This is a genomic window from Paraburkholderia hiiakae, from assembly GCF_904848665.1.
Classification (GTDB): domain Bacteria; phylum Pseudomonadota; class Gammaproteobacteria; order Burkholderiales; family Burkholderiaceae; genus Paraburkholderia; species Paraburkholderia hiiakae.
In genome coordinates, this window is the sequence record NZ_CAJHCQ010000015.1 from 114,000 (window position 1) to 171,670 (window position 57,671).

Genomic DNA, 57,671 nt, shown 5'->3' on the forward strand with positions numbered 1-57,671 from the left:
CCTCGGGCATGGCCAACCTGAACTGCACCCGCAACGGTACAACGAGCGCGGCGTTCGAACGAATACCGCAAACCGCTTCCATGCTTTACGCAGTCCACGCCACTGTGCGAACCGGCCGCAAGGCCGCTCGCGCGGGAAGGCGAAGCGGTGTTTCGTCAGTCCGGATACCGGCCAGATACGTGGGATTCGCGCTGCGGGGATGCGGCGCCGGGTCCGTGATTTTCATGCGTCAGCCAGGCGATGCCTGGGTGCGTTTCTGGTCGTTCGTCCCCTGCAGGTTTTTTGAATCGTTGCGCGTGACGGCGTTTCCACGGATACGCGCGTGCTCGCTAGACGACACCCGCACGAACGGCCAGCGCGACGCATCATGCCCCGCTATCCGGCCTGGCGCCGAAGGAGCACTTCATGCAAATGCGCAAGATTCCCGTCACGATCGTGACGGGCTTTCTCGGCAGCGGTAAAACCACGCTGCTGCGTCACATTCTTCAGCACGCAGGCGGTTTGCGCGTTGCGGTCATCGTCAACGAATTCGGCGAACTCGGTATCGACGGCGAAATTCTGCGCGGCTGCGGTATTGGCTGCGACGAGAACGGCAACGAAACGCAAGGCCAGCTCTACGAACTCGCGAACGGGTGCCTGTGCTGCACCGTGCAGGAAGAGTTCTTCCCGGTGATGGAGAAACTGCTCGAGCGCCGCGACGACATCGATCACGTGCTGATCGAGACCTCGGGTCTTGCGCTGCCCAAGCCGCTCGTGCAGGCGTTCAACTGGCCGTCGATCCGCAATGCGTTCACCGTCGATGCGGTCGTGACCGTCGTGGACGGCCCTGCCGCCGCGAGCGGCCAGTTCGCTGAAAACCCGCAGGCCGTGGACGCGCAGCGCCGCGCCGACCCGAATCTCGATCACGAATCGCCGCTGCACGAGCTGTTCGAAGACCAGCTTTCGGCTGCCGATCTCGTCATTCTCAACAAGACCGATCTGCTCGACGAAGCGGGCCAGGACGCGCTCATCGCCGAGCTGCGCGAAGAGTTGCCGCCGCAGGTAAAGATCGTGCGCGCGCAGCACGGCAAGCTCGATCTGCATACCTTGCTCGGGCTCGAAGCGGCCTCCGAGGAGAGCATTCATCTTCGTCACGACCATCACGGTTCCGCTGACGATGCCGATCATCATCATGACGAGTTCGACTCGGTCGTGGTGTCGGGCGCGGCCGCTTCGCGCGAGACCGTGATCGAAGCGCTGCAACAACTCGTCGATGCGCACACGATCTATCGCGTGAAGGGTTTCGCCGCGCTGCCGGGCGCGCCGATGCGTCTCGTGATTCAAGGTGTAGGCCGCCGCTTCGACAGCTATTTCGACCGCCGCTGGAACGCGCAGGAAAGCGCGGCGCAGCCGCTTGCGAGCCGCTTCGTCCTGATTGGCGCAGACCTCGATGGCGCGACGCTGCAAGCGGCATTCGATACTGCATTGGCGAACCTGCAGACCGCGGGCGCGAAGTGAACGCGTCCAGCTAGACGAGGCCGTACCATGCATTTGCTGCGCACCACGCCGGGCGGTTTCGTCGACGACACGCAGGGCGTTATCCGTATCGACCAGCAGCCCGCCGAAATCGTCGTCCTCAGTTCGGCGGACACGACGCTCGCGCTGCTGGCGAGCGTCGTGCCGCGCTTGCCAGCAGGATTTCCGGGCGTGCGGCTCGCGAACGTCACCTACCTGCGCCAGCCCGCATCCGTGGACTTCTACGTCGAAGACGTGTTGCAGCACGCGCATGTGGTGGTGGTCGATCATCTGGGCGGCGAGACGTACTGGCCTTACGGTATCGAGCAGGTCGTCTCGCTCGCGCAGCGCCGCGGGCAACTGCTCGCGATGTTTTCGGGCGACTTGCAGGAAGACCCCAATCTCATCGCCAGGAGCCGCGCCGAGCCCGAGTTTTGCCGCCTGCTTTGGCGTTATCTGCGCGAAGGCGGTGCGGCGAACGCCGAATCGTTTCTACGCGCGCTCGCGTGGCGCGCATTCGATTGGGGCAGCGAGCCGGCGCCGCCCGTCGCGCTGCCGGCCGCCGCGCTTTATTGCCCGCAGCGCGATGTAGCGACCATCGACGAATGGCGCGCGCGCTGGCAACCCGGCGCGCCCGTTGTCGCGCTGCTGTTTTACAAGGCGCATTTGCAGGCCGCGAACACGGCCGCCTTCGATGCCCTCATTTCCGCACTGCTAGCGCGTGGCATGAACCCGCTGCCGCTTGCGATCACCTCGCTCAAGGACGCGTTGAGCCGCGACGTGCTCGATCAACTGGCGGCCGAGCACGATGTCTCGCTCGTGCTGAACACCACGGCATTTGCAGCGTCGTCGCTGGACGACCCCGAGCCGCTTGCGCTCGCCGGCGACGCGCCCGTGCTCCAGGTGATCCTGAGCGGCGGCAACCGCGACGACTGGGTCAAGGACAATCATGGCCTGAACTCACGCGACATCGCCATGCATATCGCGCTGCCCGAGGTGGACGGTCGCGTGATTACACGCGCGATCAGTTTCAAGGGCCTCGCGTACCACTGCAAAGCGACGCAAGTCGATGTCGTGCGTTATCAGCCCGACCTGGAACGCGTGGCTTTCGTTGCCGAACTCGCGCGCCGCTGGTGCCGTGTGCGCAGCCTGCCCAATGAAGAGAAAAAGCTCGCGCTCGTGCTCGCGAACTATCCGATGAGCGAAGCGCGCATTGGCAACGGCGTGGGGCTCGACACGCCGGCCTCGGTGGTCGGCATCCTGCGCATGCTCCGCGACGAAGGCTACCGCGTAGCCGATCTGCCCGAAGACGGCGACGCGCTCATGCGCATCCTCACGCAGGGCGTGACGAACGATCCCGACACGCGCGCGCTGCGCCCCGCGTGGCAGAGCCTTTCGCTCGACGACTACCGCGCGCGCTTCTCGCAGTTGCCCGCCGAGGCGCAAAACGCGCTGATCGCGCGGTGGGGCGCGCCGGAAGAGGACCCCACGGTGCGGCGCGGCCGCTTCATGATCGCGGGCTGGCGCTGCGGCCAGGTTTTCGTGGGCATCCAGCCTTCGCGCTCGCGCGGCGACGACACTTACGCGAACTACCACGACGCCGAACTGGTGCCGCCGCACGCGTACCTCGCGTTTTACTTCTGGCTGCGCGAAACGTTCGGCATCGACGCCATCGCGCACGTGGGCAAGCACGGCAATCTGGAGTGGCTGCCGGGCAAGAGCGTGGCGCTTGCCGACACCTGCTGGCCCGACATGGCGCTCGGGCCGCTGCCGCATCTGTATCCGTTCATCGTCAACGATCCGGGCGAGGGGAGCCAGGCCAAGCGCCGCGCCCAGGCCGTGATCGTCGATCACCTGATGCCGCCGCTCACGCGCGCCGAAAACTATGGGCCGCTGCAAGACCTCGAACGTCAGGTCGATGAGTATTACGAAGCATTGATGGTGGACCCGCGCCGCGCGAAGCTGCTGCGCAAGACCATACTCGCGACCATCATCGAGCATCGGCTGCACGAAGAATTGAGCGTCGCCGCGCCAGAGGATCAGGCTGGCGAAGACGCACTCCTCACGCGCGCCGACGCCTACCTCTGCGAACTGAAGGAAGCGCAAATTCGCGATGGCCTGCACACGTTCGGCGAATCGCCGCAGGGCCAGCAGCGTTGCGATACGCTGCTCGCGCTCGGGCGTTATGCCTGCGGGAACGGGCAGGGCGCGAACGCGGGCCTCATCGATGCGATCGCGCGCGACCTGCGCATCGATCACCTGGTCGATCCGGCCACGGCGGATTGGGCTGCGCCGTGGGATGGCCCGCGTCCACCGCTGCTCGCGAGCGTGAGCGATACACCATGGCGCCATGCGGGCGACACGCGCGAACGCCTGGAAATGCTCGCGGCCGTGCTGATCGAACGCATCTGCTCAGGCGAACGAAACGATGCGACGGCTCAATCGCTGCCGCATGCAGCCCAGGTGCTCGCACGCCTGCACGGCGACGTGCTGCCGCGCCTCGATGCCTGTGGCCCGGAAGAAATGCGCCAGCTGCGCCGTGGTTTCGAAGGCCGTTTCGTGCCGCCGGGCCCGAGCGGTTCGCCTTCGCGCGGCCGTCCCGATGTGTTGCCCACGGGGCGCAACTTCTACTCCGTCGATACGCGCGCCATCCCCACGCAAGCCGCGTGGGCGCTCGGCATGAAATCGGCGCAGCAACTCATCGAGCGTCATTTGCAGGAGCACGGCGATTACCCGCGCGCCGTGGGGCTTTCGGTCTGGGGCACCGCGACGATGCGCACCGGCGGCGACGATATCGCCCAGGCGTTCGCGCTGATCGGCGTACGTCCGAAGTGGGCGGCGGGCAGCCAGCGCGTGACCGACTTCGAGATCATGCCGGTCGAGGCGCTGGACCGGCCGCGCATCGACGTGACGCTGCGCGTGTCGGGCTTCTTCCGCGACGCGTTCCCGAACGTGATGCATCTGTTCGACGCAGCGGTGCAGGCCGTGGTCGGTCTCGACGAACCGGAGCACCAGAACCCGCTGCGTGCCCGTGTGCTGCGCGAGCGCGACGCGCTGGTCGCAAACGGCATGGCCGCCGACGAGGCGCGCCGCCGCGCGCTCTGGCGCGTGTTCAGCGCGCGTCCCGGCGCCTACGGCGCGGGCCTGCAGTCGATGATCGACCATCACCAGTGGCAAACCGACGCCGATCTCGCGAACGCATACCGGGCGTGGGGCGGCTACGCCTACGCGCAAAAGAGCGCGGGCGATGAGGCGAGCGATGCATTCCGTACGCGTCTCGCGACGCTCGACGTCGTGCTGCAGAACCAGGACAACCGCGAACACGACCTGCTCGACTCGAACGACTACTACCAGTTCCAGGGCGGCATGGCCGCGGCGGCGCGTCATTTTTCGCAGGCGCAGCCGGCGCTCTATCACGCGGACCACAGCAACCCCGCGGCGCCGCGCATTCGACCGCTCCACGAGGAGATCGCGCGCGTGATCCGCTCGCGCGTGGTGAACCCGAAGTGGATCGACGGCGTGAAGCGCCACGGCTACAAGGGCGCGGCGGAAATGGCGGCAACAGTCGATTATCTGTTTGGGTACGACGCGACCGCGCGCGTGGTGGGCGATCATCAGTACGGTCTCGTCGCGAACGCCTATGTGCACGACGACGACACGCGCGCCTTCATGCAGCGCCACAATCCGCACGCGCTGCACGCCGTGTGCGAGCGTCTGCTCGAAGCGATCCAGCGCGGCCTTTGGCAGGAGCCGGGCGAGCATCGCGCGCAACTCGAACACCGTCTGCTCGAAGCCGGGCAGCATCTGGAAGGATCAGGACCATGAGCGCTGCCGCCACGCGTCCCGCGTTTCCCTTTACCGCGCTGGTCGGCCAGGCGCCGTTGCAGCGCGCGCTGCTGCTCGCGGCCATCGACCCCGCGATCGGCGGCGTGCTCGTGAGCGGGCCGCGCGGCACCGCGAAATCCACGGCGGCGCGCGCGCTTGCGGCGCTACTGCCGGAAGGCGCGTTCGTCACGCTGCCGCTTGGCGCGAGCGAGGACAAGCTGATCGGCACGCTCGACCTCGAAGCGGCGTTGCGCGAGAGCGCGGTGCGCTTCGCGCCCGGGCTGCTCGCGCGCGCCCACGGCGGCGTGCTTTACGTGGACGAAGTGAACCTGCTGCCCGATGCGCTCGTCGACGTGCTGCTCGACGCGGCGGCAAGCGGCGTGAACACCGTGGAGCGCGATGGCGTCTCGCACTCGCACGACGCGCACTTCGTGCTGGTGGGCACGATGAATCCCGAAGAAGGCGAGTTGCGTCCGCAACTGCTCGACCGCTTTGGCTTGATGGTCGAACTCGGCACGCCCTATGACGCGGCGCAGCGGCAACGCATCGTCAAGGCGCGTCTTGCGTTCGACGCCGATCCTCAGGCGTTTTGCGCGGCGCGCGAGACCGCGCAGCGCGCGCTCGCGCAGCGCATCGCGGCGGCGCGCGACACGCTCGCCAAACTCGCATGGAGCGATGCCGTGCACGAGCGCGCGGCGCAACGTTGCATTGAAGCGGCGGTCGACGGCTTGCGCGCCGACCTTGTGATGCTGCGTGCGGCGCGAGCGCTCGCCGCGTTCGAAGGCGCGGATGCCGTGACCCCGGAACATGTCGATGAGGTCGCGGATTGCGTGCTCGCGCATCGGCGGCACGCCATGCCGCAGCGCTCCGATGCGTCGTCCGCCACCGAGCCGCAGCCGGCTGCGTCCACATCCAGGCGCGAAGAAAAGCACACCGAAAGAACGTCGGATGCCGATTGGGGCGAGTTGCCGCCTGAACCCGTCGCCGCGAAGGCGGTGAAGGGCGTGATCCCGCTGCCCGCAAAAAAACGCTGACCCGTCGGGCACAGGCCGCCGCCTTCGCACAGGGCGGCGCTCGACGGCGAGAAGGCCCGGGGCGCGGTCCCGCGCAAGTCGCAAAGCATGGTGAGCGCATCGCCTGGCCGCCCACGCTCGCGGCCAAACGCGCTGGATCGTTGCAAGCGCAACATTTTCGCTTCGCCAAACGCAAGACGGGCTCCGGCGCGCTCCATTGCTTCGTGCTGGACTGCTCGGCCTCCATGCTCGCGCGCGGCCAGCTCGCGCTCGCCAAGGGTTTGTTGATCGCGCTGTTCGACCGCGCCCGCGCCGAACGCGTGGAAGTGGCGTTGATCGCCTTCGGCGGCGCGGGTGCCGAACTGCGTTTCGGGCCTGCGGTGCCGCGCTGGTGGAACGAGCGCTGGATCGAGCCTATCGGCGGGGGGGGCGGCACGCCGCTCGAAGCGGGCATCGACCGCGCGGCGCGCGTGCTGGAGACGGCGGCGCGCCGCGACCCGGCGCGCGTGCGCCATCTCTGGCTTTTCAGTGACGGCCGCACGACGCAGTGGCCTGCCCGTCCTGACTCTGCCGATCACGTCACGGTGATCGATTGCGAACTTGGCGCGCTGCGTGTGGGGCGCTGCGAGGCGCTCGCGCAGGCATGGGCCGGCGATTGCCTGGACGCTCAGGCGCTGCTCGCGTGAGCCGGTGCTAGCGCATGCTGCTGGTCCAGGACAGCACGTCGTCCTGACGATCGAACACGTAGACTTTCATTGCCATCCGTTCTGCGGGCGTGAGGCGGTCGAGTTCGAGACCGAGCGTTGCTTGCGCGCCCGTTTCCGCTTGCACGTTGCGGATGACCGCAGTGGTTTCGATCGCCGTATCGTTGTCGCCCGAACGTAACTGGAATGCCACGCGCAGCCGCTCGCCAACCTTGCCGAGCGCCCACGCCGCGCTCACCGAAAGCCCGAGCGCGCTGAGGCCGCGTGCGAGCGCCACGCCGTCATAACCCGCGCCTTCCTCGCCGATGCCATAGCGCACCGGAAATTGCGCGCGCACGCGAATCGAGCGGCGCTCGCGCAGGCGGCGGAGGTTGGCGGGCTTCGAAAGCACGAGGTAGTCGAGCGGCGCGTGGCTGAGCGCATGCACGGTGCATACGAAGCGATAGACGGCCTGGCTCGCGATCGCGACGATCTCCACGTTTTCGCCCGGCGTGATGTCGATGGGGCGGCCATCGACATAAGGTGTCGTCACGAAAAACGCGTCGTTCGGCGCGAAGCCGATCAGGCGGCACGGGTGCATGGGCGCGCCGCTCGCACCCATCTCCGGGCGCAGGCCCATCAGCGCGCCGATGTTCAGATGCATATCGCGCGTGGTGGCGACCGCCTCGCCGCCATTGGCCGTGGCCGTCGCGCTTTGCGGTGCAACTGCGGGCCTTCCTGCGTCGCCGCGATGCGGCGCGAAGTGCTGGAACAGAAAGTCGCGTTCCGCTGCGCCCACCAGCACCGAGCCGGCATCGAGCAGCAGGGCGCCGTCGCGATCGACGACAGGCCAGGCGAGCGGCTCGCCTACCGGCACGGCGTCCGGCGTGAGCGGGGCGGCTTCGATCGCGGTCGCGGCGTCGGCGGCTTCGGCTCGAGCTTCAGTGGTCAGATTGGTCATCGGCGCAACGTGGTCGGTGAGCGGTTCGCGTCGCGAATCGACTTCGCGGGTTTACCTGGTTTACGGCGCTGCGGCAGGGAAATTGAGTGCGTGCCGAGATTCGAAGGCGATTTCGGCAGCGGCAGTATGATGAATCCTGAATGCAATCTGTAATCGGCGGCAGACGTAGCAAGCCAAACGTGCGGAGCAAGAGGAAACGCCTCATGAAGCTCTGGAAACGATGTTTGCGAATCGCGCGTCAATGGCATCGGGCGCTCGTGCAGTGGGTCGGAAGCCATCCGTTCATCGTCGGCACGATGGGCTCGCTCGTCGGCGCGGCCATCGTGGCCATCGTGCTGGTGGGGTTGATGCAGCAGCGCACGCAGGCCATCGTTAGCACGCAGCACAATTCGGCCGCACTTGTCTCGTTGATGTCGAACGACCTCGAGGCGAATTTCGGCATCTACGACCTACTGCTGCTCGATGCCGCCGATAGCGCTCGCGACCCGCGCACGCAAAGCCTGCCGCCCGACATCCGCCGCAAGCTGCTGTTCGGCCGCGTGGCGGCCGGCGCTTATCTGGACGACGCGTTCTACGTCGACGCGAGCGGCCATATCGTCGAATCGCAGGACGGCCGCGCGCATCCAGGCATCAATCTCGCAGACCGGGACTATTTCACGGTGCAGCAGGAGCGCTCGGTCGGCATGTATATTTCGGACCCGATTCGCTCGCGTGCGCGCGAAGGCCACTATTCGATTGCGCTCTCGCGCCGCGTGACTGAGCACGACGGTTCGTTTGGCGGCATCGTGCTGCTCACGCTACGGCTCGCGTACTTTCAGCAACTGTTCGATCGGATCGACGTCGACCCCAAGGGCAGCGCGTTCATCATGCTGAACGACGGGACCATGCTCGCGCACCGCCCTTATTCGGACTACGAAGTGGGTGCGCAAACCGGCGAACTGGATTACGTCCAGCCGATGCTGAAAACGAGTGACGGATCGTTCATCGCCGCGGGCGAAGACGACAAGGTCGAGCGCATCTATACGTTCAAGCGCGTTCCGCACACGTCGCTCATCGCGGTCGTCGCGCCTTCCGTGGACGGCGCGCTCGCCGCATGGCACAACCGTCTGCGGATCTATGCGCCGATGGCGTTGATCTTCGGCGTGCTCATCGCCGCCTCGTCGTGGCTGCTTGCACTTTCGATGCGCGCGCGGCTCGCCACGCAAAAGGAATTCGAACGTCTCGCGGTCACCGACGCGCTCACGAGCCTCTACAACCGGCGAGCGCTCGACCTGCGTATCGAAAGCGAATGGCAGCATGCGCAACGCGCGGGCGAACCGCTTTCGGTGCTCTTCGTCGACATCGACAAGTTCAAGCTGTTCAACGACTTCTACGGGCACGCGGAAGGCGATAAAGTGCTCGCCGCCGTGGCCCACGCGATACGCGAGGCCTGCCGCCGAACGACGGACATGGTCGCGCGCTACGGCGGCGAGGAGTTCGCCGTGGTCCTGCCGGCCACGCCTTTCGATGACGCCGCGAAAATCGCAGAAGGGGTGCGGCAGCAAGTGGCGGCACTGGGCATCGTGCACGAGCACAGCGAATACGGCACGCTGACCGTGAGCATTGGCTGCGCCACCTGCGTGCCGCGCGAGCGCACGGGCGCGCAGGCGCTGCTGCGCGCCGCCGACGCGCAGCTTTACGCGGCGAAGCAGGCGGGGCGCAACCAGGTGAAGGCGCGCGAATTCGAGGGCGCGCCACCCGACCCGCGCGACTCGCTACCCACCTTGAAGGCGTGAGGGTGCGTTTCTATTCGGCATCCTCACGATACCAGCGCGGCGTATAAGTCCACTCGCCGCCGTCGCCGCGAGCGAACCCGCGCGTAGCCGACGACCCGACGATCACCATCGTGCGCATATCGACGTCCGCCGAGCGCAGCTCGCCTAGCGTCGTGGCGCGCAGCGTCTCGCCGGGGCGGCCCACGTCGCGGCCCAGCACCACGCGCGTGTGCGGCGCGCGCACGCTGCGCACGATGTCCAGCGCGCGATCGAGTTGCCAGGGGCGCGCGCGCGAGACGGGGTTGTAGAACGCCATCACGAGATCGGCCTGTGCCGCATGCAGCAGGCGCTTCTCGATCACCGCCCACGGCTTCAGGTTGTCGGAAAGCGACAGCATGCAGAAGTCGTGGCCGAGCGGCGCGCCGACTTGCGCCGCCGTGGCGAGCGCCGCGCTAACGCCTGGCACGATCGACAGTTCGACGGCGTGCCAGCGCGGGTCGTCGGAGCCTTCGAGCGCTTCGAGCACGGCGGCCGCCATCGCGAACACACCGGGGTCGCCCGACGAGACCACGGCGACGCACCGCCCTTCGCTCGCCATCTCGAACGCGTGGCGGGCGCGCTGCAGTTCTTCGCGGTTATCGGTGGCGTGGCGCTGCTGGTCTGCGCGAAACGGGCCCGCCATCTCCACGTAGGTTGCGTAGCCGACGATATCGGTCGCGTTATCTAGTGCGGCGCGCGCGGCGGGCGTAAGCAGATCGGCGCGGCCGGGGCCGAGGCCGAGCACCGTGAGTTTGCCGCGCGCCCGGCCCAGCGTGAGCGGATCGAGCGGCGCGGCGGCGCGGGCAAGCGCGACGCCGTCTTCGTTCGGCGCATAGCGCTCGACGTCCACCGCAACGTTAAGCGCGGCGAGCGTGGCTCGCGGCGTGGCCTGGGCGCTATCGACGAAGCGCAGCGGTACGCCGAGTTCGGTTGCCGCCTGCGCGAGCGATGCATCGCACATGTGCGCAGAAGGGGCGGCAAGCGCCGCGAGCGCGAGCGGCGCGAGGCCGTGCGCGTGGAGCGCGCGGCGCACGCTTTCGGCAAGCGCCCCATGCGGCACGCCCACGGCCGCGACGATGCTGCGCGGATGAATCACGAGGTCGTCGGGGCTGCCGTTCCAGGCGTGCGCGCTCACGCGTATGGCATGACGCGCCGCTGCGTCGCGCGGCAGATCGACGTTCGCAAGCCACGGCGCCAGGCCGTCCACACGTGTCGTTGCGCCCGCAAGCAGATCGGAGACGAAACGCTTGCCTTGCGCGAGGCTCGCGAGCGCATAGCCCGCGGGCGGATTGAGCAGACAGGTGCCGAAGCGCAATTCGCCGCTCGTGGTGATGGCGGGCGTGACCGCGAGCGCGGCGCCAATATCGCGCGCCATGACGTTCACGCCGGCGAGTCCGCCGAGCAGCGGCACGACGGCGCTGCCGTCCTCGGCGAGTGCGAGCACGGGCGGCTCCGCGCCCTTGTTGGCAAGCAGTGGCGCGAGGCATCGGATCACGATGCCCGTCGCGCACAGCGCGACGATGGGCATGCCGCGCGTATAGCATTCGCGCAAATGCGCGCCAAGCTCGCTGAACGCAACATCGCCTTCCACGCGGCCTTGCAGTGCATGGACTTGCGCGCCCGTGTAGAGCGCCTGCACGCGTCGCGCGGTGGCAAACGCGCCGGGCCCGAGAATGACGATGGCGGGCGGTGTCACGACTGCCATTTCACCCCCGGCACGACGAGCAGCGAGAAGTAGGGCGAAGCCATCGGATCGACGTCGTCGAGCGGGACGATGCGCTGGTTCGCCATCGTTGCGCGCTCGACATACAGCGCGCGATGCGCGAGGCCCAGTTCGCCCAGCACGCGGCGCACCTTGTCGAAGTTGCGGCCCAGTTTCATGATGACGGCGGCGTCCGCGTCGGCCAGACGCCGGCGCAATTCGTCCTCGGGCAGCACGCCCGAAAGCACGGCGAGGCTCTGGTTACGATAGACGAGCGGCACGCCCAGCACCGCCGCACCGCCCAGCATCGAGCACACGCCCGGCACGACTTCGGCCTCGTAGCGCGCGGCGAGCCGGTCGTGCAGATACATGTACGAGCCGTAGAAGAACGGATCGCCTTCGCAGATCACGGCCACGTCGCGTCCGGCATCGAGATGGCGCGAAAGCATTTGCGCCGCGCCGTCGTAGAAGTCGGCGATGATCGCCTCATACGAGAGCGGCGGTTCGAGCGCTTCGGTCGTCACGGGGTACACGAGCGGCAGGCGTTCCTGCTCCGCTTCGAGATGGGCCTCGACAATGCCAAACGCATTGCCTTTCTTGCCCTTGGCCACGAAATACGCGACAACGGGAGCCGCCTTGAGCAGGCGCACGGCTTTGAGCGTGAGCAGTTCGGGGTCGCCGGGGCCGACGCCGATGCCATGCAGACGTCCTTTGCGGATCATTTATTCGGTCTCCGAAGCAAGTGCGTTGACGGCGGCGGCGGCCATCGCGCTGCCGCCGCGGCGGCCGTGCACGACGACGAAGGGCACGCCGTGATTTTCGGCGGCGAGTTGCGCCTTGGACTCGGCCGCGCCGACAAAGCCCACGGGAAAGCCGAGGATGAGCGCGGGGCGCGCAGCGCCGGCGGCGATCATGTCGAGCAGGTGGAAGAGCGCGGTGGGCGCATTGCCGATCGCAACGACGCTACCTGCAAGATGCGGCCGCCAAAGTTCGAGCGCGGCCGCCGATCGCGTATTGCCAAGCTCGCGTGCGAGCGTGGGCACGGCGGGGTCGTCGAGCGTGCAGATGACGGCGTTGTTCGCGGGAAGGCGCGCGCGCGTGACGCCGTACGCGACCATTTTCGCGTCGCAGAGAATGGGCGCGCCGCTTGCGAGCGCCTGGCGGCCCGCCGTGCCCGCGCCAGCGGAAAAGGCGAGGTCGGCGACGACGTCCACCATGCCGCACGCGTGGATCACGCGCACGGCGAGTTTTTCCAGGTCGGCGGGAATGCGCGAGAGGTCGGCCTCGGCGCGGATCGTCGCGAACGACTCGCGATAGATCGCCTGGCCGTCGCGGATGTAATCAGACATCTTGGGGGCTCCGGGGCCGCTGCGCGAGTGCGTGCGCAGCGGCTTCGATCGTCAGGTTGCGCGCGACGAGCCGGCCGAAGCCGGTTGTGGCGTCGTCGCGCTGGTACAGGTCGTAGTGGTCCGGTTCGCTGGCGAGCAACGTGAACGGCGCGCAATGCGCGGCCGCGCAGGAGCGTTCGCAGCCGCTCAGGTGCGCTTCGGCGTCGGGCGGCAGCAGGGCGGCGAGACGCTGTGCGTCGGCTTTCGTGTCGGCGCGGCTTTTTGCGCACCGCGACGAGCCCGTGCAGGCGATCAGCCGCGCGAACGGATCGGCACGCGAGACGATGAGGCCGAGCGCGCGCAGGCGTTCGAGCGCGGCGGGCATCGCGCGCGCGGGTACGTTGGGCAGCAGCAGGCCTTGCCATGGTGTCACCCGCAACGTTGCATCGCCGGAGTCTTGCGCGAGGGCGGCAAGCGCGCGCAGCGTATACGCGTCGATGCGGCCGAGCGCGGGCTGCGCGCCTACGTAGCCGCTGCCGTCGGCGTGCAGCGCGTGCGCGCCCAGGCGCAAGTCGACGGGACTCGCTTCGCGACGCCACGCGTGTTGCGCGGCGTCGTCACGAATCAGCGCGAAGTCGGCATGATCTCGCGCGCGTTGCAGCAGCGCATCGAGCGAGTGTGCGGCCAGCACGTCGCGCATGCGGGTTGTATCCGCGCCCGCGAGATCGAGAAACGCGTGGAGCAGCGCGCGCATCGATGCGCCAATGTCTTCGGCAGCGAGCGTGCCGATTGGCTGTCCTGTGGGGCACCCCGCGAGGCCCACCGCAAAGCGCACCGTCGTGCCGTGTGGCAGCGCGGCGAGCCAGACGTCGTGCGGATGCTCGAGCATCGCCATACGTTCGCCGCCGTCCAGTTGCAGCGCGAACTTGGGCGAGAGCGCAGTGAAACGCGCCTCGCGCTGCATCATGTCGATGAGCGCGGCGGCGAGCACCGTCGTGTTGCACAAAGCGTTGGGGTCAACGCCTGCGAGCGGGCTCAGCATCACGTTGCGCAATTCGTCGGCGGCGCATGCGCGCTCGATCGGGCTCGCGGCGTCGATGCCAGTGGGCCCGAGGCCCGCGCCGATCAGCGCGGCGCTCAACGCCGCCTCCTCGCCCACACGCACGCCGCGAATCTGCACGTTCGCGCGATTGGTCAGTTCGAGCACGCCGCTGGCATGCGCCGACGCAGCGTCGGCGAGGGCGCGCGCACGCGCGGCGCTCAGCACACCGCCGGGCAGGCGGATGCGGCACAGGCCGCCGTCGCGCGCCGCGACCACGCGCACGAGCCCCGGGCACGCCGAGGGGCGGAGCGCGGCCAATGCAGCAACGGGCGAGACGGGCTTCGTTTCGTGTTTCAAGGGAATACCGGGTAAGCATCGCGAGTGAGCGGCGCGCTGCCCGCACGGCAGGCGGGAAACGGCAGCGGTATCGGTACACCCCGCCCGATATGGGTTCGCACGAACAGTCGGCCGGCAGGTCTCCTGGCTCGCAGGTCGTGAACCGCATCGGCCTTCCCGGTAAAACCAGTGGCTCGGGTGGATGCGGTCTCGCTGCTCACAGTCGCGGGGGCGGCCACAGCTTGCTGTGTTCCCTGTTTGCGGTCCGGAGTTAGCGCTTCAGCGCTTACTCCGGTCTCATACAAAGTTGCCTTAAAGGCGCCGGCGGACACGGTATTATGCCCGTTTTCACGCGCGCTCCACCCGGCAATCGGGTCGTGGGCCGATGGCGGCGCACAGAAACAGGCAACAGAACAGGCAACAGCGGGAGAGCGAATGCAGGGCACGCAGGCATGGCTGACGGTGGTGGGCATAGGCGACGATGGCTACGCGGGGCTCGGGCGCGACGCGCGGCGCGCGCTGTTCGACGCGGCCGTCGTGACGGGCGGCGCGCGCCATCTTGCGATGCTGCCCTCGCGCGTACGTGCGCGCCGCGAAGCGTGGCCGCAGCCGTTCAGCGTCGAGGCGTTGCTCGCGCATCGCGAGTCGCATGCGCCCGTATGCGTGCTCGCGAGCGGCGACCCCATGCTGTTCGGCGTGGGCGCGACGCTCGCGCGCCGCGTGGCGCCGGGTGAAATGCGCGTGCTGCCCGCGCCCTCGTCGCTTTCGCTCGCGGCGGCGCGCATGGGATGGGCGTTGCAGGATACGGCGATGGTCTCGCTCGTCGGCCGTCCGCTCGATACGCTGCGTCGCCATCTCTACGCGCGCTCGCGCGTGCTTGCGTTGAGCGCGGATGGGCGCACGCCCGCGGCGCTCGCCGCGTTGCTCGCCGAAGCGGGCTTCGGCGCCACGCGTCTTGCCGTGTTCGAGCATTTGGGCGGCCCGCTCGAGCGCCGCATCGAAGGCCTTGCCGATGCGTGGCACGTCGACGAAACCGCGGCGCTCAATCTCGTCGCGTTCGAATGCGAAAGCGATGTTGCGAATGCGCCCGCGCACGCCTGGACGCTCACGCCCGGCCTTCCCGACGACGCCTACCGCCACGACGGCCAGCTCACGAAGCGCGACGTGCGTGCACTCACGCTCGCGCGCCTCGCGCCCACGCCCGGCGCGCTGCTTTGGGACGTGGGTGCGGGCAGCGGCTCGATCGGCATCGAATGGATGCGCTCGCACGCGGCTTGCCGCGCGATCGCGATCGAGGCGCACGCCGAGCGTCAACGCTTCATCGAACACAATCGCGCCGCGCTGGGCGTGCCAGGTTTGCAACTCGTCGCGGGCCGCGCGCCTGAAGCGCTCGCAGGACTCGCCACGCCCGACGCCGTATTCATCGGCGGCGGCGTGACCGTACCCGGCGTGCTGGACGCGTGCTGGGCGGCGCTCGCGAGCGGCGGCCGGCTCGTCGCGAATGCAGTGACGCTGCAAAGCGAAGCGACACTCGTGACGTGGCGCGCGCAGTACGGCGGCACGCTCACGCGTATCGGCATTGGCGAGGCGCGGCCACTGGGCGCCTTCGATACCTGGCGTCAGGCGTTGCCCGTCACGCTCTACGAGGCCGTCAAACCATGACGGCGCGCATCCTGCTGCTGGGCGGCACCGGCGACGCGCTGGCCATTGCGCGCACGCTCGGCCCGCAGCACGTGTACTCGCTCGCGGGCCTTGGCCGCGTGCCCGCCGATCTCACCTGCGCGGTGCGTGTGGGGGGCTTCGGTGGTGCAGAAGGGCTCGCGCGCTTTCTCGCCGACGAAGACATCGCGCTCGTCTTCGATGCCACGCACCCCTACGCCGCGCAGATCAGCGCCAACGCGGCGCGCGCATGCGTTGCGGCACACGTGCCGTATTGGGCGCTGCGGCGCGCGCCGTGGCAGCCGCAGCCCGGCGACGACTGGCGCATGGTGAGCGGCTGGGCCGGCGTAGTCGAAGCGCTTGCACCGTTCGCGCGTCCGCTTTTCACGCTCGGGCGCGAGCCGCTCGCGCATCTGAATGAAGTTCCGCAGCGGCAGCACTGGACGGTCCGTTGCCTCGAAGCGCATCCCGGCCACGCCCGCGCACGCATCATCGACGCGCGCGGGCCGTTCACGGCGGAAGGCGAGCGCGCCCTGTTCATCGAAGCGCATATCGACGTCGTGGTCAGCAAGAATAGTGGCGGCGCGGCGACCGAAGCGAAGCTCGCCGTCGCGCGCGAATTGGGCTTGCCCGTGGTGATGATGCAGCGGCCGCCGCTGCCGGATGCGCAACGCGAATTCACGTCGGCGCAAGAGGCGATCGACACGCTCGCGAACTACAATCAGCGGAGTTTTCACGCATGACCGTTTTCTTTATCGGCGCGGGGCCGGGCGATCCTGAACTGATTACCGTGAAGGGCCAGCGCCTTGTGCGCAGTTGCCCCGTTATTCTCTACGCCGGTTCGCTCGTGCCGAGCGCCGTGCTCGAAGGCCACCGCGCGCATAAGGTCATCGATACCGCGCCGCTCACGCTCGATGAGATCGTCGCTTTGCTCGAAAGCGCGCACGCCCAGGGCTTCGACGTGGCGCGCGTGCATTCGGGCGACCCGTCGCTCTATGGTGCGATCGGCGAGCAGATCCGGCGCTTGCGCATGCTTGGCATTCCTTACGCAGTCGTGCCCGGCGTGACCGCGACGGCTGCATGCGCGGCGGCGCTCGGCAGCGAACTCACGCTGCCCGGCATTTCGCAAACGCTCATCCTCACGCGCTACGCCACGAAAACGTCGATGCCCGAAGGCGAGCAGCTAGGCGACCTCGCGCGCCACAAGGCGACGCTCGCGATCCACCTCGGCGTGCGCCATATCGCGCGCATCGTCGAGGAATTGCGGCCTCACTATGGGGAGGACTGCCCCGTGGCGGTGATCTATCGCGCGAGCTGGCCCGACGAGGAGCGCGTGACAGGCACGCTCGCGGATATCGCGCAGAAGGTGCTGGCAACGGATATCGAGCGGACTGCGCTGATTCTCGTGGGGCGTGTGCTCGCGGCCCAGGGGTTTGCGGATTCGACGTTGTATGGGGCGTCGAAGCGGTAGGGCTACGAAAGCGCTCGCAAATGCTTCCGCAGCTTATCGACCTCGCCCTTGGCAAATTCCTTTTCGATTTCCTCGTGCGTTTGCTGCCAGATCGGAAACGCCGCATTGAGCAGTTGATGCCCCTCATCAGTGAGGCACAGCAAACGGCCCCGCTTGTCCTCCGGGTCCTGCTCGATGACCACGAGGCCGCGCCGCTCCAGCGGCTTGAGCGCGGCCGTGAGCGTAGTGCGGTCCATGGCCAGCAGCGACGCCACATCTTTCATGCCGGGCGGATGCGGCCGGTTCAGCGACATCAGCAGCGAAAACTGGCCGTTCGTGAGATCGAGCGGGCGCAGCACGTCGTCGAAAATGCGCGCGAGATTCCGTGCTGCCCGCTGCATATGCAGACACAGGCAGCAATCGCGCACCAATAGCGTGGTTTCGAAGGGAAGTTTCTTTGCGCGTGCCATGTTGCAATTATGTTGATATCAACCTATGCTGTCAAGGCCGGATGGGCGACACGCCGTTGCCCCGATTTCAGACCCGTAGTCGAATCAGTCACCAGACCAGCAGATGGAGGACACATGAGCGATCAGAAACTGTTTCTCGCTGTTTTTCTCGGCACCAAGGACAACGCGCGCATGAAGGGGTGGGCGGCGCTTTCCGAAGCGGATCGGCACGCAAAAGAAAAAGAGGGCATTGCGGCCTGGCATGCGTGGGTCGAAAAGCACAAGGCGTCGATCGTCGATATGGGCGGTCCGCTCGGCAAGACCAAGTCTATTGGCGAGCGCGGCATCGCGGATACGTCCAACGCGCTAACAGGCTATACGGTTCTGCGCGCCGCATCGCACGAAGAGGCCGCGAAGCTGTTCGAGGGCCATCCCCATTTTTCGATTTTTCCGGGCGAGGCCGTCGAAGTGATGCCCGTTCTGCCGATTCCCGGTGCCTGACCGGAGCCGCGTCATGAAACTCTACGGTTTTGCCGGCACCCGTTCGCAACGCGCGTTGTGGGGCCTCAAGGAAGTTGACGCCGATTTCGAATTCATCACGGTCAATCTGCTCGAAGGCGAGCACCGGCGGCCCGAATACCTGCGCATCAATCCCGCGGGCAAGATTCCCGTCCTGATCGACGGCGACCGCGTGATTCCCGAATCGGCCGCAATCGTGCTGTATCTCGCGGACAAGTATCCGGAGAAGCAGCTACTACCCAAGGATCTCGACGAGCGGGCGCAGGCGTATCGCTGGACCCTGTTCGCCGTGACCGAACTGGAACAGCCGCTCTGGAGAATCACTCGGCACTCCTTCCTTTATCCGCCGGACAAGCGCAGCCCCGCCGATATCGAGCTCGCGCGGGAGGACTTCAAGACCATGGCCGCCGTGCTCGAGAAGCACCTCGAAGGGCGCGAGTTCATCGTCGGCAACAGCCTTTCGGTTGCCGACTGCGTGACGGTTTATCTGATGGACTGGGCCAACGAAGTGCAACTGCTGGAGGGCTTCCCGCGCTTGCAGGTGTATCTCGAACGTCTCTATGCACGGCCCGAGGCGCCGCAGCGTATCGCCGAAGCACGCAAGGCAGCTTAAACAGAAAAACGGCCCAACCGGATCACGCCGATTGGGCCGCCTTGCTACCGCTTTACGTCATGTCAATGCGGTCAATGTGGTCAATGCGCCCGCGCATGCTCATGATCGACATGCGTGCGCGGCTGCGTCACCGTGCTCACCACCGCAAGCACGATCACGTTTACGAACAGCGCAAGGAAGCCGATGTTGATGTCCTTGAGCGCATCCGGCGCGAACGGAATCAACTGAGCCACGCTCACATGCGTGAGCGTCGTGACGATCACCACGAGCACGCCCGCCACGATGCCGCAGAACGCGCCTTGCTTCGTCACGCGATTGCGCGCGGAGAGGCTGCACACCATCGCCGGGAAGAGCTGCGTGACGAAGTTGTAGCCCATTAGCAGCAGCGCGACGATGGTGTCGCCGCCGTTGAGCGTGAAGCCTACCGCCACGAGCGCGACCACCGGCACGAAAAAGCGTGCGAGTTTCGCGACTTGCGCGTCGTCCGCGCTCTTCGCGAGGCCGCCGCGATAGATGTCGTTGGCGAGCAGCGTCGAAGCCGTGGTGAGGATCATCGAGCCCGGCACGAGTGCGGTGAGTACGCCTGCCGCGCCGATCACGCCCACGAACCACGGATCGAACGTTTGCAGCGCGAGGCGGAAGAGCGAGAGGTCGATGTCGCCGCCCTTCAGGCCCGGCACCTTGAGCACGGCCGCGAAGCCGCAAAAGAATACGAACAGCAGGATGAGCTGATAGAGCGGGAGGACCATCGCGTTGCGGCGGAAGATACGCTCGTTCTTCGCGGTGTAGACCGACATGAACGTGTGCGGCCACATGAAGAAGCCCAGCGCCGTGAGCAGCACGGTGGACTGGAACCACGTCACGCTCTGGCCGCGCGCCGGGAAGGTGAGAAAGCCGGGCTTGGCCGCGTCGATCGCGCGGAACATCTCGCTCAGGCTGCCGTAGTGGTGAATCGGCAGGTAGACGCCGAGGAACACGGCGATAGCGAGAATCATCGTGTCCTTGACGACCGAATTCCACGCGCAGCCGCGCACGCCCGAAACGATCACGTAAGCCGTGACCACGGCCGCGCCGATCCAGATCGCCGCCGTGGAGGAAATTGCGCCATAGGAGGCCGTCGTCACGATGATGCCGAGCCCCTTGAGTTGCAGCACGAGATACGGCACGAGCGCGAGCACGCCCACGCATGCCACCAGCACGCCCAGTGCGGGGCTCTGATACTTGCGCGCGAAGAAGTGCGGCTGCGAGACGAGCCGGTGCTGCTTGGCGAAGCGCCAGACGGGCGGCAGCATCCAGTACGAGAGGATGTACGCAAGCGTGCCGTAGGCCAGAATGTAGTAGACGGGCGCACCCTTGCCATAGGCGAAGCCGCTGCCGCCGAGAAACGTGAAGGTCGTGTAAATCTCGCCCGCCATCAGCAGGAACACAAACGCGGTGCCGAAGCTGCGGCCGCCCACCGCCCACTGCTCGAGATTCATGTCGTGCCCGCGGCGGGCGCGCATGCCGAGATAGAGCGCGAAGAAGGTCATCGCCGCGATGATGATGAGGGCGCTCATGAACGCACCTCCGCATCCGCTTCGCCCGAAAGCCGGTTGACCGGATCGAGCCGGTAGACGATCCCCATGATCGCCGCGGCCAGCACGACCCACATGACGATCCAGGCCAGCACGAGCGGCATGCCGAGCACGAGCGGCTCGGTGCGATTGACAAACGGCACCCCTAACAGGATGCCAATAAAGGGCAAGGCGGCGAGCAACCTCAGTGACATGGCAACTCCTCTTTCATATGAGAAGAAAAGAAACGTCGCGTCGGGGTGCGAGGCAACCCACTCTATGCTTGTGAACGCGCCCCGTAAAGCTGCCAAAAATACTGAAGGGCTTGCTGTAAAGATTGGTGCAGCGCGCCATTTTTTCGGGCATCGGGCGACATCGATCAGGCACGCAAAGGGCCGATCCGGCTACACTTCTCGCAGCCCGGCGCGCTGTTTGCGCATGCCCTTACCGGATCGACTTCATGATCGAGAGCCTGATTTCAGACATCCTGTTCGGTTTTACCGGACTCATCAGCATCATCAATCCCATTGGCGTTGCCTTCGTCTTTCTCGACCGCACCGCGAACCTCACCGACGAAGAGCGGCGCCTGCTCGCCAAGCGCGTGGCGATCAATGCCTTCTTCGTGCTGGTTGCGGCGTTTTTCGTGGGCACGCCCATCCTGCATTTCTTCGGCATTTCAATGGAAGCGCTGCGTATTGGCGGCGGCCTCGCGGTGGCCGTGAGCGGCTGGCAGATGCTCAACGCGCCCGAGCCCGAGCCGCTCCCGGCCGATCACCCGGTCAAGCCCATGAGCGCGAGTTCGGCCTCCGGCAAGGCCTTTTTCCCGCTGACCATTCCGCTCACCACGGGCCCGGGCTCCATCGCCACGGCCATTGCGCTGAACGCCAACCGCACGCACAAGCTTTCGGCGTGGCTGCTCTCGAGCTTCGCGTCGATCGTGATCTCGGCGCTCGTCATGCTCGTGATCTATTACGTGTACAGCCGCGCTGCGCGGCTTTCGCAGTACCTGGGTGTGGAAGGCACGCGCGTGGCCATGCGCGTGTCGTCGTTTCTGCTCCTGTGCATCGGGGTGCAGATCATACTGACTGGCCTGACCGGGTTTCTCACGCCGATCGCCGACCTGCGCGCCGCGAAGTAGCGGCGCGCTCGAACGGGCCGGCGTACACGAGCGTCCTTACACGAAGGAGACCATCATGTGCCGCTGGCTCGCTTATACGGGTAACCCCGTGCATCTCGAGACCGTGCTGTTTCACGCGCGCCATTCGCTGATCGACCAGAGCCTGCATTCGACCAAAGGCGCGACCACCACGAATGGCGACGGCTTCGGCATGGGCTGGTTCCAGGACCCGCACGACATTCCTTATCGCTACCGCAGCGTGCATCCGGCCTGGAACGACCGCAACCTGCGCGAACTCGCGCGTGCGGTGCGCGCGCCCATGTTCATCGCGCATATTCGCGCGGCCACCGACACGCCGGTGCAGGAAACGAACTGCCATCCGTTTCGCCACCGGCGCTGGATCTTCGCGCACAACGGGCTGATTCGCAGCTATCCGCTCATGCGTCGCGACCTGCTCGTCGCGATCGATCCGGATCGTTTCAACGCGCTCGAAGGTTCGACGGACTCCGAAACGATGTTCTACCTGGCCATGACGTTTGGCCTCGAAATCGATCCCGTCACCGCGCTCGAACGCATGGCGGGTTTCGTTGAAGCCACGGCGAAAAAGCATGGCGTCGAGCCAGCGCTCAATATGACCGTGTGCGCTTGTGACGGCGAGCAGATCGTCGCCGCGCGTTATTCGAGCGAACGCAATTCGCGCACGCTTTATCACACCACGGCGTTCCGGCATCTGCGCGAACTGTATCCCGACGACCCGCGCATCATCGCGGCTGGCGACGACGCCTATCTGCTCGTTTCCGAGCCGCTGGGCGATGCGCCCGATGTGTGGGCCGAAGTGCCGGAATCGACGGCCATTGTCGTGCGCGGACCCGATGTCGAGTACCGGCCGTTCGTGCCGGTTGCGCCTTGAGGCGACGTCAGGTGGCGCCGGGGATCTTCAGGCGTTCCGGCGCCTTTGCCGTGCCGCCGCGAGCGCGAGCACCTCGTCGAAAAGCGTGACGTCCACGGGCTTCACGAGATGCATCTCGAAGCCCGCTTCGCGCGTGAGTTCGACGTCGGCGGCCTGGCCGAAACCCGTCATCGCGGCGAACAGCGTGTCCTTGAGCGGCGGCAGCGCGCGCAGGGCGCGCAGCGTCGCATAGCCGTCGATCTCGGGCATGGCGATGTCGATGAGCGCGGCGTCGGGCGTGAAGCTGTCCACTTCCTCGCACGCATGGGCGGCGCTGTAGGCCACGCGCACGTCGTGGCCTTTGAGTTCGAGCAGCATGGCGAGGCTGTCTGCCGAGTCGCGGTTGTCGTCGACCACGAGCACGCGCAGCGGCGGCACGCCGGCCTCGGCCAGCGCGGCAAGCTCGGCTGCGTCGGGGGTGAGGGGCGGCGGCCGCACGGCGTGCACGGTCTCGCGCGCGAACGGCAGGCGGATCGTGAACGTGCTGCCTTTGCCCGGCCCGTCGCTCGTGGCGGAGATGGTGCCGCCATGCAGTTCGATGAGCGAGCGGCACAGCATGAGGCCAATGCCGAGCCCGTTTTCCGCGGGCCCCGGCACCGAGCGATCCTGGCTGAACAGGCCGAAGATCGACTCGTGGGTGCCCGGCCGCAGCCCGCGACCCTGGTCGCGCACCTGGATCTGCACGGCGCGCGCCGCGGCACGCACGTCCATGACGATGCGGCTGCCGTCGGGCGAAAACTTCGAGGCGTTGTGCAGCAGGTTCTGCAGCACCTGCACGAGGCGCGTATGGTCGCCCGTCATGGTGAGGGTGTCGTCGAGCATCTGCACGTCTACGTGCTGGCCGCGCGCCGAGGTAAAGGGCTGCGCCGCGTCGATGGCGTGCGCGACCACTTCGCGCAGGTCGAGCGGCGCCTCGCGCAATTCGATCTTGCCCGACGTGATGCGCCCGACGTCTAGCAGGTCGTCCACGAGCCGCGTGAGATGCACGATCTGGCGGTCGATCATTTCGCGCGCGCGCTCGATCTCGGGGCTCGGCGCATCCATGAGTCGCATCGTGGCCACGGCGTTGCGCACCGGCGCGAGCGGGTTGCGCAGTTCGTGCGCGAGCATGGCGAGGAACTGCTTCATCTGCTCGCTCGAATGCTCGAGCTCGTCGGTGCGGCGGCTCTCGGTCATGTCGCGCGTGACCTTTGCGAATCCCGTGAGCCGGCCGTGGCCGTCGTGCACCGCGGTGAGCGTGACGTTGGCCCAGAACATCGAGCCGTCTTTGCGCACGCGCCAGCCTTCGGTCGCGACGCGGCCGAAGTCTTTCGCGCGGCGCAGCTCGCGCTCGGGCTGACCGGCGGCGATCTCCTCGGGCGGATAAAACACGGAAAAATGCTGGCCGACGATCTCGGCCGGGCGGTAACCCTTCAGGTTGGTCGCGCCGGTGTTCCAGCTCACCACGTGGCCCTGCGGGTCGAGCATGAAGATCGCGTAGTCGGTCACGCTTTCCACGAGCAGGCGAAAGCGCTCTTCGGAAAGGCGCAGCGCCTCGACCTGGCGGCGTTCGGCGGTGAGGTCGCGGGTGACCTTGGCGAAGCCCGCGAGCGAGCCGTCGCGCTCGCGCAGCGCGGTGATGACGACGTTGGCCCAGAACATCGTGCCGTCCTTGCGCACGCGCCAGCCTTCGTCGTTGAAACGTCCGTGCAACGAGGCCTGCTCCAGCTCGTGCTCGGGCCAGCGGCGCGCGTTGGCTTCGTCGGTGTAAAAGCGCGAGAAGTGCTGGCCGATGATCTCGTGCGCTTCATAGCCCTTGATGCGGGCCGCGCCGCGATTCCAGCTCACGATGTAGCCGCGCGTGTCGAGCAGGAAGATCGCGTAATCCTCGATCGGATCCACGAGCGCCTCGAAGCGGCGTTCGTTGTGGCTTTCGGCGGCGACGGTGTGCGGGGCGATGCCGGGGTCGGGCGTCGTCATGGTCCTTGGGTCTGTCATAGGGCCTGTTCAGAAGTTTGACAGGCTCTGGCCTCCTGAATGGACGGCCCGCGCGCAGCGGGCGCCGCAGCTTACCACGCGCGCTGCCCCGAGCGGTCGTACTTTTCGGCCATTGCCGGAATGCCTACGCGCACGTGGCGTTCCGCGCGGCGCACCTGGCGGGTGAGCAGCGCGACGTGCGGCGGCACCACGCGGCGTGCGCGCAATGTCCAGAAAGCGCCGCGCAGCAGCGCCACGCCTGCGGGCCCAAGCGAGCGCTGGCGCGCGAATACCGCGAGCGCGCGGCCGGTTGCCGCGATCGCGTCGCGCGCAGGCAGGCGCATCCACGCCACCCAGGCCGTGTTGCGCGCGAGCGCGCAATGCTGCGCCCGCGTGAACCAGCGGTACAGCGGTTCGCGATGCGCGAGCGCCTGCTCGCAATAGACGATCCGGTGCCCGGCCGAAAGCATGTCGAGCGCGGCAAGCTCCTCGGCGCCGCCGTGCGAAAGCCGCTCCTCGTAGCCGCCGAGCGCGCGGAACACGGCTGCGCGGAAAATGCACGCGCCGGCCATGAAGTTAGCGAGCACCGGGCCCGCCAAGCCTTCGGCGCCCGGCGACGTGGCGGCGAGCATCAGGCAGGCGGGGTGAATTTCGCGCTCGTCGCCGCTCACCACGCGCGCATTGAGCACGGCCACTTGCGCGTGCGCGTCGAGCAGCTGCGCCGCGCGCGTGAGCGCGCCGGGTGCGAACCAGGTGCTGTCGTCGCAGCACGCAACGTAATCGGTGCGCGCGAGCAGCACGGCGCGATTGAACCCGGCCATGCCGTGGTCGCCCAGCGACTGGAGGATGCGCACTTGCGGAAAGAGCGACGCCAGCAGGGAGACGGTGGAATCGGTGGAGCCGTTGTCGGCGACGATGACGTCGGGATGCTCGGGAAGCGCGGTGAGGCGCGCGACGGTATCGACGGTTTGACGCACGTGATTGCGCGTGAGGACGACCACCGTCACGCGTGGCGCGCTGGGAGTTCCGGGGGCATGGGCGGAGTCGTTCATCGCAGCAGGCGGCGGGTGCCGGCCGGTGAGTTGTCGAATTGACCTATGTCAGCATACGCCGATGGCGCGCGACATGCAGTACCTGAGGTGTGTTAGGGGCACGGCGGCGCAGCAGCGCTGCTGCACTGCACAGCCGTGCGGTGCGCAATTTTCGCGCCGCGTTCGGCGGCGTGCAGTGGCCGCGCAGTTGCCGCCCAGTTAGCCGGTCAGTTAGCCGCTCAATCGCGGGCGCAGACTTCGTCGAGGTGGCCGAGCAGATCGGCGGGATCTTCGTACACGCGCAGCGCCCCTGCGCATTGCAGTTCCTCGGTGCCGTAGCCGCCCGACTGCAGGCCAATGCCGAGCGCCCGGCAGCGCTGGGCCGCGAGCATGTCCCAGACACTGTCGCCCACCACAAGGCAGCGCTCGATCGGCACATTCAGCCGCAACGCCGCGGCGACGAAAAGATCGGGATCGGGCTTGGCGTGGCGCACTTCGTCGCGCGTGACCACGGTCGTGACAGCCGGGTCCACGCCGAGCGCCTGCAAGTTCACGGAAGCCGTGGCGAGCCGCCCGCTCGTGGCGATCGCCCATGGCACCTGGGCGGCGGTCAGCGCGTCGAGCAGCGAGCGCGCGCCGGGCAGCGGGCGCACCTGGTCGGCGTGGCGGCGGTAGGCGTCGGCGTGTAGTTTCTGCAAGCGTGCGATGCGCTCCGGCGAGATGGCCTCGTGCGTCTCGCGCAGCAACTGGTTCATGAAGAGCCCGCCGCTCATGCCGATGCGCCGGTGAATGCGCCACACCGAAAGCTCGATGCCGTCCGCGTCGAGCGCTTCCTTCCATGCGAGCACGTGCTGGTAGACGCTGTCGACGAGCGTGCCGTCGAGGTCGAACAAAAAGGCCGATTCGTTGCGCATGGGTGGCTCCTTTGGCACACGACGATCACGCTGCGGTGGCAAAAAGTGTACGCCGCGCGCCCACGGCGTGCGCGCGGACGTTGTGGACGTTGCGAACGTTGAGTTAAGGCGCGCTGGCCGCCGCTGCGCCGGACGCCGCGACCGCGCCTTGTGCCGCCCCGGCCTGCGGATACATCTGCAGCAGCACGCGCAGCACACCATTAGTCCACCCAAAGCCGTCCTGCAGCGGATATTCGCCGCCGCCCGCCGACGATGCCTTGGTGGCCGACGCGCTCACGTCGTACTTCTCGACGAGCTTGTGCGTGCGCGCGTAGTAGGCGAGATTCGTCGCGATCCAGCGCGTGGCGATTTCCTGCGCGAGGTCCTGCTCACCATAGCGGCGCAGCCCCATGACCGCGAGATATTGCAGCGGCGCCCAGCCATTCGGCTCGTCCCATTGCTGGCCCGTCGCGACCTGAGTGGTGGCGAGGCCGCCGGGGCGCAGCAAGCCTGCGCGCACGGCGGCGGCCACTTCCTGCGCCTCGACTTTCGTCGCGACGCCCGCATAGAGCGGATAGACGGTCGCCGCCGTGAGCCGGTGCGTGAGCGTGTGGTGCGCGAAGTCGTAGTCGCTGTACGCATGCAATTGCGGGTCCCAGAGCACGCGGTCGATGGCGTCGGCGCGTTGCTGCGCGCGCTTCGTCATCAGTTCGGCTTCGCGCGCGTCGCCCTTCAGACCGTAGGCCTTCGCGAGCGTGCGCTCCAGGATCACCATCAGCGAATTGAGGTCCACCGGCGCGAGCGAGGTCACGTCGATGGTCGAAAGCGTGTGGCCGTCGGCGAGCCAGCGCGAGCTGTAGTCCCAGCCCGTTTCCGCACCCGCGCGCAGGTTGCGCCAGAGGTCCGAGGCGTCGCGTTGCGGCGTGGCACGCGCGGTGAGGATGTCTTCGCGGTACGACTCGTCGCGCGGCCGGTTGCGCGCGTCCCAGTAGCGGTTGAGCAGGGTGCCGTCGGGCAGGCGCACGAGGTGGCGCGCGGCGTGGCCGGGCTTGAGCGTTTGCTCGCCGGCCATCCAGTAGTCGTATTCCTTGCGCAGTTGCGGCAGGTAATGCAGGTAGACGGCGTCGCCATCTTTCTCGGCGACGAGGCTCACCATCTGCGCAAAAAACGGCGGCTGCGAGCGGCTCAGGTAGTACGTGCGATTGCCGTTCGCGATGTGCCCGTAGCGGTCGATCAGCGCGGCGAAGTTGTTCAGCTCGTCGAGCGCGAGTTCGTGGCGGCCGCTCGCTTCCAGGCCGAGCATGATGAAGTACGAATCCCAGTAGTAGATCTCATTGAAGCGGCCACCCGGCACGACGTACGCATAAGGCAGCGGCAGCAGCGACGAATACGGATCCGGCTTCGCGTCGGCGCGGCGGCTCAGCACGTTCCAGAGCGTGTCGATGTGGCCGACCACGTCCTGGTTCGGATCGGAAACGTAGTGGTCCTCGGTTTGCGCCGGGGCCGTGAAGTACTGGTTCACGAACTGTGCGAGCGCGGCCTTGCGCGCTGCGTCGTCGTGCTCATCTGCATGCTGTTGGCGCCAGCGTTCGTAAGCCGCTGTGATCTGGCCGGGGCGCGCGTTCGGCAGCATGTCGGCAAACGTCTTGCTATCGGGAAAGATCTGCGCGAGCTGGACGTCGTGATAGAGGCGGCCGTAAAGGTCGGCGGGCGTGGCGGGCTGGCTCTCTTTTGCCGAGTCGTGCTGCGTTGGCGAACGAACCGGTTTTGCCGATTGCGCCGGCTTTTGTAATTCCGGCGCGCTCGCGGGGGCTGCGGTGTCGGCCTGGGCATCGGCGGCATAGGCGGTTTGCGCGAGCGGCCATGCGAGGCACAACGCAGCGGCGAGCGTGGCGGCAAACGGTGTGTGGCGGAGTTTCGTGGCGGATTCGGGCGTGCGGGAGCGGAGCGGCAAAGGCATGGGCTTGATGTTCTTGGTGGGCGAGGACCGCGCCTGCGCGCAAAGCTGGCGCGCAGGCAAAGCGTGCGGATGAGCAATTTCCGTTCCGCGCAACGGCTAGCGAGAAGGCTGGCGATTGCAGCGTTATTCGAAATCGGGATAGTCCATATTCTCCATATCGCGTTGCGCGATAACGGGTGCAGCGGCGAAACTTGCGCAAAATCAATTCAAGCAACGCCGCATCAGGAGACATCTCATGCGCACTCAGGTTGGCATCATTGGCGCCGGGCCCGCGGGCCTGCTTCTTTCTCATCTTCTTCATTTGCGTGGCATCGACTCGGTCGTGCTGGAGCTGCGTGGCCGCGACCAGATCGAATCGACCATTCGCGCCGGCGTGCTCGAGCAAGGCACGATGGACCTGCTCACCGAAGCAGGCGTTGGCGCTCGCATGAAGGCCGAAGGCGCGCTGCATCACGGCTTCGAACTCGCGTTCGAAGGCAAGCGCCGCCGTATCGATCTCACTGGCCTCACGGGCAAAGCCATCACCGTCTACGCGCAGCATGAAGTGCTCAAGGACCTCGTGGCCGCGCGCGTGGCCGCGGACGGCAAGCTCTTCTTCAACGTCTCGAACACCTCGATTCACGGCGTGGAAACCAGCACGCCGTCGATCCGCTTCAACCACGAAGGCGAGGCGCACGAGCTGCATTGCGACTACGTGATCGGCTGCGACGGTTTCCACGGCGTGTCGCGCGCCTCGATTCCGGCGGCACTGCGCCAGGACTACGAGCGCGTGTTCCCATTCGGCTGGTTCGGCATTCTCGTCGAGGCGCCGCCCACTTCCGACGAACTGATCTACGCGCGCCACGATCGCGGCTTCGCGCTCGTCAGCACGCGCTCGCCGAATGTGCAGCGCATGTATTTCCAGTGCGATCCGAAGGACACCGTCGAGAACTGGTCCGACGACCGCATCTGGGCAGAGTTGCACGCACGCGTCGATTCGCTGGAAGGCCACCAGGTGGTGGAAGGCAAGATCTTCCAGAAGAACATCGTGGGTATGCGCAGCTTCGTCACGACCACGATGCAGCACGGCCGCCTTTTTCTCGCGGGCGACGCGGCGCATATCGTGCCGCCTACCGGAGCGAAGGGCCTCAATCTCGCGGTGGCGGATGTGCGTGTGCTGAGCGCGGCGCTCGTGGCGTTCTATAAGGAAGGACGCAATGATCTGCTCGACGCCTATAGCGAAACGGCGCTGCGGCGCATCTGGCGCGCGGAGCACTTCTCGTACTGGATGACGCGCATGATGCACCGTCTCGACGACGCCACGCCGTTCGAGCAGCGCCTGCAAGTCGCCGAGCTGGAGCACGTCACCACGTCGCGCGCCGCCGCGACGGCGATGGCCGAGAACTACGTAGGCGCGGTTGCGGTGTGAGGTAAGCGCAGCGAATCGAAACGGCCGCGCGAGTCCCGAAGGGCTCGCGCGGCCGTTGTGCGTTTCAGGCGTCGCGCCGGGCTGCTCGAGTCGGCTCAAATCGCCGTGAGCGGCGCGATGCCCAGTTCGTTCGCGATATCGGCGAAGGGCTTTCGCACGGAGTCGGGCAGCGTGATCGTCTGCATGTGCCGCGCGCGATTTTCCGCTTCGTACTGGCCAGGATACTGCACCGGTTGCGAGGGGTCCTGAGGCGGGCAGCTGAGCAGATAGTCGAGGAACGATTCGACTTCCTGCGAGCGCCACGTCGTATTGAAATCCACCTGCGGATCGAGCACCAGCGCGAACAGATTGTTGGTGGCGACGCCATTGCGCGGATTGTCCGGATGAATCGTGCCGCCGCCCGAGAGCACGCCCGCGAGCAATTCCGCCACCAGCCCGAGCGCATAGCCCTTGTGCAGGCCGAACGGCAACAGCGCGCCTGGCGGGTCGGCGAACAGCACGTTCGGGTCGTTAGTCGGTTGGCCGTTTGCGTCGATCACGGAGCCATCGGGCGCCGGCAGCCCGTTTTCCGCGAGCACGCGCGCCTTGTTCACGGCAATGGCGCTCGTGGCGATATCCACGACGAAGGGCGGCCGCCCGCCCGGCAGCGGACCCGCGAAGCACAGCGGGTTGGTCGTGAGCCGCGGCTCGCGCCCGCCGAAGGGCGCCACGGTCGGCGCGCGGTTCACCACGTTGGTGAACGCTAGCAGCACATAGCCTTGCGCCGCGACCATTTCGCCGTAATGCCCCATGCGCCCCAGGTGATGAGTCTGGCGCAGCGTCACGATGCATTGCCCATATTCGCGCGTGCGCGCGATCGCGTCTTCCATCACGACCTTGCCCACGTGCTGGCCGAAGCCGCTGTGGCCGTTGTAGCCGATCAGGCTGCCGCGGTCCACCACGCGCTCGGCGCGGCCGTCGGCGGTGACGAAACCCGCGGCCAGTACGCGCTTGTAGTTGGGCAGGATCGACAGGCCGTGGCTCGCGTAGCCCACGCGGTCGGATTCGATCAGATGGTCGGCCACGTCGGCGGCGATGTCTTCAGGCACCGAGACCTTCGTGAGCACGGCTGTGGCGAAGCGGCGTGCGTCGTCGATATTGACTTCCATGAGCGGCTCCTCGCTAACAGTGCGGCGTTCAGATGCAGCGTTCAGATCCAGCCCAGCCAGCGCCACCACGTCGCGGCGAACAGCAGCAATAGCAAGTAGCCGAAGACGGTCAGCACGATGCCCACGCGCGCGAACTGCTTCGCCGTGAACGTTTCGGTGGCGAGGCACACCATGTTTTGCGGCGCGTTGATCGGCAGGATGAAGCCGAAGCTCACGACGTAGCCGAGCAGCATGGTGAGACCGAGCCGGTTGAAGTCGCCCTGCATGGACTGCAGCACCGACACGAGAATCGGCAGCATCGCGGAGGTGAGCGCCGTTGCGCTTGCAAAACCGAGGTGGATGAGGATGAGGAAGGCGGACAGAATCGCGAAGGCCATGAACGGGGTGGCGGTGTCGAGCCCCGTATGGTGCGCGACGAGGTCGCCGAGCCATTGGCCCGCTTTCGTCGTGAGCAGCGCCGTGCCGAGGCTGATGCCCACGCCGAACACGATCACCGTGCCCCACGGAATGCGGCTTTGCACGGTCTTCCAGTCCATCACGCCAAAGCGCGGCAAGAGCAGCAGCACGAGGCCCACGTAGGTGACCGAGGTCGTGTCGAACGGGTGCAGCTTGCCTTCGGTCGCCCAGAACAGCAGCAGGCCGATGGAGACGCCCAGCAGCCGCTTTTGCGGGCCCGTCATGGGGCCGAGTTCGCGCAGCGAAGCTTCGACGGCTTCCTTGCCGCCGGCGATGGCGTCGGCTTCGGGCGGCAGCATCTTGAGCACGATGAAGAGCAGCGCCGCCGACATCACGATCGCCCAGGGCGCGCCCGCAATGAGCCAGTCGAGCCACGTGACGCGTGCGCCGAGCATCTTGTCCATGAAGCCCACGGTCAGCAGATTCTGCGCGGCGGCGGTCTGGATGCCAACATTCCATATGCTCGTGCCTTGCGCCACCACGATCATGATGCCGGCCGCGATGTTCGAGCGCTTGTCCACGCCGAACGCCGAGATCACGCCCACCATGATCGGCACGACGCAGGCGCTGCGCGCGGTGGCGCTCGGCACGACGAGCGAGAGCACGATGGTCACGGCGACCGCGCCGATCAAGATGCGCCGCGTGGTGGTGCCGATGAGCGAGAGCGTGACGAGCGCAATGCGCCGGTCGAGACCGGTGACGGTCATCGCCGCGGAGATGAAGAGGGCGCCGGCCACGAGCGCGAGCGCGGAATTGGAGAAGCCCGCGAGCGCCATGCTGATGGCTTTGTTGGTGCCGTAGTCGACAGCGGGGTTTTCGATGGTGGGCGCGGTGCCCACGAGAAACGCCATGAGCGAGGTGATGATGATCGCGCTCGCTTCGTACGATACGGCTTCGGTGAGCCACACGACCACGGCGAATGCGAGGATGGCGAGCATGCGCTGGCCGGCGGGCGGGAGGCTATCGGGCAGCGGCAAAAGCAATACGACGACGAGCGCGATCACGCCTGCTATCAGGCCCACAGGTATGCCCTTTTTCTGCGGCGCAGCGCTCGCGTTGGCGGCTGGCTGGGGTGCGTTCATGGCGGTGACTCCACGTTGGGCATGCACGCGGCATGGCTCGCAATGGCATCTGGCCGAGCGCGTGCAGCGTCGAAAAACGGTGGTGTTGCGGCTTGCGAACGAGTCAGCGCATTCGCTTCGCGGATGGTACTGCCATTCCACTGATGAAGCGTTTAGTGTGTACGGCGGGAGCGGGCGAGCGCGAAGGCGGGGGACGTGCAGCGTTTAACCCTGCTGCGGGTGATGCGGGCAACTGGACGGTGCAAGCGTTTTAACCGGCAACGCAGCCGGTTAAAACGGGGGGATGACGAATTCGGGTATTCAGTATTACTAGTTGGCGCCAGCAGCAGCGTTAGCTTTCTTCTGTGCGTCCTGCAGGTTCTGCGGATAGTTCGGGTCGTTCAGCGCTGGCTTGTAGCCCGCGTCTTCCAGCTTCTTCAGCTCGGCGGTGTTCTTCGCGCGGGCTTGCTTGCGCTCGGCCTTGCGCTCCGCTTTGGCCTGAGCCTTGGCCTGTGCTTTCTGTTCCTTCGTGAGCGGTTGCGAGGCCGTGGCCTGGTCGGCTGCGGGAGCGCTGGCTTCCGTTTGCGCGAACGCCGGTGCGGCGACGCCAATCAGGAATGCAGCGGTAGTCGCGGCGAGAGTCAGCTTGCTGGTGGTGGAGCGCATTGATTCCCCTAATGATTGGTTTGAACGACTTACCCAGGGCTGGGAGAACGGGTGCTGGCCGCTGCGCAGGAAGCAGCGGCGCGCCCGGCACTCAATGTAATCGATCCACAACAAAGACGGTAGCAGGCGCTGACCCTGGCTGGCAGCCGACTGAGAGGCAACTGCGAGGCAACCGCGCCGGCCTCACCGGGCGCTCAAGCGGCGAGTTTCGCGGCCGCCGCCGCGACTACGCGCGCGCGTTCGGCGAGCGACGCCGCTGTCTGCGCGCGCAACCTTTCCACGATCGCACGCGGCGCGCTGGCGGGGTCGCCGGCATCGAACGGCGGCGCGGGCGCGTACTCGAGCTCGAGCTGGAGCGCCTGGGCGGCCTCGTCGCCGATCAGCTCGGCGGCGAGCGTCAATGCGAAATCGATACCCGCGGTGATGCCGCCGCCGGTCAGCACGTTGCCGTCGCGCACCACGCGCGCTTTCACGGGCAGCGCGCCGAGCGGCTCCAGCAGTTCGTGGAAGGCCCAGTGCGTGGTCGCGCGGCGTCCGCGCAACAGCCCGGCGGAGCCGAGCACGAGCGCGCCCGTGCAAACCGAGGTGACGTAGCGCGCCGTGGCCGCCTGGTGGCGCAGGAACGCGAGTGTTTCGTCGTCGGGAATCAGCTGCGAGACGCCGCTGCCGCCGGGCACGCAGATCACGTCGAGCGGGGGGCAGTCCTCGAAGGTCGTGTCGGGCGTGAGCATGAGGCCGGTGCTCGAGCGGACCGGATCGAGCGTCTTCCAGATGAGCCGCGCCTGGGTGTCCGGCATCGAGGCGAGCACGTCGTATGGGCCGGTCAGGTCGAGCTGTTGAACGCGAGGAAACAGGAGAAAGCCGATTTGCAGTGCCATGGTGCGTTTCCGTTCAAGGTTGGACTGTCGAAAAAGGCCGGCGGTGTGCCGACGAATCGGAAATCACTGTAATCTCGCCACGGTGCGCACCCATGCCAAAAACCGCGCAAAAACTGCCAGCGGCGCACGCGCGAGTACAATCGCGCGCCGTGCACTACCGCAACAGGAAATACGCAACATGAATACGCCAGCCTCCGCCACGACCACCCCGAGCCGGACCCGTTCGTTCACGACGGTCTTCCTGATAGAGATGTGGGAGCGCTTCGGCTACTACGGCATGGCGGCGCTTCTGGTGCTGTTCATGGTGGAGCAGGTCGGCTTCAGCGACCGCGAGGCGAACCTCACGTGGGGCGCTTTCGTTGCGCTCGTCTTCGCGGCGCCGGCCATTGGCGGATGGATCGGCGACCAGATTCTCGGCGCACGGCGCTCGATGGTGGCGGGTGCCGCGATCCTCGCGGCAGGCTACTTCATGCTCGCGCTGCCCAACGACAGCCTGAGCCATATGTACGCTTCGCTAGGCGTGATCGTAGTCGGCAACGGTCTCTTCAAGTCGAACGCGGCGAACCTCGTGAGGCGCATCTACGAGGGCGACGACGCGCAGCTCGACAGCGCGTTCACCATCTACTACATGGCGGTGAACATCGGCTCGACCGTGTCGATGCTCGCCACACCCTGGATCAAGGAGCATTGGGGTTGGCACGCCGCGTTCGGCGTGTGTTGCGCGGGCATGGCGCTCGGCATCCTCAACTTCCTTCTGATGCGCCGCACGCTCGCGCGGATCGGCTCGGCCCCCGACGACCAGCCGCTGCACGTGGGCCGCGCCGCGCTCGTGGCAGTGGGCGCCGTGGCGCTCGGCGCGGCGACGATGTTCGTGCTCCAGCACGAAGCGATCGCGCGCGGCTGCGTGTATGCCGCGGCGGCCGCCATTCTCGCGATATTCGGGTGGATGCTCGTGCGCTGCGAGCGTGCCGAGCGCGCCGGCCTGATCGCTGCGCTCATCCTCACGTGCCAGGTGATCCTGTTTTTCGTGTTCTATCAGCAGATGTCGACTTCGCTCACGCTGTTCGCACTGCGCAACGTCGATCCGCAGTTCTCGCTGTTCGGTATTGCGCTGTTCCGATGGAGTCCGGCGCAATTCCAGGCGCTCAATCCCATCTGGATCATGGTGCTCTCGCCGCTGCTCGCCGTGCTTTACACGTCGCTTGCGCGCAGCGGCCGCGACGTGCCGGTGGCGGTGAAGTACGCACTCGGCTTCGCCGTGGTCGCCGCCGGCTTTTTCGTGTTCGCGGCGAGCGGGCGCTATGCGGTGGAAGGGCGCGTGTCGTCGTGGTTCATGGTGGCCGGCTACGGGCTTTATTCGCTCGGCGAACTGCTTGTGAGCGGCCTGGGACTCGCGATGATCGCGCGCTACGTGCCCGCGCGCATGAGCGGCTTCATGATGGGCGCGTACTTCGTCGCGACCGGCGTTTCGCAATATCTGGGCAGCGTGGTGGCCAATTTCGCGCAGATGCCCTCGGGCACGCTCGACCCGCTTGCCTCGTTGCCGCTTTATACGCGGCTCTTCTCCGGCCTTGGCTGGCTCGCATCGCTGGGCGTGCTCGTGGCCGTACTGCTGTTGCCGATCATGAACCGCCTCTCGCGCGAGCATCACGCACAAGGCGGCGCGCAAGCCTCGCGCGAGCCGCAATCGGCAAACATCCAGTGATCGATTCACGCGCCGCGTTCAGCCGCTGCTTAATTGGTAGCAGCGCTCGCGGCGCGTTTTACTCCATGCTCACGCCGGCGTCTTGCGGAACGTCACCGCAATGCGGTTCCAGCCGTTGATCGCGATGATCAGCAGCGTGAGGTCGGCGATCTCCTGATCGCTGAAATGCGGCTTCACGCGTTCCCAAACGTCGTCGGGCACATGCGTTTGCGCGAGCAGCGTGACCGACTCGGTCCATTCGAGCGCCGCGCGCTCGCGCTCGGTGAAGAACGGCGTTTCACGCCACACCGATACCGTGGCGAGCCGGCGATCGGTTTCGCCGCCCTTGCGCGCGTCCGTGGTGTGCATGTCCACGCAGTACGCGCAGCCGTTGATCTGCGAAGCACGCAGGCGCACCAGTTCCGCGAGCGGTTTTTCGATCGAGCTTTTGCTCGCGCGCTCTTCGAGCGCAATCATGGCCTTCGTGCCTTCCGGGCTGGCCTTGTAGAAATCCAGACGTGCCTGCATGAGCGTTCACCTTTCGAGTTGAATTGCCTGGTTGATGGGTTGGACTTGCGAATTGCGTAACCACAGATGCACTTTAGGCGCTGCCCTGGCACGTTCACATAGCCATTCTGGCAATATTTCGGGTGACCACTTTCGCTCCCGTCGAAGGCTATCAGAAGCGTCATCATGGAACTCCACGTCACCGTGTCGGGCCGTCGCGACCTCGCGGGCCAGATCTATCGCCAACTGCGCGACAGCATTGTCGACGGCCGTCTTGCAGGCGGTACGCGCCTGCCGTCCACCCGCGATCTCGCATTGCAGCTCGGCGTTTCGCGCAAGACCACGCTCGACGTATTCGAGAGGCTGCTCGCCGAGGGCTATCTGAACTCGCGGCGCGGCTCGGGCACATTCGTCGCGGAAACGCTCGAACGCCTGCCCGCGCGTGAGCGCGGTCACCCGAATCCGCAGATTCGCGCGGCCACCGCGGCTTCCAGCATCGTTGCCACGCCGGCGCACAAGGCGCAGGCCACGCCGTGGTGGCAGGCGCAAGCCGAGGCGCTGTACGCCTCGTTGCCGCGTCTGGACGCGCGACTCGCCTGCGACTTCGCGGGCGGCATCACCGACAAGTCGCGCTTTCCGTTCGACATCTGGCGGCGCTGCATCAACGACGCGCTGCGCGTGCAGGCGCGCGGCCACGGCATGTATCGCGAACCGGCTGGCGAGGAGAAGCTGCGCCTCGCGGTGTCGCGCTATCTCGCCTTCAATCGCGCGGTGCAGGGCAACTGGCAGGACGTGATCGTCACGCAGGGCGCGCAGCAGGCACTCGATCTGCTCGCGCGCGTGACGCTCGCCCCGGGCGACGTGGTCGCCGTGGAAGACCCGGGCTATCCGCCCGCGCGCGATATCTTCGCCGCACTGGGCGCGAAGGTCGTGCCGGTGCCCGTGGATCGCGAGGGGCTCGTGGTCGCGCGTCTGCCGAAAGCGGCGCGGCTCGTATACGTGACACCCTCGCATCAGTTCCCGCTCGGCATGCCGATGAGTCTCGCGCGGCGCGTCGCGCTGCTCGAATGGGCGCAGGCGCGCGGCGCGCTCGTGATCGAAGACGACTACGACTGCGAATACCGCTTCGAGGGCCGCTCGATGGAGCCGCTCAAGAGCCTCGACAACGCCGGGCTCGTCGCCTACGTCGGCACGTTTTCGAAGACGATCTTTCCAGAGCTGCGCGTGGGCTACACGGTGCCGCCCGCCGCGTTGGCCGCGCCGCTCGCCCGCGCGCGGCAGATTGGCGACGCCCACGGCTGCGTGCTCACGCAGACGGCGCTCGCCGACTTCATGCTCAACGGCCATTTCGCGCGCCATTTGCGGCGCATGCATCAGACGTATTCGCAGCGCCGCGACGTGCTGCTCGCGCATCTGCGCGGACCGCTCGCGCCGTGGCTCGAACCCGTCACGCCGAACACGGCGGGGCTGCACCTGGCGGCGCGGCTCGTCGCGCCGCTCGACGCCACTGCGGTGGCGCAGGCGGCGCGCCGTGCGTCGATCGGCCTGCATCCGCTCGCGCCGTTTTATCTCGGAGCGCCTGTGCAGAGCGGTTTTCTCTTCGGTTACGGTGGGGTCGACGCCGAGCGTATCGATGCCGCGCTGACGTCGCTCGCCACGCTGCTGCGCACGCTTTGACTGCATCTTGCCGTCGCGCCGACACCGGCATGGCAGCCGAAATCGTGCAAAAACGCCATACGTATGGCGCTTTCCTGACGAACGCGCCATGCGCCGCGCCGAGCGAAGCATGTCGTCCGACAGTGCTTCGGGTACGCGCGGTGCACGTTTACCCCTGTAAACAGGCGTCAAAATGTGTTCGAGAGTCTGCGCCACGCAACAAAATCGTAACGACAATGCAAAAGCTTCACGCAAAACGCTTGCGCGTATGTAGAATCCGCCGTTGAAGCACGTGCATTCCGCAGTGCTTCTTCGATTCACTGACCAACACTGGTAGGAGAAACATGCCGACTTCCGCAAAGAAAGTGGCCAAAAAGGCAGCTGCCCCGGCCAAGAAGGTTGCCGCAAAGAAAGCGCCCGCCACCAAGACGGCCGCAGCTAAGAAGGTCGCCGTGAAGGCGTCCGGCGCACCGTCGCCGATCAAGGACACCTTCACGAAGGCCTCGCTGGCTACCCACGTCGCTGAGCGTGCAGGCGTCGAGCCGAAGGCTGCCAAGGCCGTGCTCGCCGCGCTGGAAGACACGATCCTCGGTTCGGTCCACAAGAAGGGCGCTGGCGAATTCACGCTGTCGGGTCTTCTGAAGATCGTCGTGCAGGCAGTGCCGGCGAAGAAGAAGCGCTTCGGCAAGGATCCGTTCACGGGCGAAGAGCGCTGGTTCCCGGCCAAGCCCGCATCGGTTCGCATCAAGGCGCGCGCCCTGAAGAAGCTGAAGGACGCAGCAGCAGCCTGATTGCGCTGATTGCGCTTCAAGCCGCGGCCTTCGGGTAGCGGCTACCGTCAGTACCAAAAAATCCCCGTTGGCGTCGAGCCCACGGGGATTTTCATTTGGTGCGTGCCACGCGCACAGACGCCTTACACTATGTTCTGATGTTATGGTCACGTATTCGGTGCAATGTGCCATAAAGCAGGCAATAATTCTTGTCGGTATCGTATAAGAACGATGCTGATCATCTGAATATTCGTGAATCCATAATAGAGTGTTATGCCGACAGCGGACCTCAGTTTGCGCCAGGTGGAAGCGTTTCGCGCATTGATGCAGTGGCGCACCGTCACTCGCGCGGCGCAGGCGCTCGGCATTTCGCAGCCCGCCGTGAGCCGTCTGCTTGCCGACTTCGAAGCGAAGATGGGGTTCGCGCTTTTCGAGCGACGCCAGGGGCGTTTGCTGCCGACCGTCGAGGCGCATACGCTGCAAGACGAAGTCGAGCGCGCGTTCTTCGGCTTCGAGCGCGTGGCCCAGGCGGCCGCGCAGATTCGCGCGCAGCGGCGCGGCGTCGTGCGTATCGCCGCTTCAGCGGATCTTTGCGCCGACTTTCTGCCGCGCGTGGCCGCTGCGTTCGCGAGCGAGCACGAGGGCGTCGATCTCGAACTGATGACTGGCGAAGCCGCCGAGGTTGCCGAACGCGTGGCGGCGCAACGCTGCGATCTCGGTTTCGTGGCGCAGGCTGTCGTGCATCCTGGCGCGCGTCTGGAGTATCTGGGTGAATGGCCGCTGCGCTGCATCGTGCCGCGCGGACACCGGCTCGCGCGCAAGCGCGTGATTCATGCGCAAGACTGCGCGGGCGAACGCTTCATTTCGTTTGCTGCGGCGAGCGAGGCGCGCCTCTCCATCGACCGGCTCTTTGCCGAATGCGGGGTCGTGCGCGAGCCAGGCATCGAAGCGGCGCTCGCGCAATCCGTCGTGGCGATGGTGGAGGCGGGAATGGGCATCGCGCTCGTCGATGCGCTGACGGCCCAGCACGCGAGCGCGCGGGTGAGCGTGAAGCGCTTCACGCCCGCGCTGTCGAGCGCGCTCCATGTCGTGCGCGGCACGCATCGCGCAGCAACGGCGTTGAGCGACGCGTTCGTGTGGCATGCCGCCGCCGCGCTGGCGCGGCTACGCTGAGCCTTTCACTCGAGTAAAAGGCCGCCGTAAAAGGCCGCAGTAAAAGGCCTGTAAACGGCGCAAGGCCGTGCACACACGCGGCCTTGCGCGAACCGCCCTGGAGGATTGCTTCCAAAACCCCGCGGGCATAAAAAAACCAGCCAGGGCTTGCGCCCGAGGCTGGTTTGTGCAGCGTGTAGTTTTTAGCTGCGTGGTCTCGCTCGCTTCGCCGGAATGGCTCGTCAGCCAGTTCCGGCGCCGGGCCGAAGCCCGGAGTAAAGCGTTGCTTAGAACTTGTGGCGGATGCCCAGGCTGACCAGGGTCTGCGAGCTCGAAGCCGAGTTGTAGCCGTACGAGCCGATCGATGCGCCGGCTGCCGTGCCTGCCGGCTCGCCCGGTTGCTGGCCGTTGGCGTGCTGCCATGCGGCGACGCCGTACAGGTCGGTGCGCTTCGACAGGTTGTAGTCCGCGCCGATCGAAACCTGGTTGTACGTATTCGACGAATCGCCAGCGCCGTGCGTCCAGGTGTAGCCGAGGCCGAGCAGCAGGGCCGGGTTCAGCTGGTAGCCGAAGAAGCCAGCAGCGACGTTGTAACGCTGGGTCGAATCGAACGTCGAGAAGCCGTCAGGACGGACTTGAACGTTGCTGTAACGTGCGCCGAACGTGAACGGGCCTGCGACGTATTGCGCAGCGATTGCAGCGGTGCCAACCGACTTGGCCGAAGCGTAGGCCGAGTTGATCTGGCTGTCGAACATAGCGCCCGAGGTTGCGCTGCCCGCCCAGCCCACCGAGGTCACGCCGTCGGTCGTCGTCGTACGCGAAGCGAGCGACGAGGCGTTGTCCATGCGGAAGTAGCCAGCGGCGACGTTGAACGAACCGATGCCGTACGTAGCAGCTGCGCCCCAGCTCTGACCCGAACCGGTCGAACCAGCCACGCCGCCCAGAGCATACATGCCTTCGAACTGGAAGCCTTGCAGAACCGGCGAAACGTACTTGATGCCGCTGTTCGTACGCGAGCTGTTGTCGTTGTTGTCGACGTCGCCCGGCGTTGCGAACGTGCTGCCGAAGTAGTTATCGCCCGTCAGCGGCTGAACCATGTCGACCAGCGGGTCGTACTGGCGGCCGAGCGTGACCGTACCGTACTGCTCGTGCGTCAGACCGACGAATGCCTGACGGCCGAACATCAGGCCACCCTGACCGAGCTTGCCGGAGTTGATGTCAAAGCCGTTTTCCAATTGGAAAATTGCCTTCAGGCCGCCGCCCAGATCTTCCGTACCCTTCAGGCCGAAGCGGTTACCCGAAATGTTGCCGCCGAAGAGGGCGACCAGGTTCTTGTTAGCGCCGTTGGCGTCTTGCGTGTTGTGGGCCCACTGGATCGATTCGTCGATCACACCATAAAGGGTCACGCTGCTTTGAGCGTGCGCGGTGCCAGCTGCGGCCAAGAGGGCCAGCGAGAGGGTCGAGAGAGCGACTCGTTTCATTCTGTTTTCTCCACGCAGAAATTGTGTAGTTGTTGCGCGATGGAGAATAACGCAGCAGGCCAAGCGACCTGAACTGAAAAAATAAAGTTTGTCGCGAAAACCTGACACCGGCCAGAATCCCTTGTCAGACGGGGCCTCCGTCGATTATGCCGATTTTAGAAATATTGGATTGTTGACCGAGCATTATTGTTGTTTTTGATAAAAGTTCCGTAAACGACCGTTATTTTTTGGGATTGCTGCGACCTTTGGTAGCAGTCTCGATCGGCGCTGCTTCCTGGGGGGCACGGCGCCTGCCGGCGGCCGTCATGGCGAGCGCGGCGCTCGCGACGAACAGCACCGAACCCCACGGATGGCGCTTCACATAGCGGTCGGCGGCGGCCACTGTGCGGCCCGCCTGGACCAGCGTGAGCGCAGCCGCGTAGGTGGCGCTGTCCTCCATGCGCACGACTGAACGGCGAATCTGCAGTCCCGATTTCAGCCTCCCGAACGCTCCACCGTGCGCACTCGCTTGCCCGACCGCGCCGAGCGGAGTTTCCGATAGTGTCGATTTGTCTGCCGCAACGGCCGCCGCCAGAGCCGCCGGCATTGTTGTGGCCGCTGCACTGCCGTTTCCGATCGGCACGGCAGACGGTGCCGGGGCAGCGGCAGGACGGTCCGCATGCTTCGTATCGTGCCGCGCGACAATGGTGGAAGCGGCGAGCACCGAGGCCAGCTTGGCGCGGCTGCCGGGCGGTGTTTCCTCAAGGAAACCCCAAGCGCCGCGCGGGTCGTGCATGCGTCCGCGCGCCGCCGAGAATTCCGCGCCGAGCAGGAGCACCGCCGCCGAAAAATAGAGCCACATGAGTAGCACCGCGAGCGAGCCGGCGGCGCCGAAGGCCGTTGCCATGCCCGCGTGCGCGAGATAGAGCGCGAACAGCTTCTTGCCCGCCGAGAACAGCACTGCCGCGACGATGCCGCCCACCATCGCGTCGCGCCAGCGCACGTCGGCGTCGGGCAGGAAGCGCAGCAGGGCGCCGAATGCGACGGCTAGCACCACGAGGCCCACGGCCAACTGCATCAGGTTTCCGATGATCACATAAGGGGAATTGCCCCAGAGCCACTGGCCGACGAAGGTGATGGCCGTGTCGAGCACGAGCGAGACGATCAGCAGGAACGCGACGCCCAGCACGAGACTGAATGAAATGAGGCGCACGCGCACGAGCGCCATCACGCTGGAGGGATGCTGCCCGTCCGGCGGCCAGACGATGTTCAGTGCGGAATTGAGCGAGGAGAAGGTTGCGGACGCGCCGATCACGAGCAAGGTGAGCGAGATGATCGCCGCGACACCGCCCTTGCCGCCCGCGCGGTGCGCGTTCTGCACGATGGTGGTGATGCCCGCGGCCGCGTCGTTGCCGAGCACGTTGTGGACCTGGCGGAAGAGCTCGCCGCGCGCGGCATCGTCGCCGAAGAACCAGCCGGCCACGGCAATCACCATCACGAGCGTGGGCGCGAGCGAAAACGCCGAGTAGAACGCGATGCTCGCCGCGAGCGACGGGCAGCGGTTGGCGATGAACTGGCGCAGCGCGCCCACCACCCACGACGCTTCCTTGCGTGCGGCGGACTGCAGTCGTTCGGTGGAAAGCGTTGACATGATGGAGCGCCCCGCAGTGGTTCTTTAGTGGTTCGTTTTCGTCACAAACCTGGCTCGTTCGCCATCCAATATTAGCAAGCGTAATTCCCGGGCGACCTCGCGCTGTACGCGTGCAAGGCTCGCGAACATCCAGCGCGATCCGTCTCCCAAAACGTCTTATACTGAAAAAACCCACAACCAAGCCGAGGACGAATCATGCTGCAGATGTCCCGGCGTCAGTTCCTCAAGGTCACGGCAACGTCGCTGGCGGGTTCCAGCCTCGCGTTGATGGGTTTCGCACCCGACAACGCGCTTGCCGAGGTCCGACAATACAAACTGGCGCGCACCACTGAAACCCGCAATACCTGCCCGTACTGTTCGGTCGGTTGCGGGATCCTCATGTACGGTCTCGGCGATGGCGCGAAGAACGCGACCACGAGCATCATCCATATCGAGGGCGATCCCGATCACCCCGTCAATCGCGGCACGCTGTGCCCGAAGGGCGCGAGCCTGATCGATTTCATTCATAGCGAGAGCCGCCTCAAGTACCCCGAGTACCGCGCGGCCGGAACGAATGAGTGGAAACGCATTTCGTGGGACGACGCGCTCGACCGCATTGCGAAGCTGCTAAAGGAAGACCGCGACGCAAACTTCGTCGAGAAAACCGCCGACGGCAAGACCGTGAACCGCTGGTTGACAACCGGCATGCTGGCCGCCTCGGCGGGCAGCAACGAAGTCGGCTATCTCACCCACAAAGTGGCCCGCAGCATGGGCCTGCTCGCATTCGACAACCAGGCGCGTGTCTGACACGGCCCGACGGTGGCAGGTCTTGCCCCGACGTTTGGCCGTGGAGCGATGACGAACCATTGGGTCGACATACGCAATGCGGACGTGATTCTGGTGATGGGCGGCAATGCGGCCGAGGCGCACCCGTGCGGCTTCAAGTGGGTCACGGAGGCGAAGGCGCACCGCAAGGCGCGGCTTATCGTCGTGGACCCGCGCTTCACGCGCACGGCATCGGTCGCGGACTTCTACGCGCCGATCCGCACCGGCACGGACATCGCGTTCCTTGGTGCTGTGATCAACTATTTGCTCACGAACGACAAGATCCAGCACGAGTACGTCAAGAACTACACCGACTTCTCGTTCATCGTGCGCGAAGATTACGCGTTCAACGACGGTATCTTCTCGGGCTACGATCCGCAGAAGCATTCGTATGCGGACAAATCGTCGTGGAACTACGAGATCGGCGACGACGGCTTCGTGAAAACGGACGACACGCTGCAGAACCCGCGCTGCGTGTACCAGTTGCTCAAGCAACATTATTCGCGCTATACGGCCGATATGGTCGAGAGGGTGTGCGGCACGCCGAAGGACAAATTCCTCAAGGTGTGCGAAATGCTCGCGAGCACGGCCGAGCCGGGCCGGGCAGGCACGATCCTGTACGCGCTCGGCTGGACCCATCACTCGATCGGCTCGCAGATGATCCGCACCGGCGCGATGGTCCAGCTGCTGCTCGGCAACATCGGCATTGCGGGTGGCGGCATGAACGCGCTGCGCGGCCACTCGAACATCCAGGGGCTCACAGACCTCGGGCTGATGTCGAACCTGCTGCCGGGCTACATGACGCTGCCGTTCGAAGCGGAGCAGGACTACGACGACTACATCAAGAAGCGCGCATCGCAGCCGATGCGACCCAATCAGCTCAGTTACTGGCAGCACTACGGCGCGTTTTTCGTGAGCTTCATGAAGTCGTGGTGGGGCGACGCGGCCACGAAGGACAACAACTGGGGTTACGACTGGTTGCCGAAGCTCGACAAGCCGTATGACCTGCTGCAGACCATTGAGTTGATGAATCAGGGCAAGGTCAACGGGTACATCTGCCAGGGGTTCAACGTTATCGCGTCCGCGCCTGACAAGGCCAAGACGCTCTCGGCGCTCAGCAAGCTCAAGTGGCTCGTGATCATGGACCCGCTCGCCATCGAGACTTCCGAGTTCTGGAAGAAGTACGGCGACTTCAACGATGTCGATTCCGCTTCGATCCAGACCGAGGTGTTCCGCCTGCCGACCACGTGCTTTGCGGAAGAGAACGGCTCGCTCGTGAGTTCGAGCCGCGTGCTGCAGTGGCATTGGCAGGGCGCGGAGCCGCCGGGCGAGGCGAGGAGCGATCTCGAAATCATGTCGGGCCTGTTCCTGCGCATTCGCGCGGCGTATCAGAAGGACGGCGGCAAGCTGCCCGATCCGATCGTCAAGCTCGACTGGCCGTATTCGAATCCTGCGAGCCCCACGCCGGAAGAACTCGCGAAGGAATACAACGGCCGTGCGCTCGCCGACCAGACCGATGCGAAGGACACCACCAAGGTGCTCGTGAAGAAGGGCGAGCAGCTTGCGGGCTTTGCACAACTGAAGGACGATGGCACGACGTCGAGCGGCTGCTGGATCTTCTGCGGCGCATGGACCCAGGCGGGCAACCAGATGGGCCGGCGCGACAACTCGGACCCGACAGGCATCGGCCAGACGCTGAACTGGGCCTGGGCCTGGCCCGTGAACCGGCGCGTGCTCTACAACCGCGCCTCGTGCGATACGGCGGGCAAGCCCTTCGATCCCACTCGCAAGCTGATCGGCTGGAACGGCAGCGCGTGGACGGGTCCGGACATACCCGACTACAAGGTGGACGAAGCGCCCGATCAGGGCATGGGGCCGTTCATCATGAACCCCGAGGGCGTGGCGCGTTTCTTTGCACGCGACGGCATGAACGAAGGTCCGTTCCCTGAGCACTACGAACCGTTCGAGAACCCGCTCGGATATAACCCGTTCCATCCGAACAATCCGCTCGCCACGAACAATCCAGCGGCGCGTGTGTTTCCGGACGACCGCAAGACTTTCGGCACCGCCCAGCAGTTTCCCCATGTCGCGACCACGTATCGCCTGACCGAGCATTTCCACTTCTGGACCAAGCATGCGCGATTGAACGCGATCATCCAGCCGCAGCAGTTCGTCGAAATCGGCGAGGCGCTGGCGAAGGAGGTGGGCGTGGTGGCGGGCGACCGTGTGAAGGTGTCGAGCAATCGCGGCTATCTGATCGCCGTGGCAGTGGTGACCAAGCGCATCAAGCCGCTCACCATCGAAGGCAAGACCGTGCATACCGTTGGCGTGCCGCTGCACTGGGGTTTCAAGGGGCTCACGAAACCGGGTTATCTGACGAATACGCTTACGCCACCCGTGGGCGACGGCAATTCGCAGACGCCCGAGTTCAAGTCGTTCCTCGTGAAGGTCGAAAAGGCATAGGGGGACGCGAACCATGGCATTTCAATCTCTCGACGTCAGACGCCTTTCGGCGACCACCACGCCACCGCCCGGAGTGCGCGAGCCGGTCACGGGCACGGTCGCGAAGCTCATCGACGTGACCAAGTGCATTGGCTGCAAGGCTTGTCAAACGGCGTGCATGGAGTGGAACGATCTGCGCGACGAAATCGGCGTCAATACGGGCGTCTATGACAATCCGCACGATCTCACCGAGCACTCGTGGACCGTGATGCGCTTCGCGGAATGGGAGAACCCGGACGGCAACCTCGAATGGCTGATCCGCAAGGACGGCTGCATGCATTGCGAGGATCCAGGTTGTTTGAAGGCGTGTCCGTCGCCGGGAGCGATCGTGCAGTACACGAACGGCATCGTCGATTTCCACGAGGAAAACTGCATCGGCTGCGGCTATTGCATAACGGGCTGTCCCTTCAATATTCCGCGCCTCTCGAAGACCGAGCACCGCGTGTATAAATGCACGCTCTGCTCGGATCGCGTGGCCGTGGGGCAGGAGCCCGCCTGCGTGAAGACCTGCCCGACCGGCGCAATCGTGTTCGGCACCAAGGAAGACATGAAGCAGCACGCGGCCGAGCGCATCGTCGACCTCAAGGAGCGCGGCTTCGAAAACGCGGGGCTCTACGATCCGCAAGGCGTGGGTGGCACGCACGTCATGTACGTGCTGCATCACGCGGACCAGCCCTCGCTCTATCACGGCCTGCCCGACAACCCGCGCATCAGCCCGATGGTGCGGCTCTGGAAGGGCGTGGCCAAGCCCGTCGCGCTCGCCGTGATGGCGCTCACGGCGCTGGCCGGCTTCTTCCATTACACGCGCATCGGCCCGAACGAAGTCACGGAAGAAGATGAAATTGCCGCGCGCGACGAGGCGCGGCGCATGCGTGGCGAACCACCCGAGGAGCGCAACGATGAAAGACGATGAACCGCAACTGATCGAGCGCTACACGCCCAACGAGCGCAGCAACCACTGGATCACCGCGATCTGCTTCATCCTGCTCGCGCTCTCGGGACTCGCGATGTTTCATCCGGCCATGTCGTGGCTTTATGCAGTGCTCGGCGGCGGTCAGTGGACGCGCATTTTGCATCCGTTCATCGGCGTCGTGATGTTCGTCTCGTTCCTGATCCTTGCGCTGCGTTTCTGGCACCACAATTATCTGGACAAAGACGACATCCAGTGGATGAAGCAGATGGGCGACGTGCTGACCAACCGCGAAGACAGGCTGCCCGAGATCGGCCGATACAATGCGGGACAGAAGCTGTTATTCTTTACGATGGTGGTTTGCCTCGTGCTGTTGCTCTTGAGCGGCATCGTGATCTGGCGGCGATATTTCTCGTTCTATTTCCCGATCGAGATTATCCGGCTCTCTTCGGTGGTGCATGCGATCGCGGCGTTCGTGCTGATATGCGGCATCATCATCCATATTTATGCAGCGCTGTGGGTGAAGGGGTCGATCGGCGCCATGACGCGCGGTTACGTCACCTGGGGCTGGGCGAGAAAGCATCATCCGCGCTGGTTCCGCGAGAGCATCAAGTAACGCACAGGCTGCGCGCCGCCCGGCCGTAAAGGCCGTGGCGGCGCGAGCGGCAAACCGCCGGCGCCCGCAAGGGCACGGCGGTTTTTTCTTCGTGAAGCCGTTCTGGAGCAGACCCTTCGTGACGCAACGCATTCTCGACCCGCAGCAAATTGAGTCGCTCGATCCTTCGGCCATTCCGCGCATCCGTCTGCCCGAGCGCTTTGCCTTTTTCAGCACGCGCGCCGTGCGCCTGCGGCATCTCGCGGACCACAATCCTATTGGCGGCTACGTGCGGTTGATGGCGGCGCTCGTCGATGCGCAGCAGGAAGCGCTCGAACATTGCAGCGCGACCATGCCTTCGCGCGAAGCCGTTGCGAACGCGCAGCATCATTGCATGCCGATACTGCCGGCGCTTTCGGGCGAGCGTGATCCGCAATGGCGCGCGGTGCTATACCGTCTCGCCGAGCGAGTTGAAGCCGCGGGCATCGTTGCGCCCGCGCTCGCGAAAGTGCTCGGTGAGTTGCGCGCCATGAATGATACGCAGCTCGACGCCCAGGCCGACGCGATCCTCGCGCAGCGCTACACCGAAATCGCACCCGCCACCGCGCCGTTCATCATGGCCGCGCTGCAGGTGGTGTGGACCGACCTCGCGAGCCGCATCGACGTGCGGGACATTCCCTATGTCGACGCACCGGGCGTATGCCCCGTGTGCGGGTCGCCGCCCGTTGCCAGCATCGTGCGCATTGGCGGCGCGTATCAGGGCTATCGGTATGTGCAATGCGGCCTGTGCGGGACCGAGGCACACGTGGTGCGGGTGAAGTGCACGAACTGCGATTCGACCAAGGGCATTGCGTATCACGGCATCGAAGGCGGCAATGCTGCACTCAAGGCCGAATCGTGCGACGAGTGCCAGACGTATCGCAAGATCGGCTATCAGGAAAAGGATCTCGACTTCGAGCCGCTTGCCGACGACCTCGCGAGCATCACGCTCGATCTGCTGATGAGCGACGCGGGCTACCGTCGCGCGAGCCCGAACCCGCTGCTATGGCCCGAAGTGCCTGGCGACCAGTAAGGAGTCGAGCACACCATGAGCGAAACCGTGGGACAAACAGCGGAGCACGATGCGCGCAGCCTCAACGCGCTGCTCGCAACCATGCCGGCGGTCGAACGGGTGATTGCCTCGGAGGAAGCGCGGCCGCTGATCGCGCAATACGGCCGCACTCAGGTGCTGGACGCGATACGCGCCACGCAGGATGCCTGGCGTCATGATGCGCGAGCCGGCATATTGGCGCACGAACACAAGGACGCCGAACCATTTTCGCAGGCGCGCGTGATTGCGGCCACCGCGCGACGGTTGGCCGAACGCACGCAAAGCCGTCTGCGTCCGGTCTTCAATCTCACGGGCACGGTGCTCCACACGAATCTCGGCCGCGCGCTGCTCCCGGACCAGGCCGTAGAAGCCGTCGTGCAGGCGCTCACGCAACCCGCGAACCTCGAATTCGATCTCGCGAGCGGCAAGCGCGGCGACCGCGACGATCTGATCGACTCGCTGATCTGTGAACTGACGGGTGCGGAAGCCGCGACCGTCGTCAACAACAACGCGGCGGCGGTGCTGTTGCTGTTGAGCGCACTCGCCAATCGCAAGGAGGTCGTCGTTTCGCGCGGCGAACTGGTCGAGATTGGCGGGGCGTTTCGCATTCCCGACATCATGAGCCGGGCGGGCGCACGCTTGCGCGAGATCGGCACGACGAATCGAACGCATCTCAAGGACTACGAAGCGGCGATCACTGCGCGCACGGCGCTGCTGATGAAGGTGCATTGCAGCAACTACGCGATCAGCGGGTTTACGAAGACCGTCGAACTCGATGAGCTCACGCCGTTGGCGCGTCAACACGGCCTGCCGGTTGCGGTCGATCTGGGCAGCGGGACGCTCGTCGATCTCGCGCAATGGGGCTTGCCCGCCGAGCCCACAGTGCGCGCGACTGTTGAAGCGGGCGCGGACCTCGTGACCTTCAGCGGCGACAAACTGCTGGGCGGCCCGCAGGCGGGGCTGATCGTCGGACGCAAGGAGCTCATTGCGAAGATCAAGAAACACCCGCTCAAGCGCGCGTTGCGGGTGGGAAAACTCACGCTCGCAGCGCTCGAACCGGTTTTGAGGCTCTATCAGGCGCCTGAATTCTTGCAGGAGCGGCTGACTACGCTGCGCCTTCTCACCCGCCCTGCCATGCAAATGCAGGAGGCCGCGCAGCGCGCGCTGCCCGCGTTGCAGCGTGCGGTTGGCGATGCGTATGCTGCGAGCGTGGAGCCGATGTTCAGCCAGATTGGCAGCGGCGCGTTGCCTGTGGATGTGCTGCCGAGCAGCGGGCTCGTCGTGCGCCATGCGGGCAAGGGCGGCAGCGGCCGCGCGCTGCTCAAGCTCGAACGCGCCTTTCGCGAGCTTCCGCGGCCCGTGATCGGCCGCATTGCCGACGACGCCCTACGTCTGGACCTGCGCTGCCTCGAGCCCGCAGCCGAAGCGGCGTTCGCTGCGCAACTCGCGGAGCTGCGCCTGTGATCGTCGGTACGGCGGGCCACATCGACCACGGCAAAACCACGCTGGTCCGCGCGTTGACCGGCGTAGACACCGACCGCCTGAAAGAAGAGAAGGTGCGCGGCATTTCGATCGAACTAGGTTACGCGTACCTGCCGCTCGCCAACGGCGACGTGCTTGGCTTCATCGACGTGCCTGGCCACGAAAAACTCGTGCATACGATGGCGGCGGGTGCGTGCGGCATCGACTTCGCCTTGCTCGTGATTGCCGCCGACGACGGCGTGATGCCGCAAACGCGCGAACACCTCGCCATTCTGCAACTGCTAGCCGTGCAGCAAGGCGCCATTGCGCTGACCAAGACCGATCGCGTGGATGCGGCGCGGCTCGATGCCGTGCGCGCCGAAATCGCCGCACAGCTTGCTAACACGATGCTTGCGGGCGCACCGATCTTCGAGACAAACGCAACGCAGCCGCGTGACGACGGCGTGGTGCGCCTGGACGCCTGGTTGCGCGAGCGCGCGAGTACATGGCGGGCGCGACGAGACGACGGCCTCTTTCGCCTCGCGGTGGATCGCGTTTTTACGCTGACGGGTCAAGGGACGGTGGTCACGGGCACGGTCTTCGCCGGGCGTGTACAAGCTGGCGACGCGCTCGTGCTCGCACCAGCCGCCACGCCTGTGCGCGTGCGTGGCCTGCATGCGCAGAATCGCGCGGTACAGGCCGGCGACGCGGGCCGCGCGGGTCAGCGTTGCGCGCTGAATCTCGCGGGCATCGACAAGCAACAGATCACGCGCGGCGACTGGATCGTCGATGCGCGGCTGGCCGAGCCTGCCATGCGCCTCGACGTCGAACTGCAGTTGCTCGGCGACGCCGACATCATCTTGCAGCACTGGTCGCCGCTTCATGTGCACCTCGGCACGGCGCATCGTGTTGCGAACGTCGCCTTGCTCGAAGGCGAAACGCTCGCACCGGGCGCGGCCGCACGCGTGCAGCTCGTTTTCGACACGCCGTTGCACGCGTTGCCGGGAGACCGATTTATTGTTCGCAACGCGCAGGCAAACCACACCGTAGGTGGCGGGCGTGTGCTCGATCCGTTCGGCCCATCGCGGCGGCGCAGGACGGCTGAACGACGCGCATGGCTCGACGCGTTGCGCACGTGGCTCGACGAAGCGAACCTCGCACCGCTGATCGAAGAAGCGCCGCGCGGCATTGCGCGCGCGACGTTGGTACAGTTGACTGGATTCGACGATGCCGCACTGGCATTGCCCGCCGATGCGATTTCAATGGCACCGCAAGGGCGCGACGACGAAGGCGCGGTGATTGCACATGCGCACTGGACGAGGCTCACCGAGCGCATTGTCGAAGCGCTCGGCGAGTTTCATGCACGCTCGCCCGACGAGCAGGGGCCGGACGCGGCGCGTTTGCGGCGCATGGCGGCGCCGCTTGTGAGCGATGCTGTGTGGCGCGCCGCGATTGAAGCGCTCGACCGTGAGGGACGCGTGTCGCGCAGCGGCCCGTGGCTGCATTTGCCTTCGCACGCGGTGACGCTCGACGCCGACGACGAAGCGCTCGCGGCGCGCCTCATGCCGCTGCTTGCGCAAGGGCGTTTCGATCCGCCGTGGGTGCGGGATCTCGCGCGCGAGACGGGGCAGCCGGAAGAGAGGGTGCGTGCGTTGCTGCGCAAGCTCGCGCGCCTTGGTAAGGTGTATCAGGTCGTGCGCGATCTCTTTTACGAACGAGACGTGGTGCAGATGCTCGCTCGGGCTGTTGCGCAGATTGCGGCGGAACAGGGCGGCGCCGTCAATGCCGCGGCGTTTCGCGACGCCACGGCATTGGGCCGCAAACGGGCGATCCAGATTCTGGAGTACTTCGATCGCGTTGGATATACTCGCTTTCAGCGCGATACGCATCTGCTACGGCACGATAGCCGGATGCGAGAATGGTTGTAGGCACATCGATGTGTGCTTGCGAGCGTAGTTGTAGTTGCAGTTGAGTTCGACGAAGGAAGGCATTCGTATCCGGTGGTACGGCCGGGCTTCAAACCCGGTTGGGGGCGTCAGCCGCTCCCGGGTCAGTTCGACTCTGGCTGCCTTCCGCCAGTTTATTTACGGGCCGTTTGTGGTCGTGGTGGGTTTGTGTCACAGCTTCTGATGCAGACGCGCGAGGCGGCCGCAACGGCATCGCCTGCGCGATTTCTCCTCACGTGCGGTGACGTCTCTCGTGACGTCGCAAAAGACTCAGGGCATCGAGCCAAGTGATTGCTGCAGGGATATCAGATTGACGGGCACCACGCGAATTAGCCCACCGCGCGGGCTATCAATATCGGCGATCAGCGACAGCGAAAGCGCGACGGTAATAGGCAGTGCGAACAGCAGAACACGCCGCCCCGTGCTGCCATGCGAACCATATCCCTGCATGAGATTGCTGAAGAATGCGATCGCCATCATCAATCCCCAGGCAGAAAGCGGAATTCGGTTTAGCCACGCGGCCTGCGTGTAGCCCTGCGTGTTCAGCACGTCGTTCATGCCGGACACCGCGAGCGCCGAGATCGGCGTCGGACGCGCCAGGGCGGGGCCGCGCACGCTGGCCCACAATTGCGCCTGGAGATTCGACGTTGCGCTATTGATGGTCTCGAGATCGTGAGCGTCGCGTGTCTTGTAGTAGGTAAGGCGTAGCGCGAGGTACTGCGCGAGCAGGGCCTTGATCTTCGGCGCATCGACTTCGCCAAGCAGGTCCGCGCGCAGATATTGCGTGCCGATCGCGTTGGCTTCTTCTTCCTCGTAGTTTTTGCGCTGGTCGTAGCGGCTCACGGCCATGGATAGCGTAAAGCCAATCAACAGCGCAAGCAGCGTGAGGGTGGCGCCCTGTATGACGTTGAAGTTGTCCCGTGCGTCTTCCCCCAGCGGAAAGGCACGTTGCAAGACATGCGCGCCGAGCGCGGCAGCGACGCAAAGCAGCACGAGCAGCACGATAAACAGATAGATGGGGTGGTGTACCAGCTGTTCCATCTCAACTCCTCGGACGTTGTTGTGTAGTCAGGGGTCGGACCGCAATGATATTAAGGCACATGAGCGGTGTTGGCCCACCCAGAGTGGCAAAAAGGAAAAAATTACGGAGTCCGAGACTTGATTCGACATCGGCCTGCAATCCCGCGCCGCATCATCTCGCCTTGTCAGCGGCGATTGCCCCAAGGGGCAACGGAATTGCCCTTAATCCCTATGGCAGCGTTGCGTCGAATTACCAAAACTTACACAACGGGCTACTGGGATCGATGATTCGAACCCCGCAACCGGATCCGGACGAGCGAATCGCGCGGCATGTTGGCGTGCGGGTCGCCAGGTGTCCAGCCTGCACGCCGCCGCTGCGTTGTCTGGTCTGGTCCCACGCTGAGGATGGGCGATGCCATGAATCACATCTACCAGCTGTGCTGGAATCGGTCTCTCAGGCAATGGGTCGTCGTTTCGGAACTCGCGAGCCGGCGTGCGGGCAGAGGTCCTTGCCGAAGCGGCAAAGGCGTCAGGCGCCTTGTCGCGATCATTCTCTCCGGTGCGCCGTTTCTGTGGATGGGCCTGGCGTACGCAGCAGGCGGACCCAGCGGTGGCCAGATCGTTTCGGGCGCCGGCACGATCCAGCAGTCAGGCTCGACGACCACGATCCAGCAGAGCAGCCAGACGCTGCAACTGAACTGGCGCAGTTTCAATGTGGGTGCGGGCCAGACCGTCGATTTCGTTCAGCCTGGCAGCAGTTCGCTCGCGGTCAACCGCATTCTCGGCAGCACGCCGAGTGCCGTCCTTGGCAATCTCAACGCTAATGGACAGGTGTGGCTCATCAATCCCAACGGTGTGCTGTTCGGGCCGTCTGCGAGAGTGAACGTTGGCGGCATCGTCGCCTCCACGCTCGACGTCGACCCGAGCAGCCTCGGCAGCAATAGCCGCCGGTTCAGTGGGAGCGGGCAGGGTAGCATCGTCAATCAGGGTACGATTACTGCAGCCGACGGTGGATATGTCGCACTCCTTGGCAATCGCGTATCCAATCAGGGAGTCATCAGCGCGAGGCTCGGCACGATCGCGCTGGCGGGAGGAAGCGCGGCGACTCTCACGTTCGACGGCTCCCGGCTCGTCCACATCCAGGTCGATGCGAGCACACTCGACAATCTGGCCGAGAACAGGCAACTGCTGGTCGCCGACGGCGGACAGGTGATCATGACCGCGGGCGCGAAGGACGCGCTCCTCGCCAGCGCTGTGAACAACTCGGGCAAGGTGCGCGCGCAGACCGTGGAGGACCACGAGGGCAAGATCGTGCTGCTTGGCGGCATGACGGCGGGGCAGGTCAACGTAGGCGGCACGCTCGACGCGAGCGCGCCGAACGGCGGCGACGGCGGTTCGATAGAAACGTCGGCGGCGCATTTCAATGTCGCGCCCGACACGCACATCACGGCGGCGGCGCCGTTCGGGCGCGCCGGCACGTGGCTCGTCGATCCGACCGACCTGACCATCGACGCCAATGCGGCCAGCCAGATTTCGAGCACGCTGAACGGCGGCACGAACGTCGTCGAGCAGACAACGGCATCGGGCACGTCGGGAGCTGGCGTGCAGTCGCCAGGTGCGGGCGACATCAATGTCAACGCGGCCATCAGCTGGACCAACGCCTCCGCGAGCCTCACGCTCGAGGCGTTCAACGCGATCTTCGTGAACGCGCCCGTGACCGGCGCGGGTGCCGTGAACATGCAGGCGGGCACGGGCAACCTGACGATCGCCTCGGGCGCATCGGTGACGGGCGGCGCGGGCGTCATACTGTCGACGAAGGCGAATTTCGTGAACAACGCGGGCAGCGCGGCCGTGAGCACCGGCACCTCGGCGCCCTGGCTGATCTACTCGACCGACCCGCGGCTCGACACTGCGGGCGGTCTCGCGCCGTCGTACATCCAGTACAACGCGCCCTATGGCACGACGCCTGCGGCCTCCGGCAACGGCTTTCTCTACAGCCTCGCGCCCACGATTACGCTAACGGGCCTCACGGGCAGCGTGACCAAGGTCTACGACGGCACGACCACCGCGCACCTGACCAACGCGAATCTGCAGACGACGGGGCTCGTGAACGGCGATGCGGTTGCCAGCGCTACCGGCAGCTATGCCACGTCCAACGCGGGCACCAGCATCACCGTGAACTCGCCGACGACGTTTGCAGGCGTCGTCATCAATACGTCGACGGGCATTCCGGCGTACGGCTACCAGGCGAAAGGCACGGCGTCGGCCGATATCGGCACGATCACGCCCGCGCCGCTCACGGTCAGCATCGTCAACGACCCGACCAAGGTGTACGACGGCACGACTTCGGCGCCGCTCACGGCCAGCAACTACAGCTTCACGGGCTTCGTGGCCGGGCAGGGCGCGAGCGTGAACCAGGCCAGCTCCGTTTCGTATGCGGGCGCGGATGCCGGCACGGGCATTGCCGTGAACGCGAGCTTCACGTCGACCAATTTCGTGGCGAACAGCGGCACGAACCTCGCGAACTACACACTGCCGACTGCAGCGGCCGGAACCGGCACCATTACGCCCGCGCCGCTGCTGATCAGCGGGCTCATCGCGAGCAACAAGGTCTATGACGGCACGCGGGCCGCGACGCTCAACGTGAGTGGCGCGTCGCTCTTCGGTGTCATCAGCTCGGACAGCGGGCAGGTCACGCTCGAGACGAGCGGCGCAACGGGCGCGTTTGTCACGCCCAACGTAGGGAACAATATTTCCGTCGTGCCTTCGGGCTTCACGCTGACGGGCGCGAAGTCGGCCGACTATCAGATTTCGGTGCCGCTCTATCTTGCCGCCAACATCACGCCGAAGATCTTGACGATCACCGGCGTGACGGCGAACGACAAAGTGTACGACGCCACCACGACCGCCACGCTCAACCTGGGCGGCGCCACGATCACGGGCCTCGTGCCCTCGGACGCCGCCAATGTCTCGCTCTCCACGAGCGGGGCCAAGGGCACGTTCAGCCAGTCCAACGTGGGCACCGACCTGGCGGTCTCGGCGAGCGGCTTCACGCTGGGCGGATCGGCGGCCGGGAATTACTCGGTGACGGGCATCACGGGTCTGACTGCGAACATCACGCCCGCGCCGCTCACGATCACCTTCCTCGGCTCCCCGACCAAGGTCTACGACGGTTCGGCCAATGCCACGCTGACCCAGGCGAACTACACGATCGCCGGCTTCGTGGGCGGCCAGAGCGCGACTATCGGCCAGACTTCCGCGACCTACGTCACGCCCAACGCGGGCACCAACATCGCCATTAGCGCGGAGCTCAGGCCGTCGGACTTCGTGCCGGCGACCGGCACGTCGATGTCGAACTACACGTTCCCGTCTACGGTGACTTCCGCGACCGGCATCATCACGCCCGCGCCGGTCGTAGTCGACATCATCAACAATCCGACCAAGGTCTACGACGGCACCGCCACTGCCACGCTCGGCGCCGGCAACTACCAGGTGCTCGGCGCGATTCCCGGCGAGTCCATCGCCCTGAGTCCGTTTCCGACGACGGGCGCCTATGCAACGCCCAACGTCGGCTACCAGGGCGTGAGCACGACGCTCACGACGGGCAATTTCCAGGCCGGCCCGAACACGCTGCTGTCCAACTACGCATTGCCGGCCACGGCAACGGGCATGGGTACGATCGTGCAGCGGCCGATCAGCGGAGAGGTGACGGCGTCGATCACCAACAACCCGTCTAAAACCTACGATGGCAACACGGTCGCTACGATCCCCGCCAGCGATTTCACGTTCAGCGGGTTCGTGGGCACCGACAGCGCGACGGTGTCGCATACCATCACCGGGCAGTACGCGTCGAAGAACGCCGGACCGCAGGGGGTGACGGCGAACCTGGCCGAGTCCGACCTCGCGGCCGGACCGGGCACGAATCTGAATAACTACTCGTTCCCGATTACGGCGTATGGGGCGGGCACGATTCTTCCGGCCCAGCTAACCGTCACGATCATCGGCAACCCGACCAAGGTCTACAACGGCGACACGATCGCGCGCGTGAGCGGCAGCAACTTCCTGATCGGCGGCTTCGTGAGCGGCGAGGGCGCAAGCATCACACCCACCACGCAGTTCAATTACGCGCAGGCCAACGCGGGAACACGGACCGTGAGCGGGGCGCTCGTGCCGAGCAACTACACGGCCAACAGCGGCACGCTGCTCAGCAATTACCTGCTGCCCACCTCGGCGTCGGGCCTGGGAACCATCACTCCGGCACCGCTTTTCATCATCAATACTTTCGCGACCAGCAAGGTCTACGACACGACGACCGCTGATACGCTCGACGTGAGCAGCGCCGCGCTCTCGGGCGTGGTTCCATCCGACGCCGGCAATGTCACGCTCAACACCTCTACCGCCGGCACGTTCGCCCAGTCCAACGTGGGCAACAACATCGCGGTGACGGCCAGTGGCTTCAGCATTTCGGGCAGCGCGGCCGGCAACTACACGCTTCAACCTCTTGCCGGGCTTGCCGCGAA

General features: G+C 65.8%; 44 protein-coding genes, 1 tRNA gene and 2 riboswitches (2 of these 47 cut by a window edge). Of the genes, 25 read left to right on the plus strand and 20 right to left on the minus strand.

Annotated features, from left to right (window positions below; all coding sequences use genetic code 11):
• Nucleotides 1-190, plus strand: a riboswitch (cobalamin riboswitch); it begins 80 nt to the left of the window's first position.
• A gap of 215 nt (nucleotides 191-405) precedes the next feature.
• From cobW to JMY28_RS25965, 4 genes are all read left to right on the plus strand, one after another.
• The gene (gene cobW / locus JMY28_RS25950; RefSeq protein WP_201698749.1) at nucleotides 406-1,497 is read left to right on the plus strand and encodes a cobalamin biosynthesis protein CobW; all 1,092 of its coding nucleotides are present in this window, start codon (nucleotides 406-408) and stop codon (nucleotides 1,495-1,497) included.
• A 27-nt stretch (nucleotides 1,498-1,524) separates the two neighbouring features.
• Nucleotides 1,525-5,319: a cobaltochelatase subunit CobN gene (gene cobN, locus JMY28_RS25955; RefSeq protein WP_201698750.1), complete on the plus strand. Its 3,795-nt coding sequence runs from the start codon at nucleotides 1,525-1,527 to the stop codon at nucleotides 5,317-5,319.
• Nucleotides 5,316-6,353 carry an ATP-binding protein gene (locus JMY28_RS25960; RefSeq protein ID WP_201698751.1) on the plus strand — a complete coding sequence of 346 codons (1,038 nt, stop codon included), beginning with the start codon at nucleotides 5,316-5,318 and terminating at the stop codon, nucleotides 6,351-6,353. The genes cobN and JMY28_RS25960 overlap by 4 nt, the downstream gene beginning before the upstream one ends.
• Before the next feature lie 140 nt (nucleotides 6,354-6,493).
• Nucleotides 6,494-7,018, plus strand: a complete 525-nt coding sequence (locus JMY28_RS25965) for a vWA domain-containing protein (RefSeq protein WP_328809455.1) — start codon at nucleotides 6,494-6,496, stop codon at nucleotides 7,016-7,018.
• A 7-nt stretch (nucleotides 7,019-7,025) separates the two neighbouring features.
• On the opposite strand, the gene JMY28_RS25970 is transcribed toward JMY28_RS25965, so the two are convergent.
• The gene (locus JMY28_RS25970) at nucleotides 7,026-7,976 is read right to left on the minus strand and encodes a flagellar brake protein (protein WP_201698752.1); all 951 of its coding nucleotides are present in this window, start codon (nucleotides 7,974-7,976) and stop codon (nucleotides 7,026-7,028) included.
• A 203-nt stretch (nucleotides 7,977-8,179) separates the two neighbouring features.
• Between JMY28_RS25970 and JMY28_RS25975 the strand changes: the two genes are divergently transcribed.
• Nucleotides 8,180-9,751, plus strand: coding sequence for a sensor domain-containing diguanylate cyclase (locus JMY28_RS25975; RefSeq protein WP_201698753.1), 1,572 nt, complete (start codon nucleotides 8,180-8,182; stop codon nucleotides 9,749-9,751).
• A gap of 10 nt (nucleotides 9,752-9,761) precedes the next feature.
• On the opposite strand, the gene cobJ is transcribed toward JMY28_RS25975, so the two are convergent.
• From cobJ to cobG, 4 genes are read right to left on the minus strand one after another with little or no spacing between them, the layout of a single operon-like run.
• The gene (gene cobJ / locus JMY28_RS25980) at nucleotides 9,762-11,474 is read right to left on the minus strand and encodes a precorrin-3B C(17)-methyltransferase (RefSeq protein WP_407945539.1); all 1,713 of its coding nucleotides are present in this window, start codon (nucleotides 11,472-11,474) and stop codon (nucleotides 9,762-9,764) included.
• Complete coding sequence (locus JMY28_RS25985) at nucleotides 11,462-12,193, minus strand: precorrin-2 C(20)-methyltransferase (RefSeq protein ID WP_201698754.1); 732 nt, start codon at nucleotides 12,191-12,193, stop codon at nucleotides 11,462-11,464. Before JMY28_RS25985 ends, cobJ begins: the two co-directional genes overlap by 13 nt.
• Nucleotides 12,194-12,820: a precorrin-8X methylmutase gene (locus JMY28_RS25990; protein WP_201698755.1), complete on the minus strand. Its 627-nt coding sequence runs from the start codon at nucleotides 12,818-12,820 to the stop codon at nucleotides 12,194-12,196. It abuts the gene before it with no gap.
• Nucleotides 12,813-14,204, minus strand: coding sequence for a precorrin-3B synthase (gene cobG, locus JMY28_RS25995; RefSeq protein WP_407945540.1), 1,392 nt, complete (start codon nucleotides 14,202-14,204; stop codon nucleotides 12,813-12,815). The genes JMY28_RS25990 and cobG overlap by 8 nt, the downstream gene beginning before the upstream one ends.
• A 90-nt stretch (nucleotides 14,205-14,294) precedes the next feature.
• Nucleotides 14,295-14,488, minus strand: a riboswitch (cobalamin riboswitch).
• Between the two features lie 124 nt (nucleotides 14,489-14,612).
• Here cobG and cbiE point away from each other — a divergent pair.
• The 3 genes from cbiE to cobM are packed head-to-tail and all read left to right on the plus strand — an operon-like array spanning nucleotide 14,613 to nucleotide 17,307.
• The gene (cbiE, locus tag JMY28_RS26000) at nucleotides 14,613-15,839 is read left to right on the plus strand and encodes a precorrin-6y C5,15-methyltransferase (decarboxylating) subunit CbiE (protein WP_201698756.1); all 1,227 of its coding nucleotides are present in this window, start codon (nucleotides 14,613-14,615) and stop codon (nucleotides 15,837-15,839) included.
• Entirely contained in the window at nucleotides 15,836-16,579 is a 744-nt protein-coding gene (locus JMY28_RS26005; RefSeq protein WP_201698757.1) for a cobalt-precorrin-6A reductase, read from the plus strand. Before cbiE ends, JMY28_RS26005 begins: the two co-directional genes overlap by 4 nt.
• Complete coding sequence (cobM, locus tag JMY28_RS26010) at nucleotides 16,576-17,307, plus strand: precorrin-4 C(11)-methyltransferase (RefSeq protein WP_201698758.1); 732 nt, start codon at nucleotides 16,576-16,578, stop codon at nucleotides 17,305-17,307. The genes JMY28_RS26005 and cobM overlap by 4 nt, the downstream gene beginning before the upstream one ends.
• Nucleotides 17,308-17,309: 2 nt before the next feature.
• On the opposite strand, the gene JMY28_RS26015 is transcribed toward cobM, so the two are convergent.
• Nucleotides 17,310-17,756, minus strand: coding sequence for a MarR family winged helix-turn-helix transcriptional regulator (locus tag JMY28_RS26015; protein WP_201698759.1), 447 nt, complete (start codon nucleotides 17,754-17,756; stop codon nucleotides 17,310-17,312).
• Between the two features lie 114 nt (nucleotides 17,757-17,870).
• Here JMY28_RS26015 and JMY28_RS26020 point away from each other — a divergent pair, with 114 nt between their 5' ends.
• Both JMY28_RS26020 and JMY28_RS26025 read left to right on the plus strand, forming a co-directional pair.
• Nucleotides 17,871-18,236, plus strand: coding sequence for a YciI family protein (locus tag JMY28_RS26020; protein WP_201698760.1), 366 nt, complete (start codon nucleotides 17,871-17,873; stop codon nucleotides 18,234-18,236).
• A 13-nt stretch (nucleotides 18,237-18,249) separates the two neighbouring features.
• Nucleotides 18,250-18,867, plus strand: a complete 618-nt coding sequence (locus JMY28_RS26025) for a glutathione S-transferase family protein (RefSeq protein ID WP_201698761.1) — start codon at nucleotides 18,250-18,252, stop codon at nucleotides 18,865-18,867.
• An 80-nt stretch (nucleotides 18,868-18,947) separates the two neighbouring features.
• Here JMY28_RS26025 and JMY28_RS26030 read toward each other — a convergent pair whose 3' ends face one another.
• Complete coding sequence (locus JMY28_RS26030; protein WP_201698762.1) at nucleotides 18,948-20,423, minus strand: sodium:solute symporter family protein; 1,476 nt, start codon at nucleotides 20,421-20,423, stop codon at nucleotides 18,948-18,950.
• Nucleotides 20,420-20,635: a DUF3311 domain-containing protein gene (locus JMY28_RS26035; RefSeq protein ID WP_201698763.1), complete on the minus strand. Its 216-nt coding sequence runs from the start codon at nucleotides 20,633-20,635 to the stop codon at nucleotides 20,420-20,422. The genes JMY28_RS26030 and JMY28_RS26035 overlap by 4 nt, the downstream gene beginning before the upstream one ends.
• A 245-nt stretch (nucleotides 20,636-20,880) precedes the next feature.
• Here JMY28_RS26035 and JMY28_RS26040 point away from each other — a divergent pair, with 245 nt between their 5' ends.
• Nucleotides 20,881-21,558: a MarC family protein gene (locus tag JMY28_RS26040; RefSeq protein WP_201698764.1), complete on the plus strand. Its 678-nt coding sequence runs from the start codon at nucleotides 20,881-20,883 to the stop codon at nucleotides 21,556-21,558.
• Between the two features lie 55 nt (nucleotides 21,559-21,613).
• Complete coding sequence (locus tag JMY28_RS26045) at nucleotides 21,614-22,447, plus strand: class II glutamine amidotransferase (protein ID WP_201698765.1); 834 nt, start codon at nucleotides 21,614-21,616, stop codon at nucleotides 22,445-22,447.
• Between the two features lie 27 nt (nucleotides 22,448-22,474).
• Here the strand turns inward: JMY28_RS26045 and JMY28_RS26050 are convergent, their stop codons facing one another.
• The 4 genes from JMY28_RS26050 to treF form a co-directional block, all read right to left on the minus strand.
• The gene (locus JMY28_RS26050; RefSeq protein ID WP_201698766.1) at nucleotides 22,475-24,463 is read right to left on the minus strand and encodes a hybrid sensor histidine kinase/response regulator; all 1,989 of its coding nucleotides are present in this window, start codon (nucleotides 24,461-24,463) and stop codon (nucleotides 22,475-22,477) included.
• A gap of 71 nt (nucleotides 24,464-24,534) precedes the next feature.
• Nucleotides 24,535-25,449: a glycosyltransferase family 2 protein gene (locus JMY28_RS26055; protein ID WP_236597046.1), complete on the minus strand. Its 915-nt coding sequence runs from the start codon at nucleotides 25,447-25,449 to the stop codon at nucleotides 24,535-24,537.
• 263 nt (nucleotides 25,450-25,712) lie between these two features.
• Nucleotides 25,713-26,387, minus strand: a complete 675-nt coding sequence (locus JMY28_RS26060) for an HAD family hydrolase (protein WP_201698768.1) — start codon at nucleotides 26,385-26,387, stop codon at nucleotides 25,713-25,715.
• A gap of 103 nt (nucleotides 26,388-26,490) precedes the next feature.
• Nucleotides 26,491-28,326: an alpha,alpha-trehalase TreF gene (gene treF / locus JMY28_RS26065; RefSeq protein WP_201698769.1), complete on the minus strand. Its 1,836-nt coding sequence runs from the start codon at nucleotides 28,324-28,326 to the stop codon at nucleotides 26,491-26,493.
• A 235-nt stretch (nucleotides 28,327-28,561) separates the two neighbouring features.
• Here treF and JMY28_RS26070 point away from each other — a divergent pair, with 235 nt between their 5' ends.
• Entirely contained in the window at nucleotides 28,562-29,734 is a 1,173-nt protein-coding gene (locus JMY28_RS26070; protein WP_201698770.1) for a 4-hydroxybenzoate 3-monooxygenase, read from the plus strand.
• A gap of 95 nt (nucleotides 29,735-29,829) precedes the next feature.
• Here JMY28_RS26070 and JMY28_RS26075 read toward each other — a convergent pair whose 3' ends face one another.
• The 4 genes from JMY28_RS26075 to JMY28_RS26090 form a co-directional block, all read right to left on the minus strand.
• On the minus strand, nucleotides 29,830-30,882 hold the full coding sequence (locus JMY28_RS26075) for an Ldh family oxidoreductase (RefSeq protein ID WP_201698771.1): 1,053 nt from the start codon (nucleotides 30,880-30,882) through the stop codon (nucleotides 29,830-29,832).
• Between the two features lie 41 nt (nucleotides 30,883-30,923).
• The gene (locus JMY28_RS26080; protein WP_201698772.1) at nucleotides 30,924-32,420 is read right to left on the minus strand and encodes a DASS family sodium-coupled anion symporter; all 1,497 of its coding nucleotides are present in this window, start codon (nucleotides 32,418-32,420) and stop codon (nucleotides 30,924-30,926) included.
• 309 nt (nucleotides 32,421-32,729) lie between these two features.
• On the minus strand, nucleotides 32,730-33,065 hold the full coding sequence (locus tag JMY28_RS26085; RefSeq protein WP_201698773.1) for a DUF4148 domain-containing protein: 336 nt from the start codon (nucleotides 33,063-33,065) through the stop codon (nucleotides 32,730-32,732).
• Between the two features lie 194 nt (nucleotides 33,066-33,259).
• A complete protein-coding gene (locus JMY28_RS26090; RefSeq protein WP_201698774.1) occupies nucleotides 33,260-33,943 on the minus strand; it encodes a DJ-1/PfpI family protein in 684 nt (227 codons plus the stop codon).
• Between the two features lie 178 nt (nucleotides 33,944-34,121).
• Here JMY28_RS26090 and JMY28_RS26095 point away from each other — a divergent pair, with 178 nt between their 5' ends.
• On the plus strand, nucleotides 34,122-35,648 hold the full coding sequence (locus JMY28_RS26095) for a peptide MFS transporter (RefSeq protein WP_201698775.1): 1,527 nt from the start codon (nucleotides 34,122-34,124) through the stop codon (nucleotides 35,646-35,648).
• A 69-nt stretch (nucleotides 35,649-35,717) separates the two neighbouring features.
• Here the strand turns inward: JMY28_RS26095 and JMY28_RS26100 are convergent, their stop codons facing one another.
• Complete coding sequence (locus tag JMY28_RS26100) at nucleotides 35,718-36,155, minus strand: carboxymuconolactone decarboxylase family protein (RefSeq protein WP_201698776.1); 438 nt, start codon at nucleotides 36,153-36,155, stop codon at nucleotides 35,718-35,720.
• A gap of 165 nt (nucleotides 36,156-36,320) precedes the next feature.
• Between JMY28_RS26100 and pdxR the strand changes: the two genes are divergently transcribed.
• The 3 genes from pdxR (at nucleotide 36,321) to JMY28_RS26115 (ending at nucleotide 39,733) form a co-directional block, all read left to right on the plus strand.
• Nucleotides 36,321-37,811: a MocR-like pyridoxine biosynthesis transcription factor PdxR gene (gene pdxR, locus JMY28_RS26105; protein WP_201698777.1), complete on the plus strand. Its 1,491-nt coding sequence runs from the start codon at nucleotides 36,321-36,323 to the stop codon at nucleotides 37,809-37,811.
• 323 nt (nucleotides 37,812-38,134) lie between these two features.
• Entirely contained in the window at nucleotides 38,135-38,581 is a 447-nt protein-coding gene (locus JMY28_RS26110; RefSeq protein ID WP_201698778.1) for an HU family DNA-binding protein, read from the plus strand.
• A gap of 252 nt (nucleotides 38,582-38,833) precedes the next feature.
• Nucleotides 38,834-39,733 carry a LysR substrate-binding domain-containing protein gene (locus tag JMY28_RS26115; protein ID WP_201698779.1) on the plus strand — a complete coding sequence of 300 codons (900 nt, stop codon included), beginning with the start codon at nucleotides 38,834-38,836 and terminating at the stop codon, nucleotides 39,731-39,733.
• Nucleotides 39,734-39,999: 266 nt separating this feature from the next.
• Here the strand turns inward: JMY28_RS26115 and JMY28_RS26120 are convergent, their stop codons facing one another.
• Nucleotides 40,000-41,193 (minus strand): porin, encoded by a 1,194-nt coding sequence (locus JMY28_RS26120; RefSeq protein ID WP_201698780.1) that lies wholly within the window; start codon nucleotides 41,191-41,193, stop codon nucleotides 40,000-40,002.
• Between the two features lie 220 nt (nucleotides 41,194-41,413).
• Nucleotides 41,414-42,823 carry a YihY/virulence factor BrkB family protein gene (locus tag JMY28_RS26125; RefSeq protein ID WP_201698781.1) on the minus strand — a complete coding sequence of 470 codons (1,410 nt, stop codon included), beginning with the start codon at nucleotides 42,821-42,823 and terminating at the stop codon, nucleotides 41,414-41,416.
• A 195-nt stretch (nucleotides 42,824-43,018) separates the two neighbouring features.
• On the opposite strand from JMY28_RS26125, the gene fdnG reads away from it, so the two are divergent.
• The 7 genes from fdnG to JMY28_RS26160 all read left to right on the plus strand — a co-directional run bounded on the left by fdnG (nucleotide 43,019) and on the right by JMY28_RS26160 (nucleotide 52,263).
• On the plus strand, nucleotides 43,019-46,090 hold the full coding sequence (gene fdnG / locus JMY28_RS26130; RefSeq protein WP_201698782.1) for a formate dehydrogenase-N subunit alpha: 3,072 nt from the start codon (nucleotides 43,019-43,021) through the stop codon (nucleotides 46,088-46,090).
• A 13-nt stretch (nucleotides 46,091-46,103) separates the two neighbouring features.
• Entirely contained in the window at nucleotides 46,104-47,042 is a 939-nt protein-coding gene (gene fdxH / locus JMY28_RS26135) for a formate dehydrogenase subunit beta (RefSeq protein WP_201698783.1), read from the plus strand.
• Nucleotides 47,029-47,655: a formate dehydrogenase subunit gamma gene (locus JMY28_RS26140; protein ID WP_201698784.1), complete on the plus strand. Its 627-nt coding sequence runs from the start codon at nucleotides 47,029-47,031 to the stop codon at nucleotides 47,653-47,655. Before fdxH ends, JMY28_RS26140 begins: the two co-directional genes overlap by 14 nt.
• A gap of 118 nt (nucleotides 47,656-47,773) precedes the next feature.
• A complete protein-coding gene (gene fdhE / locus JMY28_RS26145; RefSeq protein ID WP_201698785.1) occupies nucleotides 47,774-48,706 on the plus strand; it encodes a formate dehydrogenase accessory protein FdhE in 933 nt (310 codons plus the stop codon).
• Nucleotides 48,707-48,721: 15 nt separating this feature from the next.
• Nucleotides 48,722-50,188, plus strand: coding sequence for an L-seryl-tRNA(Sec) selenium transferase (selA, locus tag JMY28_RS26150; protein WP_201698786.1), 1,467 nt, complete (start codon nucleotides 48,722-48,724; stop codon nucleotides 50,186-50,188).
• On the plus strand, nucleotides 50,185-52,113 hold the full coding sequence (gene selB / locus JMY28_RS26155) for a selenocysteine-specific translation elongation factor (protein WP_201698787.1): 1,929 nt from the start codon (nucleotides 50,185-50,187) through the stop codon (nucleotides 52,111-52,113). The genes selA and selB overlap by 4 nt, the downstream gene beginning before the upstream one ends.
• Before the next feature lie 54 nt (nucleotides 52,114-52,167).
• Nucleotides 52,168-52,263, plus strand: a tRNA-Sec gene (locus JMY28_RS26160).
• A gap of 138 nt (nucleotides 52,264-52,401) precedes the next feature.
• On the opposite strand, the gene JMY28_RS26170 is transcribed toward JMY28_RS26160, so the two are convergent.
• Nucleotides 52,402-53,172: a bestrophin-like domain gene (locus JMY28_RS26170; protein ID WP_201698788.1), complete on the minus strand. Its 771-nt coding sequence runs from the start codon at nucleotides 53,170-53,172 to the stop codon at nucleotides 52,402-52,404.
• 396 nt (nucleotides 53,173-53,568) lie between these two features.
• Here JMY28_RS26170 and JMY28_RS26175 point away from each other — a divergent pair, with 396 nt between their 5' ends.
• Nucleotides 53,569-57,671: the 5' portion of a YDG domain-containing protein gene (locus tag JMY28_RS26175; RefSeq protein ID WP_201698789.1), read on the plus strand. The gene runs 5,467 nt beyond the window's last position; only the first 4,103 of its 9,570 coding nucleotides appear in the window; its start codon is at nucleotides 53,569-53,571; its stop codon lies beyond the right edge, outside the window.

Bases quoted from the DNA above. Each gene is read 5' to 3' on its own strand.
- JMY28_RS25960 (WP_201698751.1), top strand. From the start codon at position 5,316: ATGAGCGCTGCCGCCACGCGTCCCGCGTTTCCCTTTACCGCGCTGGTC.
- JMY28_RS26050 (WP_201698766.1), bottom strand. From the start codon at position 24,463: ATGACAGACCCAAGGACCATGACGACGCCCGACCCCGGCATCGCCCCG.
- JMY28_RS26060 (WP_201698768.1), bottom strand. From the start codon at position 26,387: ATGCGCAACGAATCGGCCTTTTTGTTCGACCTCGACGGCACGCTCGTC.
- JMY28_RS26075 (WP_201698771.1), bottom strand. From the start codon at position 30,882: ATGGAAGTCAATATCGACGACGCACGCCGCTTCGCCACAGCCGTGCTC.
- JMY28_RS26005 (WP_201698757.1), top strand. From the start codon at position 15,836: ATGACGGCGCGCATCCTGCTGCTGGGCGGCACCGGCGACGCGCTGGCC.
- JMY28_RS25970 (WP_201698752.1), bottom strand. From the start codon at position 7,976: ATGACCAATCTGACCACTGAAGCTCGAGCCGAAGCCGCCGACGCCGCG.
- JMY28_RS26120 (WP_201698780.1), bottom strand. From the start codon at position 41,193: ATGAAACGAGTCGCTCTCTCGACCCTCTCGCTGGCCCTCTTGGCCGCA.
- JMY28_RS26110 (WP_201698778.1), top strand. From the start codon at position 38,135: ATGCCGACTTCCGCAAAGAAAGTGGCCAAAAAGGCAGCTGCCCCGGCC.
- cobM (WP_201698758.1), top strand. From the start codon at position 16,576: ATGACCGTTTTCTTTATCGGCGCGGGGCCGGGCGATCCTGAACTGATT.
- JMY28_RS26115 (WP_201698779.1), top strand. From the start codon at position 38,834: ATGCCGACAGCGGACCTCAGTTTGCGCCAGGTGGAAGCGTTTCGCGCA.
- JMY28_RS26140 (WP_201698784.1), top strand. From the start codon at position 47,029: ATGAAAGACGATGAACCGCAACTGATCGAGCGCTACACGCCCAACGAG.
- JMY28_RS26030 (WP_201698762.1), bottom strand. From the start codon at position 20,423: ATGAGCGCCCTCATCATCATCGCGGCGATGACCTTCTTCGCGCTCTAT.
- JMY28_RS26090 (WP_201698774.1), bottom strand. From the start codon at position 33,943: ATGGCACTGCAAATCGGCTTTCTCCTGTTTCCTCGCGTTCAACAGCTC.
- JMY28_RS26045 (WP_201698765.1), top strand. From the start codon at position 21,614: ATGTGCCGCTGGCTCGCTTATACGGGTAACCCCGTGCATCTCGAGACC.
- JMY28_RS25975 (WP_201698753.1), top strand. From the start codon at position 8,180: ATGAAGCTCTGGAAACGATGTTTGCGAATCGCGCGTCAATGGCATCGG.
- JMY28_RS26035 (WP_201698763.1), bottom strand. From the start codon at position 20,635: ATGTCACTGAGGTTGCTCGCCGCCTTGCCCTTTATTGGCATCCTGTTA.
- JMY28_RS25985 (WP_201698754.1), bottom strand. From the start codon at position 12,193: ATGATCCGCAAAGGACGTCTGCATGGCATCGGCGTCGGCCCCGGCGAC.
- treF (WP_201698769.1), bottom strand. From the start codon at position 28,326: ATGCCTTTGCCGCTCCGCTCCCGCACGCCCGAATCCGCCACGAAACTC.
- selA (WP_201698786.1), top strand. From the start codon at position 48,722: ATGAGCGAAACCGTGGGACAAACAGCGGAGCACGATGCGCGCAGCCTC.
- JMY28_RS26170 (WP_201698788.1), bottom strand. From the start codon at position 53,172: ATGGAACAGCTGGTACACCACCCCATCTATCTGTTTATCGTGCTGCTC.
- cobJ (WP_407945539.1), bottom strand. From the start codon at position 11,474: ATGGCAGTCGTGACACCGCCCGCCATCGTCATTCTCGGGCCCGGCGCG.
- JMY28_RS26040 (WP_201698764.1), top strand. From the start codon at position 20,881: ATGATCGAGAGCCTGATTTCAGACATCCTGTTCGGTTTTACCGGACTC.
- JMY28_RS26125 (WP_201698781.1), bottom strand. From the start codon at position 42,823: ATGTCAACGCTTTCCACCGAACGACTGCAGTCCGCCGCACGCAAGGAA.
- cobW (WP_201698749.1), top strand. From the start codon at position 406: ATGCAAATGCGCAAGATTCCCGTCACGATCGTGACGGGCTTTCTCGGC.
- JMY28_RS26085 (WP_201698773.1), bottom strand. From the start codon at position 33,065: ATGCGCTCCACCACCAGCAAGCTGACTCTCGCCGCGACTACCGCTGCA.
- cbiE (WP_201698756.1), top strand. From the start codon at position 14,613: ATGCAGGGCACGCAGGCATGGCTGACGGTGGTGGGCATAGGCGACGAT.
- fdxH (WP_201698783.1), top strand. From the start codon at position 46,104: ATGGCATTTCAATCTCTCGACGTCAGACGCCTTTCGGCGACCACCACG.
- JMY28_RS26015 (WP_201698759.1), bottom strand. From the start codon at position 17,756: ATGGCACGCGCAAAGAAACTTCCCTTCGAAACCACGCTATTGGTGCGC.
- JMY28_RS26100 (WP_201698776.1), bottom strand. From the start codon at position 36,155: ATGCAGGCACGTCTGGATTTCTACAAGGCCAGCCCGGAAGGCACGAAG.
- JMY28_RS26095 (WP_201698775.1), top strand. From the start codon at position 34,122: ATGAATACGCCAGCCTCCGCCACGACCACCCCGAGCCGGACCCGTTCG.
- pdxR (WP_201698777.1), top strand. From the start codon at position 36,321: ATGGAACTCCACGTCACCGTGTCGGGCCGTCGCGACCTCGCGGGCCAG.
- JMY28_RS26080 (WP_201698772.1), bottom strand. From the start codon at position 32,420: ATGAACGCACCCCAGCCAGCCGCCAACGCGAGCGCTGCGCCGCAGAAA.
- JMY28_RS26070 (WP_201698770.1), top strand. From the start codon at position 28,562: ATGCGCACTCAGGTTGGCATCATTGGCGCCGGGCCCGCGGGCCTGCTT.
- JMY28_RS26020 (WP_201698760.1), top strand. From the start codon at position 17,871: ATGAGCGATCAGAAACTGTTTCTCGCTGTTTTTCTCGGCACCAAGGAC.
- JMY28_RS26025 (WP_201698761.1), top strand. From the start codon at position 18,250: ATGAAACTCTACGGTTTTGCCGGCACCCGTTCGCAACGCGCGTTGTGG.
- cobN (WP_201698750.1), top strand. From the start codon at position 1,525: ATGCATTTGCTGCGCACCACGCCGGGCGGTTTCGTCGACGACACGCAG.
- JMY28_RS25990 (WP_201698755.1), bottom strand. From the start codon at position 12,820: ATGTCTGATTACATCCGCGACGGCCAGGCGATCTATCGCGAGTCGTTC.